Raw genomic sequence first — 55,867 nt, forward strand, 5'->3', positions numbered from 1 at the left:
GCAACGCATTTGCGGGTGGTCGGCGAATGAAAAAGCCCCCTGACCTGTACTCCAGATCAGAGGGCCTTGGTGGAGCTGCCGGGAATCGAACCCGGGTCCTCCGCCGCATCTCCAGGGCTTCTCCGTGTGCAGTTCGCTATGCCTCTGCTCGGATCTCCCGGTCACGCGAACAAGCCGAGATGACGATCCCAGTCGCTGTTAGATGTCCCATCCGGCGCCGCGACCGCGCCGGACGGTAGAGCCCTCTAGCTGATGCCAGGGACCGGGTCGAGGGCGAACCCGGGCTGACAGACACGCTTCGTTGCTTAGGCAGCGAGAGCGTAGTCGCGCTGATGAGAATCGGCGCTTATAGGGTTACAGCGACGCTTATACGGTGGTCTCCTGCCTGCACCGACACGCTTCCCCTGAATCAACGTACGCAGTCGAAACCGTTCAGCCCCGTCTGTGTTCACCGATTCAGATGAACTTCCCGGCTCTCACCGGGCTACCTATCCTAACACCGCACAAACCTTGGTTCATTCCATTAACGCGCGAGCGGACGGATCAGCCGCGCATGCCCTTGATACGGCGGCCGAGTTCGCGGGTGACCTCGCGTTCGGCGTCGCGTCGGGCAAGGTCCTGGCGCTTGTCGTAGTCCTGCTTACCCTTGGCGAGGGCCAGTTCGACCTTGACCTTGCCGTCGGAGAAGTACATGGACAGCGGGACCAGGGTGAGGCTGGACTCCTTGGTCTTGCCGAGCAGCTTGTCGATCTCGCGACGGTGCAGCAGCAACTTGCGGGTGCGACGCGGGGCGTGATTGGTCCAGGTGCCGTGACCGTACTCGGGCACGTGCAGGCCGCGCAGCCACACCTCACCGTCGTCGATGGAGGCGTAGGCGTCGACCAGCGAGGCCTTGCCCTCGCGCAGGCTCTTCACCTCGGTGCCGACCAGCGCCACGCCGGCCTCGAACGTCTCGAGGATCGCGTAGTTGTGCCTCGCCTTCTTGTTGCTGGCGATGACCTTGCGCCCCTTTTCCTTCATGTCTCCTCTATCGTCCCGTCGCCGGTCGGAATTCCCAACCAGCTTACGGATGGTCCGGCCGGGTTCCGGTGGCCGGGACGCGCCCAGCCCGGACCGGGCGGCCCGGTGTTAATCATGAAACCGGCGCTGGCGTGAGCCAGTTCACAGCGACTCTCCTCGAAAGGACCTCCGTGCATACGGCTTTCATCCGAATCAAGGTCGATCCCGCCGCCGCCGACCAGGTCGCGCAGGCCATGCTGACGCTCACCGCACCCACCCTGGCCGAGCCCGGGTGCCACACCTACGAGTTCTACCGCGACAACGACGACCCGTCACTGTTCCTGTGCTTCGAGCACTGGGATTCCCGCCAGGCCCTCGACGATCACGGCTCGACCCCGCACGTGCAGGCCTTCCTCAGCGAGTTCGGCCCGCACATCCAGGTGTGGGAACAGAACCACACCACAGCCCTGGCCTGATCCGCCGCTCTACCCGGACCGGCCGTCGAGTGCGCGTTCGGCACGCAACTCGGAGGCCGCGTCCTGGTGGGACGGGGCGGCGCCGCCCGCTGCCGGGTTGGGCTGTCCCGTACCGGTATTGATCAGGTTGCGGAGGCTGCCGCCGAGGTACCCGCCCCAGGCGTTCGAGCACACGTCGTAGCACTCGTACTGCGGCACCAGGCCGACGTGGGTGAAGTGAACCTCTGCCCCGCCGTCCTTCTCGGTGATCTCGAAGATGATCTCGGTGCCCTTCCATTCGGCCTGGTCTTCGATGAAATTGAAGTAGTTGTCCACGACGAGCCAGGCCACCTTGCGGCCCGGCACCAATTCCGTGACGCGGACCGTGCAGCGATGCACGTCCTGATAGCGGTGGACGAACTCGCCGCCGACCCGATCGGTGACGCCCTCGGCATCCTCGGACCACCAGCCTCGGACATTGACGATGCCCTCGAAGGCTTCCTGAGGAGACCGATCCACCGAGAACGTGGTGGTGAAATTGCGCGCCGATTCTGCTTGCATCATGAAAGTGAGCTTAAGCGCATTCGATTTCATGATGCAAGCAAAATCACCGTCAGGCTTCCTCACGCACGTCGAGAACGACCTTCGCGCCCGGCGACGCCGCGACCTGCAGGGTGCGCAGGCGCAGCAGCACCGGGTTGTCGGTGAGCAGCTTGGCCGTGTTGGCCAGCGACCGCAGTGCGGCCGCCTCGGCGCGGGCCCGCTCCAGCTCGGCGCGACCGCGCTCACGGGCCAGGACCGTCTCGAGGGCGGCCTTGCGGAGCTCGCCCGGGAGCATGATGTCCTTGGCGCGCACGGCGTCGACCCGGATGCCGAGCCGCTCGACCGCGGCCGCGACCGTCGCCGTCCCGGAACCGAGCAGCGCGCGATCCGCGACCAGCTCGTCGAGGGTGTGCGCGGCCACCAGGTCGCGCGCGACCTCGTGGACCGCTCCGTACAGCGCCATCTCGGCGTTCTGCGCCCCCACGGTGAAGGCCACCGGATCGGTGACCGCCCAGTCGGCGGCGAGGCTCGCGCGCAGCGACAGGCCGTCCGAGGTCAGCAGCTCCTGGCCGCCGACCTGGAGTGTCCGCGGGCGCATATCGACGGTGACGAGCTTGCAGCGCTTCTCGTCGTAGCGGTGGCGGCCCGGCTCCAGCGTCCGCTCCAGGACACCGTCTCGGTACAGCAGGGTGCGCTGCCAATCCATGACAGTCGCATACGTCTTCGTGAACATCGTCTTCGTGAACATCCCAATCTCCTTCCCTCGCTTGGCATCGGGCACGACCGGACACGCCCTGACCGATCACGGCACGCGGCGGGAGCCTCCCCCGTCCGGAGACGGAGAGCTCGCAGAGCCGCGATACCGCCCACGACCGGTCAGGGCGCATCACGTCAAGGAGTCGAACCTCGGCAGATGGAATCTGCGTCACCAGGAAATAGCCACCCCCTATACGGAGAACGCGGTCCGGAGATTCCGGTGCGCCCCTTGGTCGTGGCCGAGATCAACGGTAGCCAGCGCATCGCGCTGCGCGCCAACGATTTTCCGGGCGCGGAACGGCAGCCGTGAAATGCGAAAAGGCCCTTCAGTTTTCACTGAAGGGCCTTTCACAGTAGTCCCGACGGGATTTGAACCCGCGCTACCGCCTTGAGAGGGCGGCGTCCTAGGCCGCTAGACGACGGGACCAGGTCGCTCGCTGCGATCCGTGGACCGCGGCAGCTCCGAAAGCTTATCCTGCCGCCGCCCAGCAACCAAATCGCCTGTTGACAGGCTTGCGGAGGGCCACAGGACCCGCCCACACGGACGCCGCGATCAGCTCCCGGGGACCTCGTCACGCCAGCCGCGCTCGAAGATCACTTCGAGCTTGTCCCCGATCGCGGCCTCGAGATCGATCCCGAGTTCGGCGGCGGTCAGCCACGCGCAGATGACCACGTCCGCCAGCTCGGCCCGCATCTCCTCGAATGTGCCTGTGCGGCGGGCCTGTCCGGACCAGCGGCGGTACGCCCCGACGAACTCGCCCGTCTCCTCGGCCAATGCGAGCACCTGCCGGTTCTGCGACCCCTCGGCCGGGAACCCGGCATCCCGCAGGCGGGCCAGGATTTCGGCCGCGACCTGCGGCATGTCGACTGTCATGGCGGCGACCGTTCTCTCGATGGTTCGCGGCTCTACTGGTAGTCCGGCGGCAGATCGTCGAATTCCGGCGGCGCCTCATCGGGCCAGGGGATGTCGTCGGCCGCAGCGAAGCCGCTCGCCCGCGCGGCGAAGCCAGGCGCTAGTCTGGCGGAGCCGGCGGCCGGGTCAGCGGAGCGAGGCGCCGACGCGGCGGAGCCAGGTTTCGACGCGGTGGCGCTCGACCCGCGGCCCGCGGTGGACGTCGTGGCGGCACGCGTGCCGCGCCGCGCTCCGGGGGCAGCCGTCGCGAGCCCCTCGGTCGCCCCGAACCTGGACCCCGAAGCCGGGGCCGAAACCGCCGAGCCAGCCGAGGCCGACCCGGAAGCCGGTGCGGGACTCGCCGATTCGCGCCGTGGGCGAGCGGTGGCCACTGAACCACCCGCATCCGAGGAGCCGCGGGCGACCGCGGAATCACCGGCGGGCACAGAGTCACCGGCGACCGCCGCACCGCCTGCGATCACGGAGCCACCGGCTGCCGCAGAGCCACCCCCGGCGTCGGAGCCGCCCGCCGCGGCGATCACCTCGAGCACGCCTTCGCCGTACTTCGCGCGCTTGTTCTCGCCGATCCCGGAGATGCCCGCGAGATCGGACAGCGAGGCGGGCTTGCGGGTGGCGATGTCGCGCAGCGTCGCGTCGTGGAAGACGACGTAGGCGGGCACGCCCTGTTCCTTGGCGGTGGCGGCACGCCAGGCGCGCAGCTTCTCGAACAGGTCGGTATCGGACTTGCTGAGGTCGCCCGCCGCGAGGCGGGAACCCTTGGCGGGCTTGGAGGTTCGTGCGGCCTTGCTGCGTTCGGGCTCGCGGCGGAGCATGACCTCGCGCTTCTCGAACAGCACCTGGTTGCTGGATTCGGTGAGCGTCAGGACCCCGTAGTCGCCGTGCACGGCGAGCAGCCCCTGCGCCAGCAGCTGGCGGATCACCCCGCGCCATTCGATATCGCGCAGTTCGGTGCCGATGCCGAAGACCTTCAGCTCGTGATGGGCGTGCTGCTCCACCTTGGGATTGCGCTTGCCGATCAGGATGTCCACGATGTGCCCCGCGCCGAAGCTCTGCCCGCGTTCCCGCTTGAGCCGCAGCACGGTGGAGAGCACCTTCTGCGCGGGCACGGTGCCGTCCCACGCCTCGGGCGCAGTGAGGCAGGTGTCGCAGTTGCCGCAGCGCTCCCCCCGCTGCCCGAAGTAGGCGAGCAGCTGGACCCGGCGGCACTGGACGGTCTCGCACAACGCGAGCATGGCCTCCAGGTGCAGCTGCAGCTGACGGCGGTGCATGGCGTCGCCGTCGGAGGAGTCGATCATCTTGCGTTGCTGCACAACGTCGCTGAGGCCGTACACCATCCACGCGGTGGACGGCTGCCCGTCACGTCCGGCGCGGCCGGTCTCCTGGTAGTAGCCCTCCACCGATTTGGGCAGGTCCAGGTGGGCGACGAACCGCACGTCCGGCTTGTCGATACCCATGCCGAAGGCGATGGTGGCGACCACGACCAGGCCGTCCTCGCGCAGGAACCGCGATTGGTTGGTCGCGCGGGTCCGGTTGTCCAGGCCGGCGTGATACGGCACCGCTTCCACACCGTTGGCGGTCAGGAACGCCGCGGTCTTCTCCACCGAATTGCGGGATAGGCAGTAGACGATGCCCGCGTCGCCGGCGTGTTCGTTCTGGATGAACGACAGCAACTGATGCTCGGCCCGGTTCTTGCCCTCGATCCGGTACTGGATATTGGGCCGGTCGAAGCTGGCCACGAAGTGCTTGGCCCCGCGCCCCTCGAGCAGGTCCAGCCGTTCGGCGATCTCCTTGCGGGTGGCCTCGGTGGCGGTGGCGGTGAGTGCGATGCGCGGCACGTCCGGCCAGCGCTCGTGCAGCATGGACAGGCCCAGATAGTCGGGCCGGAAGTCGTGGCCCCACTGCGACACACAGTGCGCCTCGTCGATGGCGAAGACCGAGATCTTGCCCCGGTCCAGCAGCTGGGCGGTGGATTCCAGCCGCAGCCGCTCGGGTGCGAGGTAGAGCACGTCCAGCTCCCCCGCCACGAATTGCGCCTCGACCGTGCGCCGTTCGTCGGGGAACTGTGTGGAGTTGAGGAACCCGGCCCGCACGCCCACCGCGGTGAGCGCGTCGACCTGGTCCTGCATGAGGGCGATGAGCGGCGAGATGACCACGCCGACACCCGGCCGGACCAGCGCCGGGATCTGATAACACAGCGACTTGCCGCCACCGGTGGGCATGAGCACCAGGGCGTCGCCGCCGGAGATCACTTGTTCGACGATCTCCCGCTGTGGCCCGCGAAAATTGTCGTACCCGAACGTCTTCCGCAAAACCTGGTGTGCCGGATCACTTCCGGCATCACCCAGGTTCCCGTCAATGGTCTCGACCTCCGGCGCACTCACGACGGCAATCCTACGGACACCATCCGACGACCGGTGCCCGCTCGAGAACTTCGCACCCCGTCACTCGCGCACGTAGTACCGCAAGGCGACATACGCGGTGAGAGCGGCGAATCCGATACCGATCGGTGTGACGACCATGGCCACGGCCGCGATGTCGTCGCCGGTGATCCGCGGCAGCACCTGATCGTTGAACAGCGACCCCAGGGCCCGGTTGATCACCAGCGGCTGCGCCACGAACAGACCACCCACGGCCAGCACCGATCCCACCAACGCCGCCAGCACGGCTTCCAGCAGGAACGGCAGCTGCGTGTACCAGCGGGTGGCGCCGACCAGTCGCATGATGCCGACCTCGGTCCGCCGGGCCAGCGCCGCGACCTGCACCATATTGGCGATCAGCATCAAGGCGGCGAGGGCTTGCAGCGCCGCCAATCCGAAGGCGGCATTGCGCAATCCGACGAAGAAGCTGACCAGCCGGTCCACGATGTCCATGTCATTGAGCACGGTCATGACGCCGGGCCGCTTGGAGAAGTCGTCGTAGATGGACCGGTACTTGGTGACGTCGTCGAGCTTCACCCGGAACGAGGCGGGCAGGCCGTCCTTGCTCACCTCGTCGGCGAGTCCCGGCTGATCCTTGAAGGTGGTCTCCTTGACCTCTTTCACCGCGTCCGAGCTATTGATGAACTGCACGTTCGCCACATAGTCGTGCTTCTTCAGATCCGCCATGAGCGAGGCGCACGGCTGTCCCGTGCAGTCCGGGTCCGTCTTCGACACCTGATCGTCGAGGTACAGCCGGATCTCCACGCGCTGGACGTAGTAGTCCTGGATCTTGTCCGCCATCCGGACCGCGAGCAGACCGCCGCCGAGCATGGTCAGCGACACCGCGGTGGTGAGGATCATGGCGATGGTCATGGTGACATTGCGGCGCAGGCCGGTGAAGACCTCGCTGAACAGGAATCCCGCGCGCATTATCGGCCCACCCCGTAGACGCCCATCTCGTCGTCGCGCACGATGCGTCCGCGATCGAGTTCGACCACGCGCCGGCGCATGGCGTCGACGATGGTGTTGTCATGGGTGGCCATGACCACCGTGGTTCCGGTGCGGTTGATGCGTTCGAGCAGCATCATGATGTCCTGACTGGTCTCCGGGTCGAGGTTGCCGGTCGGTTCGTCCGCCAGCAGCACCAGCGGCCGGTTCACGAAGGCGCGGGCGAGCGCGACGCGCTGCTGCTCACCGCCGGACAGTTCGCCGGGCAGCCGGTCGGCCTTGCCCGCGAGCCCCACCATGTCGAGCGCCTCGGGCACCGACCGATTGATGAATGCTCGCGATTTGCCGATCACCTCCAGCGCGAACGCGACATTCTGTTCCACCGTCTTCTGCTGCAGCAGCCGGAAGTCCTGGAAGACGCACCCGATGCGCTGGCGCAGCTTGGGAACCTTGCGCCCGGGCAGCCGGTCGACCCGGAAGTCGGCGACCCACACCTCACCGGTGGTCGGCTTCTCGTCCTTCAACAGCATCCGCATGAACGTGGACTTTCCGGAGCCCGAGGGCCCGATAACGAAGACGAACTCGCCTTTTCCGATATCGACGGAGACATTGTCCAGCGCCGGCCGCGTCGAGGTCTGATACGACTTGGTGACGTTGCGCAGGGTTATCACGGGGAGCCAGTGTAGCCAGCACGACCGCGCGGCCGACCACACCGCGCGGGTGGGGAGTCAGCGCCGCGTGTGCTCGGATGTGTTTGGCAGATAGTTGCTGAGCACGGTATTCACGATCGGCGGGGTGCTTTTGGGCTCGTGTCCGGCGGGCTTGACGACCACGTAGAGCACGAATGTCGCGACCCACACGGCCATCAGGATCGCGGTGGACTTACGGATTCGCTTGATCGGCACCGACACTCATACCCTCCCGGCGCAGTGCCGCGGCCACCCGCACACGGAGCTCGCGCCCGACTTCGAACTGTTTGCCCGGGAGCGTCCGGGCCACCATCTTGATGTTCATCTGATTGACGGTGAGATCTTCGACACCCATCACGCTGGGCTGGTCCAGCAGCAGGGCCTTCAGCTTGCGATCGGAGAACGCCTTGGCCCCGACATCGCGCAGGACTTCGTTGACCTTGTTGATGTCGGACGTGGCGGGCACCGGCACATCGATGGCGGCGCGCGCCCAATCCTTGGACAGGTTGGTCACCTTCACGATCTGACCGTTGGGAACGATGACCACTTCGCCGTCCGCGCTGCGCAAGGTGGTGATGCGCAGCGTGACGTCCTCCACCGTACCCTCGGCCTCCGCGGAGTTCCCGCTGACCGCGATCCGCACGACATCGCCGAAGCCGTACTGCCTTTCGGTGATCAGGAAGAATCCCGCGAGCAGATCCTGCACGATGCGCTGCGCGCCGAAACCCAGCGCCGCGCCCAGCACCGCCGCCGGGGCGACCAGTCCGCCCAGCTCGAAGCCCAAGCGCCGCAACACTTCCAGCGAGACCAGGAAGTAGACGATGGACAACACCACCCAGGTGATCACCTGGGCCAGCGCGTGCCGGTGCTTGGACGCCTCCGACCGCACCAGCGAGTCACTGCTGCGGAATCCGGCGTCGATGCGCCGGGTGATCCGGTCCCGCACATAGTTCGCGCCGCGGCTGAAGAGCATGGTGCCCACGACGAGCAGCACGATCTCCAAGCCGCTGGACCGCAGCCAATTTCCGAACTCTGTATTCATAGCGCCTCCGCTCCCCTCCGCCGTGCGGAGCGGGCAAGCCGAGTTGATCTAGTTGGCCGCCGACTGCTCCCGCATGCGCCAACGAATTCCGGCTTCGATGAAAGCATCGATGTCGCCGTCGAGCACGGCGGAGGGGTTGTTGACCTCGTAGTTGGTGCGCAGATCCTTGACCATCTGGTACGGGTGCAGCACGTAGGACCGCATCTGGTTGCCCCAGGACGCGCCCTCGTTGGTCTTGAGCGCGTCCATCTGGGCGCGTTCTTCCTGCCGCTTGCGCTCGAGCAGCTTGGCCTGCAGCACGCGCATGGCCGAGATCTTGTTCTGCAGCTGCGACTTCTCGTTCTGGCAGGTGACCACGATGCCGGTCGGGATGTGGGTCAGGCGGACCGCGGAGTCGGTGGTGTTGACCGACTGACCGCCCGGACCCGAGGAGCGGTACACGTCGACGCGGACCTCGCCCTCGGGGATCTCGATGTGGTCGGTGGTCTCGACGACGGGCAGCACCTCGACCTCGGCGAAGGAGGTCTGGCGGCGGCCCTGGTTGTCGAACGGGCTGATACGGACCAGTCGGTGCGTACCCATTTCGACCGACAGCGTGCCGTAGGCGTAGGGCACCTTCACCGCGAAGGTCGCCGACTTGATGCCCGCCTCTTCCGCATAGGAGGTGTCGTAGATCTCGACCGGGTACTTGTGTCCCTCGGCCCAGCGCACGTACATGCGCATCAGCATCTGCGCCCAGTCCGCGGCGTCCACGCCACCCGCGCCGGAACGAATGTTGACCAGCGCCTCACGCTTGTCGTATTCGCCCGAGAGCAGCGTCCGGACTTCCATCGCCTCGACGTCGGCGTGCAGGGCGGCCCGCTCGGCGTCGGCGTCGGCCAGCGCCGCGACCTGGTCCGCGCCCTCCTCGGCCTCGGCGAGCTCATAGAGCACCGGCAGATCCTCGAGCCGCTGCCGCAGGTCGCGCACCCGCCGCAGTTCGGCCTGGGCGTGCGACAACTCACTGGTCACGCTCTGCGCGTGCTCCTGGTTGTTCCACAGCTCCGGGTCGGCCGCCTGGTGTTCCAGCTCGTCGATGCGGCGAGCCAGCTCGTCGATATCGAGCACCGACTCGATGGTCTTCAGAGTGGTGTCGAGTTCGGCCAGATCAGCGGAGACGTCAGGATGCACGGTGTTCAAATCTACCGTCCCGCCGCACCGGGCCCTAACTTCGGCATTCCCCCGCTTCCCCGAGCGGTCGGCGAGCCAGCCACCGGCAACTATTGCCGCGACTCACCCGGCGACGGCACGTAGCCCGCCGGGGCGGCGACCGACCAGACGATCGAGGGCGGCGGCGGTGGCGTCGTCGGCGGGCAGGTAGACGATGAGGGTCTGGTCGTCATCCGCCGAGAAGTGCAGGGTCTCGTAGGCCAGGCGCAGCGACCCGGCCTCGGGGTGTTCGAGGCGGCCGACGCCATTGGTGTCGGGCAAGCCGGGGATGGTGTCGAGCCGGTCGGTGAATTCCGGGCCCAGGGTCGCGGCGAGCTCGTCGAACAGCGCGTTCACGTGCGGGTCGGCGCGGCCCGGACCCTGTTTGAGGGTGGCGACCACCTTGTCCGCCTTGTGTTCCCAGTCGGGGTAGAACTCCCGGGCGCGCGGGTCGGACAGCACGTAGCGGGCGTAGTTGCCGGGCAGTCCGGCGTCGAGCATGCCGATCGGTCCGAACAGGGCGCGGTAGCCGTCGGTCACGGCGAGGATCTCGGTGAGGCGGTTCATCACGGCGGCGGGCGCGGGCTCGAGCTGATCCAGCATGGCCCGCACGGCGGGGCGGATGCGGCGGTTGGGCCCGGATGCGCCGCGGCAGTTGAAGTTCGGATCCCCCGCCTTCGCGAAACCGAGCAGGTGCACGCGCTGCGCGGGAGTCAGTCGGAGCGCGTCGGCCAGCGCGATCAGCACCGGCGAGGACGGATGCCGGTCGCGCCCCTGCTCGAGCCGGGTCAGGTATTCCACGGAAACACCCGCGAGCGTGGCCAATTCGGCCCGGCGCAGCCCGGGCGTGCGCCGCCGGGGACCGGTCGGCAGGCCCACCTCCGCGGGTGTGACGGCCTCGCGGCGCAGGCGCAGGAACAGTCCCAGCTCGTTCTCACTCACGTTTTCGACGGTAACAACCGGGGCGGTCGCGGAGGGTGTCCCTGCCACTACCACCCTCAGCGTGGTCTCCCTACCGGTCTCGCGAACTCGCAGAGTTGATCCCGAGCGGCCGACCGGCCGCACCGGATCCCCGAAGGAGTCCATCATGACCAGCACGTCCCTGCGCCTCGCGGTGATCATCGGCAGCGTCCGGGAGGGACGCTTCGGACCGGTGGTGGCCGACTGGTTCGCCGCGCGGGCCCGCGTCCACGGCGCATTCGAGGTGGATGTGATCGATCTGGCCGACTACGACCTGCCGCACGAACTGCCCGCGATCCCGCTGGCGATGGAGCCGAATCCGGCCCGCCCCGGCAAGGGCGACGAGTTGGCGGCGCGGCTGGCGGCGGCGGACGCGTTCGTGGTCGTCACGCCCGATATCAACCGCAGCTTCCCGTCGTCTCTCAAGACGGCTATCGACTGGCATGTCACCGAATGGGATCGCAAGACGGTGGGATTCGTCGGCTACAGCGGTGGATCCGGCGGGCTGCTGGCGATCGAGGGTCTGCGCGCGGTGTTCAACGAGCTGAACGCCCACACGGTGCGGAATTATCTCTCGTTCTCCCGCTACTACCTGCTGTTCGACCAGTCGGGCGCGCTGATCGAGCCCGCCGAGTACGAGGAGGCCGCCGACCGTCTGCTGACTCAGCTGCACTGGTGGGCAACGGCCCTCGGCGCCGCCCGGCGGGCCGCTGTTCCGGCCTGACCTGCCGTTGGGATACCCAGAGCGAGCAAATCTCCGCTCACCGGTGTGCCATCCATCGTTCGGGACGTGGGACACCCGGTGTTAACGGGGGAGGACTAACGTGCTCGGGGTGACCGGATACTCCGCTGACCTGGAACTTGCGCTGAGGCTGGCCGACGCGGCCGATGTGATAACCCGTGAGCGGTTCGGGGCGCTCGACTTGAAGATCGATTCGAAACCGGATCTGACGCCGGTGTCGGACGCGGATCTGGCGGTCGAGCGGATGGTGCGGGAGGTGCTCGCGGCCGAGCGCCCCGACGATCTGGTGCTCGGCGAGGAATTCGGCGGGGATGCCGAGTTCACGGGGCGGCAGTGGGTGATCGATCCGATCGACGGGACCAAGAACTTCGTGCGCGGCGTGCCGGTGTGGGCCTCGCTCATCTCGCTGCTGGAAGACGGTGTGCCGGTGGTGGGCGTGGTGAGCGCGCCCGGCCTGTCGCGGCGCTGGTGGGCGGCGTCGGGCCACGGCGCCTGGAGCTCCTTCGAAAAGGGTGAGCCCAAGGCGATTTCGGTGTCCGCGGTGGCGGAGCTGGGAGCGTCCAGCCTGGCGATCTCGAGCCTATCCGGCTGGCGGGCGATCGGCCGCCGCGCCAAACTCATCGCGCTCACCGACGAAGTGTGGCGGGTGCGCGGATACGGCGACTTCTACGGCTACGCGCTGCTGGCGGAGGGTGCGGTGGACATCGTCACCGAGCCGGAACTGTCGCTGTGGGACATGGCCGCGCTCGACATTCTGATTCGTGAGGCGGGCGGCACCTTCACCTCGCTCGACGGCAATCCTGGGCCGCACGGCGGCAGTGCGGTGGCGACCAATTCGCATCTGCAGGACCAGGTTCTGGCGGCACTGCAGGCCTGATTCGAATTCTTCGGGGAGTGCCCGGCGCGGGCTGCGGTCCCGCCACCGGGCGCGTGGCTGCACCTGAACTTCCGGTGCGGCTACGCTTTATCGTGCTGCGTTGCTACGGGTTTCAGCCCAGCGGGATGCAGACCGAGCCGGCGTCGATGTAGGGGCCGCCGAGGGCGGAGGAGCCCACACCGACCGAGCCCAGGCCGATCTCGGTGTTCAGCACGCCGCTGCCACAGCCGGGGCCATTGCTCGAGCCGAGGCTGGAGCCGGTGATGCCGATGTCGATGTTCTGCAGCGGCACTTCGGCATTCACGGCGGGGGCGGTGAGGAAGAGACCGGCGGCGACGAAGCCGACCGTTCCGAGCGCGATCTTCATTATGTACGAGCCTCCATCAGGATCGGGTTATGCGCCGACACCTTAGCCCAGCTCGCCTCCGTTTGAAGTGAGTTTGTTTCACTAGATCCGGGTTACGTCATGGGCACGTTCGAGCCACCGCTCTGACCTCGTGATTCGACAACACTCGACGACAGTTCTTACTCTGAAGTAAGATAGTCTTACTCAGGAGTAAGATTGCTGGGCAGGATCACCCACCTCCTCGATAGAAACTTGGTGATTATGAGCACTCGAGACACCGCAACGAAGCGGGATACGTCCGCCGTTGGCCTCAACCCGGTCAAACGTGACTGGATGGGCGCGGCGATGCGGGTCATGACGACCATCACGGGGTCCGACCTGGCCGAGAAGTACAACCTGCGCAAGCCGATCGAGCGTCTCACCTATGAGGGCACCAAGACCGGATTCCGCACCCTCGGTGCCGCGACCCGCGCGTTCGAGAAGGTCGCCGGCGGTGGCGCTCCGAAGCGTCTGCCCGCCAACGAGTCTCGCAAGAAGGACTACTTCGACCTCACCCCGACCGACGAGCAGCAGATGATCGTCGAGACGGTGCGTGACTTCGCCGGCGAGATCCTGCGCCCGGCCGCGTACGAGGCCGACAACTCGGCCAAGGCGCCGCGCGACCTGCTGGAGCGGGCCGCCGAGCTGGGCGTCACGCTGATCAACGTGCCCGAGGAGCTCGAGGGCGCGGCCTCCGAGCGGGGCGCGGTCACCAACTCGCTGGTCGCCGAGGCGCTGGCGTACGGCGACATGGGCCTGGCGCTGCCGATCCTGGCGCCGAGCGGTGTCGCCGTCGCGCTGTCGCAGTGGGGCACCGACGCGCAGCAGAAGAGCTACCTGGGCGCGTACGCGGGCGAGAACGTGCCGCAGTCCTCGGTGGTCATCGCCGAGCCGCAGGCGCTGTTCGATCCGTTCGCGCTGAAGACCAAGGCCACCCGCTCCCCCAGCGGTTTCCGCCTCAACGGCGTGAAGACCCTGGTCCCGGCCGCCGGTGACGCCGAGCTGTTCATCGTCGCCGCCGAACTGGACGGCCGCCCGACCTTCTTCATCGTCGAGTCCGACACCGAGGGCCTGGTGATCGAGGCGGACCCGAGCATGGGTATGCGGGCCGCGGGCCTGGGTCGCCTGATCCTGAACAATGTCGCGGTTCCCGCGACCGCCCTGCTGGGTGACTCCGAGGGCGCGGTGCGCGCCGAGGAGTACGCCGACGCGGTGCGGCTGGCTCGCCTGGGCTGGGCCTCGCTGGCCATCGGCACCGGTCAGGCCGTACTGGACTACGTGATTCCGTACGTGAAGGAGCGGGAGGCGTTCGGTGAGCCGATCGCGCACCGGCAGGCGGTCGCGTTCATGGTCGCGAACATGGCGATCGAGCTGGACGGTCTTCGTCTCGTGACGCTGCGGGGTGCGTCTCGCGCCGAGCAGGGCCTGTCCTTCGCCCGCGAGGCCGCGCTGGCCAAGAAGCTGGCCACCGACAAGGGCATGCAGATCGGCCTCGACGGCGTGCAGCTGCTCGGCGGCCACGGCTTCACCAAGGAACACCCGGTCGAGCGCTGGTACCGCGATCTGCGCGGTGTGGGCGTCGCCGAGGGCGTCGTTCTCCTCTGACCCGACTTCTCAACGGAGAGACCACTCATGATCAATCTCGAACTCCCCAAGAAGCTGCGGGCCAGCGCCAACCAGGCCCACCAGGTCGCGCAGGAGATCTTCCGTCCCGCGTCGCGCAAGTACGACCTGGCCGAGCACGAATACCCGGTCGAGCTGGACACCATGGCCGCCATGGTCGAGGGCCTGTCCGACTCGGGTTCCGCCGACGTCTCCGGCGCCACCGGCGGCCGTAAGGCGGGCGAGTCCACCGAGGGCGACAAGCACGCCACCGAGCTGCTCGGAAACACCAACGGCGGCAATATGTCCGCGCTGATGAACGCCCTCGAGACCTCCTGGGGCGACGTCGGCCTGATGCTGTCGATCCCCTACCAGGGTCTCGGCAACGCCGCCATTGCCGCGGTCGCCACCGACGAGCAGCTGTCGCGGTTCGGCAAGGTGTGGGCCGCCATGGCCATCACCGAGCCGTCCTTCGGCTCCGACTCCGCGGCGGTCACCGCCACCGCCACCCTCGACGGTGACGAGTGGGTCCTCAACGGCACCAAGATCTTCGTGACCGCGGGCTCGCGCGCCACCCACATCGTGGTGTGGGCGTCGGTGGACCGGTCCCTGGGCCGCGCCGCCATCAAGTCCTTCGTGGTTCCCCGCGATGCCAAGGGCCTCACCGTGTCCCGCCTCGAGCACAAGCTCGGCATCAAGGCGTCCGACACCGCCGAGATCCGCTTCGAGGACTGCCGCATCCCGAAGGACAACATCCTCGGTTCCCCGGAAGTCAACGTGGAGAAGGGTTTCGCGGGCGTCATGCAGACGTTCGACAACACCCGTCCCCTCGTGGCCGCCATGGCGGTCGGCGTCGGCCGCGCCGCCCTCGAGGAACTCCGCACGGTGCTGACCGACGCGGGCGTCGAGATCTCCTACGACACCCCCGCCAACAACCAGCACGCCGCCGCCGCGGAATTCCTGCGCCTGGAAGCGGATTGGGAGGCGGCCTACCTCCTCTCCCTCCGCGCCGCGTGGATGGCCGACAACAAGAAGCCCAACTCCCTCGAGGCCTCCATGTCCAAGGCCAAGGCCGGCCGCATGGGCACCGACGTCACCCTCAAGGCAGTCGAGCTCGCCGGCGCCACCGGCTACTCCCAGCGAACCCTCCTGGAGAAGTGGGGCCGCGACTCGAAGATCCTCGACATCTTCGAAGGCACCCAGCAGATCCAGCAGCTGATCGTCGCCCGCCGCGTCCTCGGACTGGGCAGCGACAAGCTGAAGTAAGTTCTGGCACAACGAAACCCCGGTGTGCGGCCCGCAGGGTCGGCACCGGGGTTTTGCTGTCTCTGTGGGCGGTCAACCTTTGTGGGTGGGGCGGCTGACGGGGAGTGGGTGGCCGGTTTCCAGGAGGGATTTGAGGTCGCTGAGCATGAAGGGGTAGCCGCCTCCGAAGCCCTCGGGTTCCAGGTCGCCGGAGATGATGATCGAGATGAGTGGGGCTCCGGCCACGTCGTGGATGACGGTGAGGGCGCAGGTGCCGTCGCCGCGGTCGCGGATTTCGTAGCTGAGGTGGGTTTCCGGCTCGGCCGCCAGGTTTTCGTCGCCCAGGAAGCGGATGCGGGCGGACCAGCGCAGCGGTGGGGCGTAGTCGGTGACCGTGCCGCGGATGATGATGTCCGGGTCGGTGTCGATCGGGCGGGGGCCGGTGGGCGCGAAGACCGCGAACGCGCCGCCGACGCGGGGTTCGATCACGCTGCGGCCGCCGAAGCCATAGCGCACGGTCCAGTCGGGATCGGTGATGGCTTCCCAGATCCGTTCGGGCGGTGCGGCGATGATCACGCGGTGGATCTGCGTCGTCTCGGGGCGCGCACGCGGGAGGATGTCCTCGAAGCTCACGATTCCAGGTCCTTCTTCAGCTCGGCGAGCGCGGAGATCTGCTGTTCGGTGAACTTGTCGATCCACCGGTCGTGAATCAGCCGGATCGGCACGGAATTGAGGTAGTGCAACTTCTTCCGCCCGCTCCGCACCACGGTCACCAGGCCCGCGTCCTCGAGCAGCCGAAGATGCTTGCTGATCCCGAACCGGGTCATCTCCACCCCGGATTCCAGCTCGGTCAGCGTCTGCCCGTCCCTGACGAACAGCGCGTCCAGCAGATGCCGCCGAGTGGGATCAGCCAGCGCCTTGAACACCGCGTCCTCGTCCACACCCCGACTCTATACGAGACCAATCGGTCACCTAACCATTGACATGTGACCATTTGGTCACCTATCGTCGGCTCATGAACCGCTACGTAGTCCTCTATCTCGCCCCACAATCGGTCGCCGAACGATTCGCCCAGGCCACCCCCGCCGAAGCCGCGAAAGGCATTCGAATGTGGGCGGATTGGGGCACCCGCCTCGGCCCCGCCCTCCTCGACCCGGGCAAGCCCCTCGGCAACGCCCGCCGCATCACCCCCACCGAAACCACCGAAACCTCCAGCGAAGTAATCGGAATGTCCATCCTCCAGGCCACCTCCATGGACGAGGCCCTGAAACTGGTCGACAACCACCACCACCTCCACTGGGCCGACCAGTGCGAAATCGTCGTCCTCGAAGAGCAACCCATCCCGGAACTCCAGCAATGAAACTGTCGAGTTGGGTCCGGTAAGCGTCCAGATCGGCACGGACACGGCGGATTTCGACCACGGAGTCGGCGTACTTCAACCTGTCGACGGTGGCGAGGATGTTGCCGCACGGGTGCGACGGGCGAGTGACGGCGGCATACCGGAGGCTCTGCGCGCCGGACTGCTCGATGCGGGGACAATTGGTCCATGGTCGAACTTGTGCTGGTTCGGGGGGATATCACCGAGCAGAAGGTTGATGCTGTGGTGAATGCGGCGAATTCTTCACTGCTCGGGGGTGGGGGTGTTGATGGGGCCATTCATCGGAAGGGGGGTCCGGCGATTCTGGCTGCTTGCCGTGACCTGCGGGCGTCGCATTATGGGAAGGGGCTGGCGACCGGGAAGGCCGTTGCGACGACCGGTGGGAATCTGCCCGCGCGGTGGGTGATTCACACAGTGGGGCCGGTGTGGTCGGCGCAGGATGACCGATCGGAGCTGCTGGCCTCCTGCTATCGCGAATCACTGCGGGTGGCGGATGAATTGGGTGCGCGGACGGTAGCGTTCCCGGCCATCTCCACCGGTATTTTCGGCTGGCCGATCGACGACGGTGCCCGGATCGCGATAGAGACGGTGCGAGCAGCCGACACGGCGGTGCGGGAAGTGCGGTTCGTACTGTTCAGCCAGGACGCTTACGACTCCTTCGCCAGCGCGCAGGGGCGATCCACTGACTGGTAGATCGGCGATCGGGCAGGTGGTGGTGAGGATGCTGACCGGCTTCATTGTTGTGGGGTTGGTGGTGGCGTCGGTTTTGATCGTTGCGGCGGTCGTTTTCGCGGCGCGTAAGGATGGGGTGCGCGGGCTGGTACGCGATACGAGTATCGCGGGTTGCGGTGTTCGTCGGGTGTGCTGTGGGTGTCCGTGTGGCGTTGCTGGCCATACTCTTCGGATTTCGTACCGTGCTCGAGTTCCTCATCAATCTGCATCCGACACCGGACTGATGAACCAGATGTATCTCCGCACCCGCGAAGTCACAGATTGAAAGACCTTACGGACTAGGTGCGCGCGTATCCGTCAGCGAATCGGTTAGGTTTCAAAAACCGGCTGAACATAGCCGATGATGCTTTGCACCACGTGATACGTTGCCCCCGTTTGTTTTAGGGAGCCGCGCCGAAGCAGCGGCGGCTCCTCAGTTTTCGGGGAGGGTCCCATGGGTTTCGGTGCTGCTATCAAGAGCGTCCTATCGAAGTACGCCACCTTCAGCGGCCGCGCCCGCCGCAGCGAATTCTGGTGGTTCACACTGTTCTTCTTGTTGATCATCGTCGGCATACCCGTCCTCAACGCCGCTCTTACGGCCCCCGACCGCACCGGCACCTCCCCGCTGGCCGTCGTCCACGGCCTCGTCGTGCTGGCGCTCTTGATCCCCTCCCTCGCGGTCCGAGTACGCCGCCTGCACGACGCCGAATTCTCCGGCTGGTTTATCCTCATCGCCTTCATCCCCTTCGTAGGCGCGCTCACCTTGTTCGTCCTCTCCGTCATCGACGGCACCCACGGTCCCAACAAATACGGGTCCGACCCGAAAGACCGTGAACCCCAGAACCTCGGCCCCTTGGCATACTCCTGACGCAGCCGCACGATACTGGCGAGATGGGGAACCGCTGGGTCGGCTTGACGATCGATTGCTTTGATGTGCAAGAGGTTGCCTCCTTCTGGAGTGCTCTGCTAGATCGTCCACAGGGTCCGTCCGAACCTGGTTGGGTCTACCTCGGGCATCCTGAGGATCCGCAGCCGCGTCTTGTTTTCCAGCCCGTGAGCGAACCCAAGAACGGCAAGGTGCGCCTTCATCTCGACGTCGCGGTCGACGATATCGACCAAGGGATAGCCGAGGTGATCGCGCTCGGGGGCAGGCACACGGGCGAGCGGCACGATCATGACGGAGGAGTGGTCGTTGTGATGGCCGACCCTGAGGGCCACGAATTCTGCTTGGTTCAGTACTTCTGATGTTCGCAACGCTCAGTCGAGGCAGAATTCGTTGCCTTCGATGTCCTGCATGACCAAGCACGATTCGTTGACGTCGTCGGCGAGCAGCAGCCGCTGCCGAACTGCGCCGAGGGCGACCAGTCTTGCGCATTCGGCCTCGAGGGCGGCCACGCGCTCCGCGCCCACGAGACCGGTGCCGACGCGCACGTCCAGGTGCAGCCGATTCTTGACGACCTTGCCTTCGGGAACACGTTGGAAGTACAGGCGCGGGCCTACGCCTGCGGGGTCGACGCAGGCTGATCCTTGCTGCTCGTATCCCAGTACCTCGCACCAGAAACGGGCGAGGCGCGCGGGGTCCGCGCAGTCGAAGGTGACTTGGATCGTTCTCACCGACGGCATTGACTCTCCTCATGCGGTTCCCGGCGCATACACCAGGTGCGCAGGCCGTTGTCGGCCAGCGTGATATCGGCGGTGACTTCGAAGCCCAGGTGTTGGTAGAAGCGGACGTTGGCTTCGCTCGAGGTTTCCAGGAAGGCCGGATAGCCTGCGCGGGCGGCCTCTTCGATCCCTGGCCCAAGGACGGCATTGCCCAGTCCCCGGCCCTGATGCTCGGGGGCGACGGCGAGGGTGTGGAGCATCCATCCCGGCTCCCGGGGCCGGTAGGGCTCGATGGCCGCTTCGGAGGCGGCGGCTGCCTCGGACCGGTCGCCGATGAGTTCGTCCAGTTCCACGGCCATCTCGGCGAATGCGGCCGTCGGGTCCTGGTCGGGAGTGGACCAGGCCGCGACAGCACGACCGCCGTCGGCGATCCAGACTTTCCCGTAGACCATCGCGATGCGGGTCAGGCACAGCTCCTGGTAGCGGCGGATTCGTTCCACGTGGTTATCGGCGTCGATCACGTACCGGGTGTAGGGGTAGTCGGCGAACGCGCGGGCCAGGGTGTCCACCGCGGTGGGAACATCGGCGTCGGTGATCAGCCGCGTGGTGCCCGTCGATGAGGTCATGCCCAGCCAACGAGCGCCTCGGCGATCTCGTTCCGGCTGGGAGTATTGCGATAGCGGTCGTTCGAATCCGATCGGGCGGGCCAGGTCCAGGAGGTGGGGATGGTGGTGAGGCTGCCCGAGGAACATCGGGCGGATGTGGAGATCCTCTGGGAGTTCAATCGGATGGGGCACGCGGTGCGGCCGGTTGATGTGGGGGTCGGGCTCGGTGGGCACGACATCGGGGTCGCCTCCTACGCGGCTGAGCTCTATCACGCCGGAGTGTTTCCAATGATTGTGTTCACGGGGGCACATGGACCTTCGACCAGGGAGCTGTTTCCGCGCGGGGAGGCGGTTCACTTCCGGGAGCACGCCATTGGGCTCGGGGTGCCCGGCGAGGCGATCCTGGTCGAGACCCGGGCCACGAATACCGGGGAGAACATCGAGTTCACGCGCGATCTGCTCGCGGAGCGGGGGCTGCTCGAATCGATCGGGTCGGTGATGTTGATCGCGCGGCCGTATCACCAGCGGCGGAGTTTTGCGATCTGCCGGAAGCGTTGGCCGGCAGTCGATGTCCGGTGCGGGTCGCTGCCGCTCGCGCTGGACGACTACGTGGCGAGCATCGGCGACGTGGAGCGGGTGATGAACATGCTCATCGGTGATACTCAGCGGGTGTGGGCCTATCCGGCGCGAGGGTGGGCGATCGACCAGGATGTGCCGGACGAGGTCAGGGCGGCGTACGGACGGCTCGTTGCAGCCGGGTTCGATCGGCGACTGCTGGCCGAGGGGTGATCAGGTTCCCGAGGCGGTTATCTGGAGCTTGGAGTTGACGTATTCGACTCGGAGCCACCGTTTCTCGGTCTGGGTTTTGCCGGTGGCGTAGGTGTAGGTGAGGGTGGCGGTGCTGGTTCGGTAGTCGGTGTTGGTAATGGAGCCGACCTGGACCGTTGTGACGGTGGACCAGAATTTGGTGTAGCCGGCGTAGCCGCCGCTCTGGGATTGGTACGACGAGGAGAGCTGGTTCCAGGCGGAGTCCGTGCCCGATGGGAGTTGGGCGTAGTAGCTGCGGATGAAGGAGGCCATTTGGTCGGCAGTTGGGCCTTTTGAATCCGTTTTGCCCGTGTCGGTTCCATGTCCGTTTCCCGTGCCGGTTCCGTTCCCGGTTCCGTTCACGACGACGGTGGCGGGCTGGTCGGCGTTGCCGGAACCGAAGTGGATATCGCCGAAGGCGCCGACGGCTATCAAGGCCGCACCGATGGTGGCCGCCGCGCCGATGACGGCTACTGCGATCGCTACGCCTGCCCGGTCGGACATGCGCGCCTCCCCTGGTCGATCACGCACAGTGGCCGCTCGGGCGAAGCGGCAGGATCAGGATACTGCCGGTAATCCGGGAATCACAGGGAATTCTCGAGGTCCGGTAGCGGTCAGGCGACCAGGTGATACAGGTGAAACCGGCGGTGCGGACGCGGCGCGGCGGTTGCCGAAATGTGATCTGCGCGGATAGGTTTCGGCGGTGCGTGGATTCAGTAGGCGAATGCTATTGGGGGCAGGGGCTCTGACGGCGGGTGCGTTGATACCGGCGGCGGTCGGCCGGGCCGGGGTACCGGTCGTGGGGCCCGCGTTCGACGCGCAATACCGGGCGATCACCAGAGTCGCCGGCGGCCGCTGGCATTGCCTGGTGACCGATCTGGGCTCGGGGACGCCGGTGCCGGTCGTGGAGGAGGACGCCGACTTCGTGATCGAGGGCGCCAGCGTGCAGAAGCTGGCGGTGATGGCGGCGCTCATGAGCGAGGTGGACGCGGGGCGGGTGAAGCTGTCGGACACCACGACGCTGGACGCCGATATCATCGCCGAGGGCAGCGGGCTGTATTTGAATCAGGCCGCGTTCGGGGATCAGCTGACCGTCGCGAATCTGCTGACCACCATGCTGCAGGTCTCGGACAACACCGCGGTGCGACTGCTGTCGCGGTTCGTGTCGGGGGATCAGGTCAACGAGACCCTGGATCGACTGGGGTTCAAGCAGACTCGCGTGGAGCCATTGCCCGGGGAGAGCCGGTTCTATCTGGGCGTCACCACGGCGCGCGAGAACAATGACCTGTTGTATCGGCTGGCTTCGGGGACCTTGCTGTCGCAGGAGTCGACGCAGGCGGTGTTGCGGATCATGGCGTGGACGTCGGTCGGCTACACCGACGGCGTCCGGCGCAACATGTCGTCGGAGGAGCGGGCCCGTTTCGCCACGAAACACGGTGCGTCCGATGATAGACGGCACGACACGGGCGTCATGTTCGACGAGGCCGGAGCCCCGTCGGTGGTGTTCTCGTTCTTCGCCGATCAGGCTCCCGACGCCGACAATTACGGGGCCACGAATCCGGTGGTGGAAGCGCACGCCGCGCTGGGACGGGCGTTGCTCGACACGTATACGCATCTGTCGCCGTTGCAGTCGTTCATCGATCCGAAGAAGATCGCGGCGGGCGGGCACTGAGCGGGAAGTTCAGCCCGCCAACATGTTTCGCATGGCGGTGAACACCTCGGACGCGCCGCCCAGGGACCAGCCGCCGTCGACGGGGATGATCGCGCCGTTGACGTAGGCGGCGTAGGGCGAGGCCAGCCACAGGCAGCAGTCGGCGATCTCCTGGGCGGTGCCGTACCGGCCCATGGGCACCGATCCGGTCACCAGATCGGCCATCGCGGGCGTGGGCGCCAGCCGCGCCATGCCCTCGGTGTCCTCGATCGGCCCCGGCACCACCGCGTTGACCCGGATGCCGTGATGCCCCCATTCCAGCGCCGCGCATCGGGTGAGCATGTCCACGCCCGCCTTGGCCGCGCACGCGTGGGCCTGCATCGCCATCGGAATGGTCGACTGCGGCGCGGAGATGGTGATGACCGACGCCCCGGGCGCGCGCAGATGTTCGCGGCCGGCGCGCAGGACGTTGAAGGTGCCCTTCAGGTCGATGTCCACGACCGCCGCGAACGCGCCCGCCGACAGGGTGTCCGCGGCAGCGGGAAAGTTCCCGGCCGCCCCGGACACCAGCACGTCCAGCTCCCCCAGTTCCCCGCAGATGGCGGCGATCCCCTGCGCCACCCCTTCGTAGTCGCGGACATCCGCGGCGAAGCCGAGCACGGTGCCCCCGTTCTCCCCGATCGAGTCGACGGCGGCGCGCACCTTGTCCGGCGAGCGTGACAGCACCCCCACCGAGGCCCCCGCCCGCGCGAACGCCTGAGCCACACCGAGATTGATACCGCTGGTGCCACCGGCCACGAATACCGTCCGGCCGGAGTAGTCGAAGAGGTCGCTCATCTCCTGATTCTGCGGCGATTCCCCCGCCCCGGGGTCGGGTTCACGCGGTTCGATGCAGGCTCGCGACCGGTTCGGGCCGAGCCGCGGGCAGTCCGCGCCATTTCTCCTGACACCCCGGAAACGCGAACAGCCCGCCGGTCCCCTCGGCGGGCTGTTTCATGCGTTCTGCCTACAGCGCCGTCAGCGCGGCACTCCCGGTACCCAGGGCGGTGACGATGTTGGCAAGCACGGCGAGAAGTTCCATTTGAGTTCCTCATCGGTTCGAGAGCGGGAAACACGCAGCCTGGGCGATGAGAGTGACGTCCGCGCGACGGCAGGGTTAACAATCCGGACAATTTCGCGAATCATACCGATGCCCGATGTGACCGAAAATGTGTAACCGGCGTCACATACCCCTGTTACGGTGGCGCTACCGTCGTCGGGTGGGCGGCGGGCGTCTCGTCAACGGAGGTGGTCCGCATGGCCTCGGTTCTGCATTCGACTCGGCAGCGCATGGCGCACACCGGCGAGGCGCTCAAGGGACTGCGACGGTTGCGAGAATTGGGGTTGAGCGACCCGTCGGATCCGGTGGAGACGGTGCGATTGCTCAGGGACGCAAGGGTTTTCGGACCACCTGCGACGGCGGTGCGCCGGGCGGCCCGCATGTTCCCGGATCTGCCCGCCCTGGCCGACGAGCGGGGTGAACTCACCTACCGCGAGCTGGATCAGCAGTCCAACGCGCTGGCCCGCGGCCTGCAGCGCAACGGCGTCCGCCCCGGCACCGTGGTGGGCGTGCTGGCCCGCGACCACCGCGGACTGATTCTCACCATGGCCGCCCTGGGCAAACTCGGGGCGCGGCTGGCGCTGATGAACACCGGTTTCGCCAAACCCCAGTTCGCGCAGGTGTGTGAGCGCGAGAATGTGCGAGTCGTCCTGCACGACAGCGAATTCCTCGGCCTGCTCGACGCCCTGCCCGAGGAGCTGCCCCGAGTCCTGACTTGGGTCGACGAGGGCGCCGAAATACCGTCCGGCGCGAAGACTCTGGACGAGCTGATCGAATCCAACGCGAAGACGCCGCTGCCCGCGCCGAAGAAGCCGGGCGGCTTCATCATCCTCACCTCCGGCACCACCGGCCTGCCCAAGGGCGCGCCGCGCGATCGCACCGGGCCGCTGTCGACCGTACAGATGGTGGACCGCATCGACTTCCCGCATCGGGGCACGATGGTGATCGTCTCCCCCATCTTCCATTCGACCGGCTTCGCGACCTGGCTGACCGGGTGCGCGTTCGGCAACAAGGTGGTGACCACCCGCCGCTTCGACGCCGAGCGCACACTGCGCCTGATCGCCGAGCACAAGGCGGACATGCTGGTGGCGGTGCCGACCATGCTGCATCGAATGGTGGAGCTGAACAAGGAGATTCGCCAGAAGTACGACACATCCTCACTGAAGGGGATCGTGCTGGCCGGGTCCGCGTTGTCGCCGGAGCTGTCGATGCGCACGGCCGAGGTGTTCGGCCCGGTGCTCTACAACCTCTACGGCTCCACCGAGTGCGCGATCGCGTCGGTGGCGCGGCCGGAGGATCTGACCGTGGCCCCGGGCACGGCCGGGAAGGCCCCGCTCACCTGCGAGGTGGCGCTGTTCGACGACGACGGCCGCCGCATGCTGGCCAAGAATGTCACCGGCCGCGTCTTCATCCGCTCCGGTTCGCCGTTCAAGGGCTACACCGACGGCCGCAAGAAGGAAGTCATCGACGGCTACATGTCCAGCGGCGACGTCGGGCATTTCGACGACCGCGGACTGCTGTTCATCGACGGCCGCGACGACGACATGATCGTCTCCGGCGGGGAGAACGTCTTCCCGCAGGAGGTCGAGAACCTGCTGCTGGAGCGGCCCGACATCTTCGACGCGGCTGTGGTCGGCGTGGACGATGTCGAGTTCGGCAAGCGGCTGCGCGCGTTCGTGGTTCCCGAGCCCGGCGCGCAACTCGACACCGAGGAGATCAAGGCGCATGTGAAGGCGAACCTGGCCCGCTACAAGGTGCCGCGCGACGTCTTCTTCCTCGAAGATCTCCCCCGCAACGCGACCGGCAAGCTGCTGCGCCGCGTCCTGGTCGAATACGAGCCGCCCGCGGCCTGAATCACGGGCGGCGCTTACCCACGCCTTCCCGGTCCCGCTCACCGCGACACGGTGGCAATCCTGGGATACACACCACGAGCTGCGAGGTTTATTCGTAACCGCGAGTAACGGAGACCTCGGCCACATCCTCGCTGCCTGCGCTTGCTAGGGTTAGCACCGCACTGGATCTCGATGTTGTGGTCCGTCGGCGGACTCGTCCGGCAGGGGGACCGCGGAAGGTTGTACCCATGTCACTTCCATCGGCGGGCACGGTTCTACGCAAGGCCGGCGATACCGCACTGAGCGTCAACGCCATGGTCCGAGGGGGACTGTTCAATCCGCTGCGCCCTGATCACGCGGTGCGCTCGGCGATCAACGTGTTGAAGTTCGGCCCCTTCGCGGGCGCGGTCGTGCACGCCGCCAACACCCATCCGAAGTCCGCGGCCATCGTCGACGAGCGCGGCGAGCTCACCTTCGAGCAACTCGACAAGCAGTCGACCGCGCTGGCCCGTGGCCTGATCGCGCAGGGCCTGGGCCCCGGCGACGTGATCGGCGTGCTGGCCCGCGACCACCGCGGCATGGTGCTGAGCCTGGTCGCCGCCGGCAAGCTGGGCGTGCGCGCGGTGCTGATGAACACCGGCTTCGCCAAGCCGCAGTTCACCGATGTGGCGGTCCGCGAGAAGGTCAAGGCGGTGCTGCACGACAGCGAGTTCTTCGACCTCATGTCGGCCATCCCGGCCGAGATTCCGCGCATCCTGACCTGGGTCGACGAGAAGGACAATGCCGACCCGTCGATCCCGACCATCGAGTCGGTCGCGGCCGGTCAATCCACCGCGCCGCTGGCGCCGCCGGAGAAGCCGGGCGGCATGGTCATCCTGACCTCGGGCACCACCGGCACCCCGAAGGGCGCGCCGCGCGACAAGGTGTCGCCGTTCATCACGGCCCAGTTCCTGGATCGAATCCCGTTGCCGCGCAACAGCACCGTCGTGATGGCCGCCCCGATCTTCCACGCCACCGGCCTGTCGCAGTTCACGCTGTCGATCGCGCTGGGCAACCGGGTGGTGTTCCAGCAGCGCCGCTTCGACCCGGAGACCACCCTCGCCAACCTGGTGAAGTACCGGGCGCAGGGCCTGACCGTGGTACCGACCATGCTGCAGCGCATCCTCGACCTGCCGGAGGAGACCCTCGCCAAGTACGACCCGAAGGCGACCCTGCGCGTCATCTTCGCGGCCGGCTCGGCGATCCCGCCGGACGTCGTCACCCGCACCCTCGACTACTTCGGCGAGACCCTCTACAACGTGTACGGCTCCACCGAGTGCGCGGTCATGACCGTGGCCACCCCGAGCGAGCTGCGCAAGGCCCCGACCACCGCGGGCAAGGCCCCGGTCGGTATTCGCGTCGCGCTGTACGACGAGAACCGCAAGCGCATCACCGCCCCGAACGTGACCGGCACGGTCTTCATCGAGAACGGGCACTCGTTCAAGCAGTACACCGACGGCCGCACCAAGGAGTTCGTGGACGGGCTGATGTCCTCCGGCGACGTCGGCCACTTCGACACCGACGGGCTGCTGTTCATCGACGGCCGCGACGACGACATGATCGTCTCCGGCGGCGAGAACGTCTTCCCGCAGGAGGTCGAGAACCTGCTGTCCAACCGGCACGACATCCTCGAGGCCGCGGTGGTCGGCGTCGACGACCGCGACTTCGGCAAGCGGCTGCGCGCCATCGTGGTCCCCGGCCCCGACTCCAAGCGCGACGTACAGGAGATCAAGGACTACGTGAAGGAGAACCTGGCCCGGTACAAGGTGCCGCGCGAGGTCATCTTCCTCGACGAGCTGCCGCGCAATGCCACCGGCAAACTGCTGCGCAAGCCGCTCATCGAGATGGAGATCACCGAGAACTAGGATCTTCGCCGCAGGTTCGCGACCAGCGGTTTCCGCGCTCCGACCGAGTGCGGAAGACTCTCGTAGCCAGTTCTTTTCGTGCCCCGCCGCCCGGCAGCGGGGCACGAGCGTCTGAGCAAAACCGCGATCGCTATTATCAGCGCGTGAGTTTCGAATCCGGCCGCCGTACGGCGCAATTCCGCAGTGATGCTGCGGTGTTGCGCGGTGGGGCGGCCGGTTCGGTTTCCGGGGCGCTCGCGATGGCCGCGCACGGCTGGATCTCGGGGGCCGCGCCCCTGGAATCGGGGCCGTTGACGCTGCTGGTCGCCGCCTCGGCCACGGTCGGCGCGGCGGTGGCGAGCGTGCACGCGCTGCGCTCCACCGTCGCGGGCCTGGTGGTCGCGTTGATCGGCGGACAGCTGCTCGGGCACTTCGCCATGATGTGGGGTTCGCCGGGGAGCATGCACCACATGCATCACACCGCCTCGATGTGGAGTCCGGCCATGCTGGGCGCGCACATCACGGCCGCGTGTGTGGCGGCCGTGGTCATCCTGGGCGCGGAGGCGGCCTACCGGATCGGCACCACGGTGCTGGCCCGCGTGCTGCCGCTGCCCGTTTCGCTGCCGGTGCTGTCGGGGCCGCCGCTGCTGCCCATCGCGCACCGGGATCTGGTCGTGCTGCGCATCTTCGCGGCCGACGTCTTCCGCACGCGTGGTCCACCCGCGCTCGTTCGAGGCTGATTCCTTACTTTCATCCGGGCACACGGACTTTCGCGTCCGTGTGACATCGCTGTGTTCCCGCGACCGTCGCGGTGATGACATCCGCGTCCCGGTATCCCATGACCGGTGTGCGCCGCGGTGGCAGTCGCGTGTGCGCTACGAGGGGGTCATGGGCTGCCCGGACCGGCGCCGCATCGACGTGTCCAGGTTCTCCGCGGCCCGGGTGTTCACTCGAACCCGAAAGACCACTGGTGACAATCACTGACAGCGGTGTCGAGACGACACCGCCGCCCTCCCCTGCCCCGACGCCGGAACCGGCGTCCGGGAAGTCCCCGAAACGCGGCGCGGGGAATGCCTTCCAGGCGCTCATGCTGCGGCTGCATTTCTATGCCGGCGTCTTCGTGGCGCCGTTCATCCTGATCGCGGCCGTGACCGGCGCGCTGTACGCGATCTCGCCGACGCTGGAGAACATCACCTCCAGCGGTCTGCTGCACACCGATTCGACGGGCCCGGCCAAGCCGTTGAAGGAGCAGATCGCAGCCGCGCAGGCGGTCGAGCCTGCGCTGGCGCTGGTGGCCGTCGCTCCCGGCCAGAACGCCGGCGACACCACACGCGTCATCTTCAGCGATCCGTCGCTGGGTGAGTCCGAGCGCCGGGCCGTGTTCGTCGATCCGGTCACCGCGCAGACGGTGGGCGATGACGTCGTCTACGGCAGTTCGGGCGCGCTGCCCCTGCGCACCTGGATCGACAAGCTGCACAAGGATCTGCACCTGGGCAAGGTCGGGCGCTTCTACAGCGAGATCGCCGCGTCCTGGATGTGGCTGGTCGCTCTGGCCGGGCTGGTGCTCTGGTACCGGCGGGTGCGGGCGCGGCGCGAGAAGCGCTCGGCCGGTTGGCTGCTGCGTCCGGATCGGTCGCGGCCCCGCGCGCGCACAGTGAATTGGCATGCGGTGGTGGGCGTCTGGATCCTGCCGTTGCTCCTGCTGCTGTCGGCCACCGGTATGACCTGGTCGAAGTACGCGGGTGAGAACGTGACCGAGCTGCGCAAGGCCATGAGCTGGCAGACCCCCGCGGTGAACGCCAAGCTGCCGGGATCGACCGGTCCGGCCAAGCCGGCGGGCGGCGAGCACGACGGGCACGGCAACGCGCCCGCGGCGACGCCCCCGGCGGGCAAGGCGGCACTGGCCGACACCGTGTACGGCGTCGCCCGCGCCAACGGCCTGGAGGGACCGCTGGAGATCAGCATTCCGGCCAAGGACGGCATGGCTTTCGTCGCGCAGGAATTGCGGCGTCCGGGGCAGTACACCCGCGATGCCATCGCGGTGGACGGCGCGACCGGCAATGTCACCGCCAAGCTGCCCTACGCCGACTGGCCGCTGATGGCCAAGCTCACCAACTGGGGCATCCAGTTCCATATGGGCCTGCTGTTCGGCCTGGTCAATCAGCTGCTGCTGCTGGCGGCGATGATCGGGCTGGGCACGGTGATCGTGCGCGGCTACCTCATGTGGTGGCGTCGTCGCCCGACCAAGGAGTCGAAGCTGGCCGTGGGCAAGGCTCCGCGGCGCGCGATCGCGCAGACTCCGTTGATCGTGCTGCTGCCGCTGGCGGCCGCTGCCGCCGTGGTCGGCTGGTTCGTGCCGATGATCGGCCTCCCGCTGCTGGCCTTCCTGGTGATCGACGTGCTCGTGGGAGTGGGAGCCCGCGTGCGCGCCAAGACCGCCTAGGCACCGAAATCCACCGAGCGACACGGCCTCCGGGCCGTGCCGCCGAACCCTTGCACCCTTTCGCAGCTCGCGCGACCGCGACCTGCGCCTCTCATGCGGCCTCTGACCCGCACCGACGAAAGATCGAAAACTGATGAAGCTCAACAAGTTCGCCGTGTCCGCCGCCCTCGTGACCACCGCCCTGGGCGTCACCGCCGGAACCGTGAACGCCGCCCCCGCCCCCGCGGACGCCGGCGCCATCAACTACACGGCCACCAGCAGCGACAAGGACGTGGTCATCCGCACCGACGCCGGTTCCATGGGCGTCGAGAACGGCGTGTTCACCATCAAGGCCGCGGACGGCACCACGGTCGCCGGAACCGAACTGTCCCTCCGTGTGGACGATTTCGTCTTCCCCATCGCCACCGAGATCCACGACCGCGTCGCCACCCTGACGCCGCAGATCGACCTCGCGCACGCCACCTACAAGCCGGTCGCCCTCCCCTTCGAGAACAGCGCCCCGTGGAAGACCGACTACGAGCGTGAGCAGGCCGCCTGGAGCCGCATGACCAGCACCCTGTCCATGGGCGCCACCATCGGCACCCTGACCGGTGGTCTCGGCGGCGCGGCCTTGGGCTGCCTGATCGGCGGTGTCGCCGGCACCGCCCTCACCGGCGCCCTGCTGACCATGTTCGGCGCGGGCCCCCTCGCCGGCTGCATCGCAGGCGCCGCCGCGGTCGGCTTCCTCGGCACCATTGCCGGCCAGGTCTTCGTCACCGCCCCGTTCGCCATCGCCGCCGCCGTCCAGTACTTCACGACGATCAACCAGCCGTCGATCAAGCCCGCCAAGTAACCCGAAAACCGCTGCCCGCCATCCGATCACCGCATCAGGGATCGGCTGGCGGGCACACCGCCCGGGTGCTACACGGCCGGAGGGCGGGGTGCCTGGACCGCGGTCAGGCCAGACGGTGGGCACCGGCAGAGGCGGTGGCGGTGAAGATGTGCGGGGTGGGGAATCCCTTGGCGGTCAGCGACTCTCGAATGAGACGGGACGCCGGGGTGGCGCGGTCTTCGTCGATCAGGGCGAGGATGCTGCCGCCGAAGCCCGCGCCGGTGAGGCGGGCGCCGTGGGCGCCGGCGGTGAGGGCTGCGGCCACCGCTGTTTCGAGGGGTGGGGCGGAGACTTCGAAGTCGTCTCGCAGGGAGGTGTGGCCGGCGGTGAGGAGGGGGGCGATGGTGCGGGGGTCGGCTCCGGCGCGCAATTGTTCGGCTATTCGCAGGACACGGGCGTTTTCGGTGATCACGTGGCGGGCGCGGCGGCGGAGGACGGGGTCGGGGAGGCGGTCGACTTCGGCGGCGGTGGGGACGTCGCGGAGGGCGGGGACGTCGAGTTGGGCTGCGGCGGCGGCGCATTCGGCGCGGCGGGTGGCGTAGGCGCTGTCCATGAGGCGGTGGGGCGCGCCGGTGTCGACGATGAGGAGGGTGAGGCCGAAGCGGGCGAGGTCGAAGGGTATGTGGTCGGCCTTGCCGGTGCGGGTGTCCAGGAAGAGGAGGTGGCCGGGGGTGCAGAGCAGGGAGGCGGACTGGTCGAGAACGCCGGTGGGGACGCCCGCGTAGACGTTCTCGGCGGTGCGGGTGATGTCGACGAGGTCGGCGGTGGAGACGCTGGGGGCGAACAGGTCCCGCACGGCGATGGCGACCGAACAGGTCAGGGCGGCAGAGGAGGACAGGCCCGCACCGATCGGGACGGTGCTGTCGAGGTCGATGTCCAGGCCGCGGATCTCGTGGCCACGGCGCTCGAACTCCCGGATCACGCCCAAGGGGTAGCGGGACCACGCGGGGAAGCCGGACCAGCCCGCGGTGGACAGGTCCGCGGTTGTCGTGTCGACCGTGTCGCCGGGCGCCTGCTCAGATCTCAGGCGCAGCACGCCATCCGGTCTGGCGCCGGCGGTGCAGGTCGTGCCCAGCGGCAGCGCGAGGGGCAGGACATACCCGTCGTTGTAGTCGGTGTGCTCGCCGATCAGGTTGACCCGTCCGGGAGCCCACCAGCGTCCCGCAGTCGATTCCACGTGTCGGGCTCCTCTTCACCGGGGCGTGCGGGGCGTACGGTTCGATCTGCGGGGAGCATAGCGAGTCTCCCGAAAGCGGCCCTGCGGGTTCGCCGAACTCCCATCCGGACCGCCCGCTTTCATGTCATGATCGGTTCGGTTGCCCAATAAGTGGCAGCGCCTTTCTCGACCGGGCACTCCGCCACCGCAGCGCGGGGACCTATGCTCGTACCGCAACACACGGTTGATGATCGGCGGTGTCTTTTCGAGTACTGCTCGGACAGGGGGGCTGGTGGGAACAGAAGTACATCCGGCCGAACGGCCGCGGCGCTTCAACATCTGCTGGCGCACCGTCCTGTTCATCTGCGGCGTACTGATTCTCGGCCTACCCATGGTGATCAACGCCAAGGCGGTGGCGCTGGGCACGCTGTTCGTGTCGGTGGCCATCAGTCTCACCATGATCGGCATGGGGGTGCGCAAGTTCCGCCCCCGCCATCCACTGCCGTGGTATCTGCTCTCCGCGGCCGCCGTGCAATTCGCCATCGGCACCGCGCTGCGCCACATCTCCGATTCCCAGCGGCACCCCTTCGACGACCTGTTCACCCTCAGCGGCTACTGCTGTGTCGGGGTGGCCGCGGTGCTGTGGTTGCGCCCGCGCCAGAACAGCACCGACCACGACCTGCTGCTCGATTCCGGGCTGATCGGGCTGGGCGCGCTGCTGCTGTCGTGGACCTTCCTCATCTCGCCGGTGCTGCACATGTCCCGGGACCTGGACTTCACCACCGTCACCTGCGTCGCGGACCCGATCGTGGACGCGCTGCTGCTCACGGTGATCGTGCATTCGGTGATCACCTCGGCGCGCTCGGAAACCTCACTGCGCCTGGTGCATCTGGCCATGCTGGTGATCCTCGCCGGTGACCTGGCCTACAACCTGGAGACCGCGGGCTCGGCGGTGATCGGCCGCCAGATCCAATTGCTGCCGCTGCAGCTGGGATTCACGTTGATCGGCGCGGCCGCGCTGCACCCCAGCATGGTGGTGCTCGGCGGGCCGCGCGATATCCACCCGCACCGGTCCCGGCAGCGGGCCAGCATCATCGCCATCGTCATGATCGTGGCCTCGCTGGTGCCGGTGGTCGGCTCCAGCCTGGACACCCTGGACCGCACCGTGGTCTCGTCGCTGTTCGCGCTGCTACTAGCCGGCGTGCTGCTACGCAGCGAGCGCGCCATCGAACGCAGCGCCCGCAGCGAGCGGCGCGCGCAGTATCAGGCAGACCACGACATGCTCACCGGACTCCTGAACCGCGCCGCCCTGCTGCGGGCGCTGCATCGTAATCGGGACCGGTGGGCCGGACAGCCCCTGGCACTGCTGTTCATCGACCTGGACGGATTCAAGGGGGTCAACGACAACTACGGGCACGCGGTGGGTGACGAGCTCATCGCCAATGCGGCGGCCCGCATCCGCCGGGTGATCCGCCGCGACGACGCGGCCGCCCGCTACGGCGGAGACGAATTCGTGGTGCTGGCCCCGCTGGCCCGGCCGCACGCCCTGCAGCTGGCCGAACGCCTGCTGGCCACATTGGGCGAACCGTTCGAGTTGAGCGCGGCCGAGGTGCGCATCGCGGCCAGCATCGGCATCGCGTGCTCCAAACCGCGCGAGACCGAGACCACCGTCTACGAGCTACTGCGCGAGGCGGATTCGGCCATGTACCACGCCAAGGAATACTCCCTCGGCTATATCTTCCACGACGACTTGCGTCGCAACCGCCCCGAGGCGGGCCCCCGCACCTGGCAGCGCGAATCCGCGGTGTGAGCGCGCGGTAGCCGCCGCGTACACGGCGCTGACTCGCGCTGGGGAGAAGTTCACTCGACCCCCCGCTCGGCGGTCACGCCCGACCGACGCGGGAGTTGTGGCCCAACCCACACGAAAAGGGTTGGGCCGTCAGCCCTCAGGCCAGGTCTTCCAATAACCGACGCGCCGACTCGAGCTCGGCCTGCAGCTGCTCGACCTTGGCGCGCTGGGAGGCGCGCACCGACTCCAGGATGGAATCCACGACCTCCGACACCTCGGGGTGCAGGATCTTGGCGGCCTGGGAGACAGCCGAACTGGGCACGGCCAGGCCGCGGATGGTGCGCTTCTTGCCATTGACGACATCAAGGGTCCACTCGCCCTCGGCGGTGCCGCTGAGGGTGACCGTCACCTCGGGAGCCTTGGGCTTGCGGGCGGCCGACGCGGTGGCGGCGGCATTGCGGGCTGGGCGCGAGGCCTTCTTGGCCTCGGCGGCGGCCTCGGCGGCCGGTTGCGGGGTGGCTTCCGGAGCGGGCGGGGTGCTCGGCGCGGCGGCCGGCATCGTCGCGGGGGACGACATCGTCACGGTCGGTTCCTTCCTGGTTGCCGTTCTGGGGGTTGCACTCGCCGGTTTGGCGGCGGAGGCCGGCGCGGTGGCCGGTTTGGCCGGGTTCTGCCGGGCCGGCTTGGTCAGGGTCACCTCGGTGGGACCGAAGGACAGCACGTCCTTCGAGCCCGTCGGCTTCACCTGCAGGAAATCACCCTCGGACGGATCGCCGAGGGACATCACCTTGCCGGAACGACCTTCCGGAACACCGACCGCCGCCGCGGTGAACCACACCATAGGCGGTCTGCCAGCGTCGATTTCCGCGGCGATCTCCCGAATCTCGGTATCCGACAAGGGCTGTGGCTTGGTACGGGTCGACATGGGCACTCCGGGACGGACGGGGCGGACAGCTGCGTGCCAAGAGCATGCACCATGGCACCGACAAATCCACATCCGGAGAACGCGCCTGGTCACCCACGCACGGTCAGTGATCCTTCAGCTATTCCTACTGGTGCGGCCCACGGAGCATGGCCGGCGCTGGTGATCCTAGGCGTCCGCCCCTGTCCCCGCGCAACTTTCGTGACGGACCCATCCGACCCGCGCCCGAATAGCGAGTATCGATCAGAGCTGCTCGACACCGCGCAGCACACACCGCACGGTCTGTGGCCGGGCCACCGGATCCAGCAGCGTTTCGGTGGTGAAGTCCTGGGTCGCGCCGGGCGCCACCAATACCTCGGTGCGCGTGCGTTCCAGATCCGCGGACTCGGGCGTCTGGAAGCTGATCACCACCAGATACCGGTGCTCCACCACATCCCGGTTGCTGACCACGGCGGTCGCCTGCCAGCCCGCGGAGGTGCCCGCGCAGGCGGTGACGAAGGCGCTGCGCTGCATCTCGGCGGTGTCGCCGACGGACCGCTCGGCATTGGACTGGTGCGTGTGCGCGGCTTCGCCGTGTCCGCCGTGCGCGCACCCGGTCAGCAGCGCCGCGCATCCTGACACGACACCGACTAGACCTCGGCCGGGGGTGATCATGAATCTCCCATTCCACCGCGCACTTCCGCCCCCGCACTCCTGTTGCGGCTGATTAGCCGCGGGCCGAGACTACCCCAGCTCGACCGCGTGTCGTCACATGACGACATAGGCGTGTCGCGCTGGAAAACCGGCCGTATCCTCGCCTTTCGCGAGTGTCGGAGCCCCTGCATACGATCTAGTACGTGAAGGTACTGGGAGCATGCCCCCTCGACTGCCCCGACGCCTGCTCCTGGGTGGTGGACGTCCAGGACGGCCGGGCCGCCGGCCTGCGCGGAAACAAGGAGCATCCGGTCACCCGGGGCGCGCTGTGCGTCAAGGTGAACCGCTACCTCGAGCAGGTCCACTCACCCGAACGCCTCACCCGCCCGCTGCGCCGCGTCGGCCGCAAGGGCGAGGGCCGGTTCGAGCCGATCAGCTGGGACGAGGCGCTCGACGAGATCGCCACCCGCCTCACCGCGATCATCGCCGAGCACGGCGGGGAAGCGGTGTGGCCGTTCCACGGCACCGGCAGCCTCGGCTTCATCCAAGGTCTGGAGGGCCTTTCCGGGCGGCGTTTCTTCAACGCGCTGGGCGCGTCCGGGCACGACCCGACCATCTGCTCGGTCGCGGGCACGGTCGGGTTGCGGTACACGCTGGGCACGTCCGGCGGCATGGATCCCGAGGACCTGGCGAAATCGAAGCTGATCCTGTTGTGGGGCACCAACCCGCTCACCTCCGGCCATCACGTCTGGAAGTTCATCCAGGACAGTGGCGCGCACACCGTCGCGATCGACCCGGTGCGCACCAAGACCGCCGAACGCTGTGACGAGCATCTGGCCCCGCTGCCGGGCACCGATGCCGCGCTCGCGCTGGGCCTCATGCACGTGATCGTCGGGCTGGGCGCGCAGGACGAGGAGTTCTTGTCCGCCCACACCGAGGGCTGGCCCGAATTCCGGTCCCGCATCGCCGAGTACCCGCCCGAGCGAGCGGCCGCTATCACCGGGGTGCCGGTCGAGCGCATCGTGGCGCTCGGCGAACGGATCGCCGCCACCCGCCCCACCGCGATCCGCGCCTCGCAGGGCATGCAGCGGCACGCGGGCGGCGGCATGGCGCTGCGCACCCTGGCCTGTCTGCCTGGCGTCACCGGCGACTGGGCGATCCCCGGTGGCGGGCTGCACTATTCGACCAGCGGCCACTTCCGCCTGGACATCGACGCCCTGACCCGTTTCGATCTGCTGCCGCATCCGGTGCGGACGCTGTCGATGACCCGGATGGGCGAGGCGCTGCTGGATCCGGACGGTCCACCGGTGCACGCGCTGTTCGTGATCGGCGCGAATCCGGTGGGCTCCAACCCCGATCAGCGCCGGGTGGTCGAGGGCCTGTCCCGTGAGGATCTGTTCACCGTGGTGCTGGAACACTTCCCGACCGACACGGTCGACTACGCCGATATCGTCCTCCCGGCCACCATGCAGCCCGAGCACCTCGATGTGCTGGCCGCCTACGGCAATCTGTATCTGGTCTGGAACGAGCCCGCCGTGGCCCCGCCCGGCGAATGCCTGCCCACCACCGAGACCTTCCGGCGGCTGGCCCGGCGCATGGGGCTGACCGAGCCGGCGATCTACGAGTCCGATGAGGAGCTGGCGAACCAGCTGTTGAAACAGTACGACGTGGACCGGCTGCGCGCGGACGGGTTCCTGAAGATCGAGCCGGGTCCGGTGCCCCACGGGAAGCTCCGGTTCGTCTCGGACCAGGTGGCGGCGGGCCACGATCCGGTGGCCGGATACACCCCGCCCGCGGATTCCGGTGACGGCCTGGTGCTCATCTCGGCGGCGTCACACTATTTCCTCAATACCGGGTTCGGTTCGAATCCCGAATTGCGCCGCCGCGCAGGCGAACTCCGCGTCACCATCCATCCGGACGACGCGGCCGCGCGCGGTATCGCCGACGGCGATCCGGTGACGGTCGGCAATGATCGCGGCAGTTTCGAGGCCGTCACCGAGGTCTCCGACATGGTCCGCCCGGGTGTGGCCGCGACCCCGAAGGGCCGCTGGGCCAAGCATTCCGGCGGCGCCACCGTCAACGCCACCGTCGCCGAACGGGATTCGGATTTCGGCGGCGGCGCGGTGTTCCACGACAACCGGGTGTGGATCCGCCCCCGGAACTCGAGGGTTCAGGACGCGGCGAGCCGCTCCAGCACGCGCCTGGCCTGATAGTCCGCGCCCAGCTGGTTGGGGTGGAAGGGGACGGCGAGGCCGACCGGGTTGCCGGAGAACGGCAGCAGCCCCTCCACCCAGCGGGTGCCGACGGGCCGGCAGGCGTCGTGGCCCGCGCTGCCCGCGTAGGTGTCGACGAAGTCGACTCCCGTGCTCGACGCGACTCGTTCGAGCATGGTGTGCAGTTCGATCAGCTTCTGCCCCAGCCAGACCGCGTCGCCGTCGGAGATCGGGATGACCGGCCAGCAGCCGCCGTCGAGGCCGATGCCTTCGAAGTAGTCGAGCAGCAGGATGCGGGCGTGTGGCGCGCGTTCGCGAATGCCCGCGATGGTGGCGGCCACGCGTGGCTCGGTCCGGGCGATGTTCTGCGACATCCGGTCGATGCCGTCGGTGACCATCGAGTTCAGGCAGGGGCTGATGGCGGGGTCGAGGGTGATGCAGTCGGTGACGATGGCCGCCAGATTCGCGTCGTTGCCGCCGATTTCGAGGGTGACCAGATCGGTGGATTCGGTCAGCGAGTCGAACTGCGGCGCGTTGGACCCGAGCACGGTGTGCTGCGGCTGGGTCATATTGGCGGTGACCGCGCCGCCGCAGGTGGCGTCGCGGAAGACCGGCACGGCCAGCGCCGCGGCCACCTGTTTGGCGTAGTTGTGGGCGCTCTGCACGCAGGGCGCGGGGGTGAACGCGGTGCTGAGCTGGCTGAGGGTGGCGTCGGCGGCCCAGGAGTCGCCCAGGGCCACATACTCGTTGACCGTGGTGGCGGGTGGTTCGGCGGACACGGCGCCCGCGGGCAGGACGGCGGCGAGGGCGGCTGCGGTGAGCAGTGCGCGCGAGGTCTTCATGTCTGGTCTCCCCTGGATCAGTCCCAATACCGAAGAAGGGACTGTTTTCAGTGCGGAACCTAGCAGTTGGACCTTCGTCCTGCTCGCTGAAATCTCAAACCCGGTCCGCCACCTCCCGGAGGTCCGCGCCCACCATCTCCCTGCGGTCGAGGCTCGCCGCCTCCATCCGCTCGTACCCGAGCAGGACATCGTGCGCCACTTCGCCGTCGGCCACGGTGACCCGGCTGAAGGCGGCCGGATAGCCGCGGGCCATCACGGTGTAGCGACCTTCCGCGAGATCCGGCACCACGTAGCGGCCGGTGTCGTCGGTGCGGGTGACCGCGATCAGGTCCCCGGCCTCGTCGAGCACGGTGATCTGGGCGTCGGGGATGCCGTCGCCGCGTTCGTTGCAGGCCGACCCGGCCAGGACCGCGCGCGGCGCGAGTTCGATGTCGTGGCGCAGCATTCCGCTGTCGGGCACGGTGAGGGTGACCGCGGACGGCCGCATGTGCTCGGCCACCGCGACCAGCGTGTAGGTCCCGGCCAGCACGCCGCGGCAGGTGAAGTCGCCGTCGGCGGTGGTGACGGCCGAGCCGACCACGTCACCGAAGTGGTCGGTCAGGGTGATGGTCGCGTCGCCGAGCGGCGCGCCCCGGCCCGCCGACCGCACCACGCCCGACACCTCGCCGGAGCCGAGCAGGGCGACATCGAGCCGATGTGGGCGGCTACCGACCGAAATGCTCACCGCGGCGGGCTGATAGCCGTAGGCGGACACGATCAGCACGTACCCACCCGTCCGCGGCGCACCGATCAGGTACTCCCCGTCCGCATCGCCGACGGCCCGCGATACCTGGCGTCCGCGCTGGTCGATCAGGGTGAGCACGGTGTCGGGCACCGACTGCCCGTCCTCCCGGCGCACCCGGCCCGACACCGACAGCCCGGGCGCCTCCTCGAACACGAGCTCCGGTTCCGATTCCGGTTCCGGTTCCGGTTCGAGCTCAGGCTCGACGATCTCCTCCTCGACGACCGCGACCGGTTCCGGAGTGTCTTGCAGCGGAATCTCTTTCATGAACAGCAGCACGACCGCCGCCACCACCGCGACCGCGGCGGCCACCGCGAACACCCCGCCCATGGCGTGGGTGAAGCCGGTCAGAATGGGTGTGCGCACCTGTTCCGGCAGGTCCGCGATCCCGCTGGTATTGGCCTCGATCCGCCCCAATTGCGCAGCGTCGAAACCCGGCGGCAGTTGACCGCCGAAGGCGGCCAGGATCTTTCGCGGCAGCAGGTTGAACAGGATGGTGAGGAACACCGCGACCCCGAGGGTGCCGCCCATCTGCCGGAAGAAGGTGGCCGACGCCGTGGACACACCCATGTCGGCGCGCGGTCCGGCGTTCTGGGCGGCGATGATCAGCGTCTGCATGCAACCGCCCAGGCCGAAACCGATGACGCCGCAGTACAGCAGCGGCTGCCACAGCGGGCTGTCGAAGCGGACCAGCGCGAACAGCACCGATCCGGCGGCGATGATCAGCGAGCCCAGGATGGGCAGCGCCTTGTAGCGTCCGGTGAACTTGGTGACCAGCCCGGACAGTTGCGCGCCCAGCATGATGCCCAGCACCAGCGGCAGCATGAAAAGTCCGGAGCGCGTCGGTGAGTACCCGCGCACCACCTGGAAGTACAACGGCACCAGCACGATCGCGCCGAACATGGCGACGCCGACGATGAACCCGCCCAGGATGGCGATGCTGAAGGTGCGACTGCGGAACAGCCGCAAGGGAATCAGCGCGGAGTCCTTCATGAGCAGTTCGACGATGAGGAACGCGATCAGCCCGGCGGCGGCGATGCCGTAGCAGAGCAGCGCGTGCTGCGACTTCCACCCCCATTCGCGTCCCTGCTGGGCGACGATGAGCAGCGGAACCGTGGCCGCCGCAAGGGCTATCGCCCCGAGCCAGTCGGTGCGGTGGCGGTGCCGTTCGAAGGGCACGTCGAGCACCTTGCCGACCACCACCAGCGCGAGTGCGCCGATCGGGACGTTCACCAGGAACACCCAGCGCCAGCCGGACAGTCCGAGGATGTGGTCGGCGTTGGAGAAGAAGCCGCCCAGGACGGGGCCCAGCACGGTCGCGATGCCGAAGACCATCATGAAATAGCCCTGGTACCTGACCCTTTCGCGGGGCGGCACGATATCTCCGATGATGGTGAAGGCCAGCGACATGAGTCCGCCCGCGCCGACGCCCTGCAGCGCGCGGAATCCCGCGAGCTGGTACATGGAGGTGGCGAAGGTGCAGGCCACCGAGCCGAGCACGAAGACGCCGATGGCGATGAGGTAGCAGGGTTTCCGGCCGTAGATGTCGGCCAGCTTGCCGTAGAGCGGCGTCGAGATGGTGGCGGTGATCAGGTAGGCGGTGGTGGCCCAGGCCTGTTTGTCGAAGCCGTGCAGGCTGTTGGCGATGCGGACGATCGCCACGCTGACGATGTTCTGGTCCAGCGCCGCGAGGAACACCCCGAGCAGCAGGCCGGACAGGATGGTCATGATCTGGCGGTGCGAGAGCGTTCTCTCGGCGGGCGCCGAGGGTTCGCTCGGCGCTGTTTTCTCGGTGGACGGTGCGACCCGGACCGGCGCTGCCACCCGCGACGGGGTGGATACCGATGCCTGGGTAGAGCTGTTTGGCATGTTTGGGGCCCTTGTCGGATTTCGGCTTGCCGTGCGTGCGGTGCTACTCGAAAAGACCTCGCCATGAAGCAATTCGGGCAGCTTACTCCCGCCGATCGGGGCCCCTCACAGGAGGTGGTGGTTACGCCTCCGTTTGCGCGTAGAGCGGAATGCCGGTGTGGAAGAAGCGAATGAGGCGGCCGATGCGCACGCAGTGGTCGGCCGCGCGCTCGAAGTGGTGGGCCAGCAGGGCGATGTCGATGGCCATGGCCGACCCGTGCGCCCAGCCGTCATCGGCCGCGAGCTCCACCAGACGGCCGCGCAGGCGCTCCAGGTTCTCGTCGCGCGGGACCAGCACGCGGTCGCGCGGCGGGTTCTGCGCCGCAATGACTCTCACCGCGCCGGCGGCGAGATGCGTGACCGCGCCGGACATTTCCCCCAGCAGGTCCAGGACGTGCTCGGGGGCCACCGGGTTCGGGTAGCGGCGCACCACCACGTCGGCGACGCGGCTCAGCGATCGGCTCACGGCCAGGAGGTCGTCGGCGATCTGCATGGCGGTGATGACCTGGCGCAGGTCACGGGCCACCGGGGCTTCCAGGGCCAGCAGGATGACCGACCGGTCCTCGCATTTGGCGTGCTCGATCTCTACCTGCTCCTCGAGCGCGAACACCTCGTACGCGGCCGTCAGGTCGGCGCCGAGGAGCGCTGTCGTGGCCCGCTCGGAGGCCTCCTGTGTCAGCTGCGCCATATGCGCGAGCTCCTCGGTCAGCGCCATCAGTTCGCTGGAGAATTTCGTGCGCACTCGCATATCTTGGCCGCCCTCCCGCATGCCTGCACACTATCGCGGGAAAACCTTTCTCTCCGAATGGGTCTCGATTCCGTTCACCAGAAGTAAACAGACCGTCCAGATTTGTCTGATTTGTCCACCGGTTGTTCGATTCGACCTGCTTCGGTGGGTCGTAACCGGAAACACCCGCCGGTAACCGAGACTGGCCCCGTGGCCGCCGACAACCCAGACCCGCCGCAGCGGACCGCCATGCCCGCCTGGCTTCCCCGCGCCATGGTGCTCGCCCTGGCCCTGCTCGGGCTGTTCGAACTCGCCAATTGGGCGGCGCACCAGCTCATCGGGATCGCGATCATGATGACGGTGGCGTTCTTCGTGTCGCTCGCCATGGAGCCCGCGGTGGACGGGCTCGCCGGGCACGGCGTGAATCGGGGGCTGGCCACCGGGGTGGTGTTCGTCATCGTGTTCGCCTGCGCCGCGGGGTTCGTCGCGACGCTGGGCGTGCTCCTGGTCGAGACCGTCTCCCATGTGGTGAGCGAACTGCCGCGACTGGTCGACGAATTGGTGAATTGGGTCAATCGCGTATTCCACCAGAATTTCACCTTGGATCAGTTGCGCGATCGACTCTTCAAGGACTCGGACATCATCAGTTCCTATGCCGAGCGGGCGGCGAACAATGTGTGGGGCTTGTCGAGCACGGTGCTGGGCGGGCTGGCGCAGTTCGTGACCATCGCGCTGTTCAGCGTGTACATGACCGCCGACGGCCCCAAGCTGCGGCGCTCGGTGTGCTCGCTGCTGCCGCCCGCGAAACAGGGTGCGGTGCTGCATGCCTGGGACCTGGCCATCGACAAGACCGGTGGGTATCTGTATTCGCGGGCGCTGCTGGCGGTCATCTCGGCCATCGCGCACGGGGCGTTCCTGGCGCTGCTCGGCCTACCGAACGCGCTGGCGCTGGGCATCTGGTTCGGCGTGGTGGCCTCGTTCGTGCCGACCATCGGAACCTATATCGCGGGCGTGCTGCCGATCCTGGTGGCGCTCACCATCAGACCGCTCGACGCGGTGTGGATTCTGCTGTTCGTGGTGGTCTACCAGTGGGTTCAGGACTATGTGCTGCAGCCGCGCATCACCGCGCGGACGGTGGACGTGAATCCGGCGGTGGCGCTGCTGTCGGTGATCATGGGCGGGGCGCTGCTGGGGGCGGTGGGGGCGCTGCTCGCCATTCCGGCGACCGCCACCTTGCAGGCGTTTCTCGGGGAGTACGTGAAGCGGTACGAGGTCAGCGAGGATCCGCGGATCGAGCGGAAAGGCGGGGCACACAAGCAGCGCAAGCTGGATGAGGCCGCGGCGAAAGACGCCGAGGAGTCCGAGTCCGAGGACTAGGCGCGGACCGGGACGGCGTCCTCGGGCCGCTTGGCCCGTGCGGTACCCAGGATCGAGCCCAGGATCACCAGCGGGAAGCCGATCGCCATGCCGGCGGTGAGCGGCTCCTTCAGCAGCGAGACGCCGATCAGCAGGGCCACGGCCGGATTGATGTAGGTGATGACCGTCGCGCGGGACGGGCCGACCTCGCCGATGAGGGCGAAGAAGACGACGAACGCGAGCGCCGTGCACAGCAGGCCCAGCCCGACCACCGACCAGGTCGCGCCCGCCGGGAAATGGGACGGCATGCGCCACAGCGTGAACGGCAGGTAGAGGGTGGCCGCGAAGACCAGCGACGCGGTGACCACGCCGATCGGCGGCAGCTCTTTCAGCTTGCGGTCGATGATGATCGGGCCCAGGGCGTAGCCGATCACGCTCACCCCGATGGCGGCCAGCGCGCCCAGGTTCGACATGTCGATATCCAGACCGACCAGTGCGGTCACCCCCGCGAAGCCGATCACCAGGCCGAGGATCCGGCGCGGATCGAGACCCTCGTGCCCGAGGCGGGTGGTGATCACGATCGCGATCAGCGGGACCGCCGCGATGAGCAGCCCCACCGTCGAACTGGTCAGTCGAGTCTCCGCGTGCCCGATGAGCAGCCACGGCCCGGTGATCTCCACCAGCGTGTACACCAGCACCCAACGCCACTCCCGGAACACGGGCCACAGGACCTTGGTGAACAGCGCGACCGGCAACAGCACCAGCGCACCCAGCAGCGTCCGCCCGAATGCCACGAACACCGGATCGAACTCCCCCACCGCCACCCGGATCATCGCGTACGGCACGCCCCAGATAACGCCCATACCCAGGAACAACAGCCACCCGCGCTTACTCACCGCGCACTCCTTCCGATCCCCGGGAGCGTAGGGCACGCCGCCGACACGCTGAACCAGTCGTCCGAACGCGGCCGCCCGCCGAAGTATTTCGGTGAGGAACGCGACACCGGCAGCTTCGGAGACAAACGGGGCGCCGGGAGGTAGACAGATGTGGATGCGAGTCGGCACTGTCGTCGCGGTCACGGCGGCCGCGATCGGACTGAGCGTCACCCCCGCCGCGGCGGCCCCACGGCCCGGCCCGATCGGCGAACCGCCGTCGAGCATCGCCGGGCCGCTCCGGAACAACGGAACCGGCCAGCCCGCCGAACACTCGCAGCGCAGGCAAGCAGGACAGACCTCGACGACCCTCGAACCCGCGCTGGACTGCGTGCCATCACCGGAACAACCGAATCCGGTTGTGGTGCTGGGCGGTTTCGGGGCGGCCGGCGACATCCGCGGCACACTGGAAAGGCAGATGGCCGGAATCACCAGCGGGATAAGAGATCTCGGTGGCTGCGCCTTCATCTTCGGTTACGGCATCATCGGCCAGATGCAAGCGGCGGCACCGGTCGCTGAATCAGCGGGCCAGTTGGGAGCATTCATCACGAAGCTGCTCGCGACGACCGGAACCACCCACGTCGACATCGTCGCCCACTCGTCAGGCGCGCTGGTCGCGAACTACTACCTGAAATTCCTCCACGGCGGCCCGCACGTCGACCGCGCGACGTATCTCGCACCGGTCACCCAAGGCGCCACCGCCGCCGCCCTGATCGGCGGCCTCCCGGGCTCCCCCGAGGGCCTCGCCGGAATCCTCGACGACGCGGCAGATCCCCTGCACCCCGCCATATTCGCCGGGGTAGCAGGCGCCCTCGACTGCCTCGCCGGATCCCCGGTCACCCAAGCCCTGCTCACCGACGGAGTCACCGTCCCCGGCGTCATCTACGCGGTCCTCGCCACCCACGGCGACCAAGTCCTCACCCCACCCGGCCAAGCCTCCTTCATCAACGACCCCCGCGTAGAAAACGACTACTTCGAAGACCTGTACCCCCAAGCAGGCCTGTCCAGCCACGCCACCCTCCCCATGCAACCCGAAGCCGCGCAATGGGTGATCAAACAGCTCCTTTCCGAATAGCCGAATCCGTTCCCCCACTGAACATTCACCCAAACTGCTCCGCTTCGTAGCCACCACCAGCCGACCACGTTCACTGATCAGCCAGAGACCGTAGCGACCCCCACGTACGACAAGCCCGCGTGCCATCAACTGCACCAGCGCATTCCGCGTACTCCACCCGGTCAGCGCGGCCGCCCGCTGAATCTCCACAACCGACAACCGCCCATCAGTGCCGCTCAACACCCTCAGTACGGCGAACTCCGCGGTAGTCATGCCGCTCGATGCCTGCCCTGATGCCACCATCCCGCGTGCCCCCGAGCTAGGAGCTCGAGGTGTCCTCCACCTCCGAGCAGCGCGAGCCGAAGAAGCCGGGCACCACCACCCGGATGACTATCGCGATAGAAGCCCCAAATCGACCACACGATGACGCAGAGACAGAGACCGAGAATCGACAACAACGCCCATGTGTCCCAAAGCATTACGGCACCTCCCAAAAGTTGATTCGGTCGATGCCACAAGCACACCGCTGCCACCGGAAATTGGCATTGCCATTGCGGCAGAACCGCGAAAACCCTCCGAAAGCCCAGGGTCATTGCCAAAATGGCCTGACATCGTTGCCAATGCTCGTGAGCATGAGGGTGGACGTCGTGGCAGATACCAGCCAACAACCAACATCGGTGGCACGTAAGCAGATCGGCATGCGGCTACGCGAAGCGCGGCAGCAAGCGAACCTGGATTTGGCGGACGTCGCGAACGCCATGGGGCCCGGTTGGAGCATCAGCAAGGTCGGTCGTATCGAGCGCGGCGAGTCAGGCCGGGTCAGCCTTCCGGAGGCCGACGCGCTCGCCGAGATCCTCGAGATGGATGCGGACACCCACGCGAACATGATCGCCTTGATCAAGCAAGCCGCGTCGAAGTCCTGGTGGTACGAGTACCGCGACGTGATCCAGGGCGGATTCCGCATCTACGCCGACATGGAAGCGTGCGCCCTCCGATTGACCATGTACCACAACAACATCGTGCCCGGACTCCTCCAAACCGCGGACTACGCACGCGCACTAGACCGCGTTTACTTCGCCAGCGAACCCGAGGTCACCCTCGATCGCCGCCTCCAGCTCAAAATGGAGCGCCAGACGTTCATCACTCGGAAGACCAAGCCGATCATCGTCGATGCGGTCCTGCACGAATCGGCCATCTACACCCAGGTGGGCAGCCACGCGGTGATGGAAGGGCAGCTCGAGTACCTCGTGGAGATGAGCAAACGCGCCAACATCACACTCCGAGTACTCCCCTTCGCCGCAGGACATCCGCTGGGGACAGCGACGGGTTCGTTCACGATCATCGACATGAAACCCATGGCCGGAACAGAAACCCATCCCGTCGTCTACTTCGACTCCCTGGTCGGCGCAGCCTGCCTCGAGAATCCCGACGAAGTCGAAACTCACCGATCCGCACTTGTTTCCATCCGTCACGCTGCCCTGGACGAAGTCAGCACCCGCACCCGACTTCGCCAGGTAGCCAAGAACACCAGTAGAAGGGCCTAGCCACCCATGCACAACCTATCCGGCACAAACCCTCGCCTCCACGACGCCGACTTCCGCAAAAGCTCCCGCAGCGGCAACGGTCCCGACTGTGTGGAAGTCGCCTTCCTCGCGGACGGGGACGTCGCGGTACGCCACTCACAGGCCCCGAACGGGCATGTCCTCGTCTACACGCCCAGCGAGTGGGACGCGTTCACCCTGGGCGTCAAATCCGGCGAGTTCGACCGCACGACGGGTGATTGACAACAAAAGGTGCTCAAACACCGAAGTTTAGATGTTTCTGAAATCCGGCTCCCGACCCTACTGTTGCTCCTCGACCGGCCCGCCGGAGTGGCCCGGGTCACCATTCGTCAGTGGCGCCGATCAATCGGATTGGTCTCGCGACGATGAGGATTCGGAATGAGGAAGCTAGCCACGGTGCTGCTCTTGCTCGGAACACTGGTGGTTCCGTTCATGCACAGCACCGTTCCCGCAAACGCTGATCCCGGCGGCATGAAGGGCCCGTTGAGTACGAGCGGACGGTACATCGTCGACGCCAACGGCAATCGGGTGAAGTTGAAGTCCGGCAACTGGCACGGCTCGAGCGGCACCTGGACCGGCAGTGGCGACGACGAGGTCACGGCCAACAATTTCTCCGAGGAGAACGGGCACCGCGCCCCGCTGGGCCTCGACCGGGTGCCGATGGCCAAGCTGATCGGCGACTTCAAGGCGCTGGGGCTCAACAGCATTCGCCTGCCGTTCTCGAACGAGATGATCACCGATAGCCGGGCAGTGCAGGGCCTGACCGCGAATCCGGAACTCAACGGCCTACGGCCGATCGAGGTGTACGACCGGGCCGTCGCCGCGCTCACCTCGGCCGGACTCGGCGTCATCCTCAACAACCACACGACCACCACCCGCTGGTGCTGCGCCGTGGACGGCAACGAGCGCTGGAACTCGGGCCAGTCCTGGGAGAAGTGGATCGACGACTGGGTGTTCATGACCGCCCGGTACCGCAATGACCCCGGGGTCATCGGCGCGGACCTGCGCAATGAGGTGCGCCGCGACACCTGGGACAACCCCAACTGGGGCCAGGGCGACAGCCACGACTGGGCCGACGCCGCACAGGAAGCCGGCGACGCCATTCTCACCAAGGGCAATCCGGATCTGCTCATCATGGTCGAGGGCGTCAACTGGATGGGCATCCCCACCGACCTGACCTGGCATGAACGACCGATGCTGGAGCCGGTGAAGCGGCTGTCCACCACCTTGGTGAAGTCCCACAAGGTTGTCTACGCGGTCCACTTCTACGGCTACATCGGCCCCAAGCACACCGGCGGCACCGGCATCAGCGGCGGTGAGACCCACGACCCGCGCTTCCGCGACATGTCTCGCACCGACCTGTTCAAGTCCATGGACGAACGCGCCGGATACGTCGCCACCACCGCCGACACTCACTTCACCGCCCCGGTCTGGGTCAGCGAATTCGGCATCGGCAAAAGCGATGCCAACGACCTGGACAAGGCGTGGTTCAAGAACATGGTCGACTACCTGATCGAGCGCGACCTCGACTTCGCCTATTGGCCGATCATCGGCTACCAGCAGAACGACAAGGGCAACTCCTGGGGTCTGCTGCGCTATGACACCACGGGCGGGCTGCGCAAGATCACCGACGCCGACGACTGGCGCGGTGCGCATTTCAGTCGCCTGATCGAGGCGAACGGCTTCACCGGCAAGGTCAACCCGAGCCGTACCTGGTCCATGCTCCAGGGCATCCACGAGGACGACAACCGCTCGATCCGCGCCGCCGCCGACTGGGACAGCGGCGCCCACAAGATGGTGTGCCCCGACGGCCAGCGGCTGTTCGGTGTTACCGACCGCGGCCAGGGCGGCCTCTGCGGTGACGCCACCCTGGGTGATCTGTGGCAGTCGGGCACCGGTGCGGTCAAGGTCAGCACCGAGAAGGTCAGCACCGACTGGGCGAGTGGTTTCACCAAATACCAGTGCGCCGAAGGCCAGTTCATGATCGGCTACAGCCTCCGCGGCGACTCCATGTCCGGAATCCTGTGCGCCCCCGGCCGAGTCCCGCTCGCGGGTTCGGGCCGCACCCTGTGGTTCGACCGCGGCGACAACCGCCCCTCCTCCGGCGAAGGCGGCGACTGGGCCAACAGCTACTACAAGGGCCAGTGCAACGCCAACGAGTACGTCGCCGGAATCGCATTCTCCGGCAACAACAACCGCGGCAACCGCCCCCAGGCCCTGTACTGCCGCACCCTCCCCTGAGCCCCAGCTGCCCGGCAGCCGAAGCTCACGGGCCTGATCCTTCCCCGGGAACACAGGCCCACCACCGGCCGACCGGTGCCCGGCCGTCTCACCCAGAGACGGCCGGGCACCGTCCTCGTATTAGCGGACTCGCAGCGGCGCGCCCGGCCAACCGTGATCTAGACTGCGCGCCATGATCGGTGGACTCGGATTCGTCTGCTCGTGCTGTGGAGTGCACCATTCCGAGGTACCGATGAATTACACAACCGCGGCCCCGGTCGTGTGGGAGCTGGACTTCGCCGATGTCGTCGTGATGCCCGCATGTCGCACTCGTCAGCGATAACGACGTCCCGCGAACTCCAGGCCCCCACTCGAAATCAGTTCAGCGCATGGGCAGGTTGAATTTGCTGCAATAGTCAGCCGGCGGCGTGGCTTCGTTCAGCAAACGCACGCATATGATGGCGATCAGACCGATACCCACGCAGGTAATCAGCGTCGGAACGATTCCACTGATTTGGCGGCGAGTCGCCGAGGTGCGCAGCAGGTGATTGGCCATGACCGCGAGCAGCCCCGTCACCAGACCCACGAACGACATGCTCAGCAGCCCAGCGACACCAAGAAACAAGAGTGCGAAACCGGCTCCCCCGTCGATGAGGTGCACGCAATCGAGGGTTATTCCCACCATCCGGTGGTAAGTCCAGGCCGCTACCATCACGCCTATGACCGGATAGAGCAGAATCAGCCACGGCGACCACCGACACGGCATTGCATAAACCTGGCCATCGGGAATATTCGTCGCAAGCACTCGATCATGCTGGCACGCACCGACGAACGGCTCAACGGTCACACCGAATCCGCACGAAATCTCCACGGGCTCTCCACAACTGCCTATACGAGTTCCCCGGCTGCCTTACTAAATGCCATCCACGTCGCATAGGACCACGATGTGGGATTCTGCCTCCAGCACCAACTCTCGCCCCGGAAACGAGTGCAATACGCAGCCATCCTGAACGTTGGAACCCGAACCGATGACGATCTAACCGAAATCGCCTCGCAGGCTGGCCGTCGGACCGATGTAGCAGCCACTCTCAACCACCAACCTGCTGCCATCACCCTCGAGCAGTGGCCTTCCACGCTTCGGTGACGCACCCTTGCTCCCAGTGCCACCAGCCCTGCTCCGCACCGTGTTCCAACAGCTTGCGGATCTTCGGCAGGTCCGCATCGGGCGGTACATCCAAGGCCACCATCCGGTAGTGCTCAATGCCTTCGCCTGTCGTGCCGAGGCGGTGGAAGGCCTTCAATACGCTCTCCCGAGCGGCAGCCGAACCGTCGTCTTTCAGCACGATCAAGCGGATGGTGCAGTTCTGCGAGGGCTGGACCGTCTCGCCGGCCCAGAGGACACCCTCGTCATCCGGCTGCACCGTGATGATGTCCCCGCTGGCGACTCCGCGGACGAACCAGGGCGTGTTGTCCAACCGCGCGGTACCGTCACCGAGGTCTATCGCCCACAGACTTTCAACGCTTGCCGGCGGCCACCCCCGCTCGTCGATGTCCATACGGAAGTGGACTTTCACGTGGTCGTCACGGATCTCGGTCACCTGCCTATCGTCCAACATCCACCAAAGCCCGCGGTCTCAGGCGGTCATCGCGGGGCACAGAAGATTCACGGACAGAGTGCTTCATGGCCGCCTGTGGTGGGCGCTGAAGCCGATGGGCGCGCCCTCGGATAGGGCAAGGTCACGCAGATCCATGGTGAGGTGGGCACGTGACGAGACAGAGTCCCCCACCACGTTCCTACGGTCCGGAGTGGTCGAAGACAGATCCTTCGGTCAAGGCCGTGGCCGATTGCCATGACGTGTATGAACTGCTCGACCACAATGTTCGGCAGCGGCCGGGGATGTGGGCCCGCGGGGAGTCATTGCAGGAACTCATGATGCTGCTGTGCGGATACGGCATCGCACTCGAAGTGCATTCCGTGCCAGAGGAGTTCGCCCTCAGCCCGACTGGGCCCTTCGCATGTTGGCTGCGCAAGGAGTTCGGGTGGGGTATGGCTATGGGCTGGGCCACGGCCATCGAGGACCACCTTGACGAGGATGAGACCGCGATAGATGCCTTCTTCCGTCTCCTCGATGCGTACCGGGCCACTATCGGAGCACACCAGTCGCGGTGAACCAGTAGACGGAACCATCTGCTACTGCCGCATGACGTGCGTCTCGCGCGAACTGCGCGTCAGTCCGGCAGCCAGTGCAGCTCGTGCGCCAGGGCTTTGGCGATGGTGCGGATGCGGCGGTGTAGTGGTGACTGCTCGCGCGGGAGGACCAGGTGGATCGTCAAGGTGGGTGCGCCCTGTAGCGGTCGCCACGTGAGGCCGGCCGGTGATGTCGTGACCGCGGCTTCACCGGCCGGGGCGAGGGTGAGCCCGTCGCGGAGGTCGCGCTGGGACATGTCGAAAGAGACTGCGGGCGTGTGGAATCGGGGGGTTGGCTGGATGTCGCGGAACAGGGCGGACAGCTGATCGTGGATCACGGGGTTGGCGGTACGGTCGGGGAGTCGCAGCGGATACGCTGCCGCATCGGCGATCTCGATCTCCGGGTGTTCGGCCAGCGGATGATGCTGTGCCAATAGGATCCCGACGCGCTGACGCCGCAGCAGGAACCGGCGCACGCCACGACCCGGCTGTTCACCGCGGGTGATCCCCGCATCAATGCGGCCGTCGGCGACCGCGGGAGAGATCTCCGGTGTCGCCATCGGGACCGCGCTGACCTCGAGTCCCGGGCTGCTGTGAATGAGCCTGTCCACCAGGGCCGGTGCCGTCTCGGCCCCCGCGCTGAGGCTGTATCCGATGCGTAGCGTGCCCAGTTCACCGGCCCCGGCATGCCGGGCGGTTTCCCATGCCCGGTCCAGCGCCGCCAGCGCGGGCGGCGCGGACTCCGCCAAAGCCGCACCGGCCGTGGTCAATACGACGCTACGCGTGTTGCGAACCAGCAGGCTCGTACCGAGTTCTGCCTCCAATCGGCGCATCCGGGCACTGAGCGCGGGTTGCGCGATACCGATCCGTTCGGCCGCGCGGGTGAAGTTCAACTCCTGCGCCAGCACCAGAAAGTACCGCAGGCTCACCGTATCCGGCGCCACATGCCCTCCCCGTCGAGTGATAACGATCCGTTCTGAGCCTATCCCGTCCCAGTCTTTCCCTCGACCACACATCACGCCCTAACCTGCGTTTATGACGATTCGAACCAGCCGCCCAGGAGGCAGTTATGCATAAGTTGGTGGTCCTATACCCCAAGCCCGCCGACCCGGACCACTTCCGCGACTACTACGTGAACAACCACCTTCCGCTGGTCATGAAATGGCCCGGCCTGCTCGCGTGGCGCTACAGCTTCGACGTGGCGGCGACCAAGGGCGAAGCGCCGTATTTCGCGGTCTTCGAAGCCGACTTCGCTGACGCCGCCGCCATGGCCGCGTCGCGGGAATCGGAATATGGCCAGCGGGCGGCCGCCGATGTCGTCAACTACGCCACCGGCGGTTTGGTCGTCATCGACTATCCGGTGCAGGACGGCACCAGCTAAAGCAGGGATCGGGCGCCGCGAATACCTGCGGTGCCGAATTCCGGAGCGGCCCGATTCCGGTCGGCGGGGCCGCCCCGACTTCCGGGCTCCCAAGGGCCCGAAGAGTTGCCGCCGGCACCATCGGGCGCGACCGACGTCGTGGGCCTGGACGAACCTTCCGTTTACAGGCCCTCTCGGCACCGGTTGACGGCGACCCGCGTCCAGTTCGTCAGGCTCGCGCTGTCGCGCCGCTCACTCTTGACCGTCAGTGCCCGGCGTGGTGAGGTGTTCCGGCCTGTTGTCCTGGATCCACGACGACGAATTGGCCCATCATGCCCAGATCCTCGTGCCAGAGGAGATGGCAGTGGAACATGTACGGGGCATTGGGATCCGCGGGGCCGTCGAAGCGGACCAGCAGTTTCACGGTGGAGCCCGGGGCTACGAAGACGGTGTCCTTCGGGCCGCGGAGAGACTCGGGCGGTTGGCTACCATTCACGTCCGTGACCGCGAATTGGGTGTCGTGGATGTGGAAGTTGTGCGGGGTGCCGTCGCCGTTGTGGACGACCCAGGTCTCGGTGGTGCCGCGGGTCACCGTGGCGTCGACGCGGCTCATATCCATCGCCTTGCCGTTGATCTTGCCGAACTCCAGCTCGAAGGACCGCTCCCCCACCGAATCCGCGGCCTTCGGCGTCTGCGGGGTGACGAGGTGGTCGGGTAGGGGCGGTGCCGGCCGAAGGGTTGCGGCGGCTCGTAGTTCGAGGATGTCGAATCGGTCGTCGCCGCCGCTGAATCGGTTGGTGAACATGTCGAGTCCGGCGTCGAGGCGGTCGCTGCGCAGGGTCACGCGCTCGCCCGGCTTCATGCGGACCACGATTTCGGCGCGCTCGCCCGGGGACAGTTGTACGTGCTTCAGCCGGGCGGGGCGCTCCAGCAGGCCGCCGTCGGTGCCGATGAGCGCGAAGTCGCGGCCATCGGAGAGGCCGAAGTTGTAGATGCGCGCGGGGGACGCGTTGACCAGGCGCAGTCGCACCAGTTCGTCGCTCACCTCGCGGTAGGGCGCGAGGGTGCCGTTGACCAGGACCTCATTGCCCAGGAATCCGGCGTCGCGGAACGCGCTGTGCCCGAAATCGAACCGCCCGTTGCGGAATCGCACGTCCTGCACGAGCAGCGGGAAATCGTCGACACCGTAGCTGTGGGGCAATGCGAGCGCGTCCGAGGCGTCGTCGTCGAGCAGGAACATCCCGGCCAGCCCCCGGCTGACGTGGGTCTCGGTGGCCCCGTGCGGGTGCGGGTGGTACCAGAGGGTGGCGGCGGGCTGATCGACCGTCCATTCCGGCTTCCACTCCGCACCCGGTTCGACCATCTGATGCGGTCCTCCATCCATCGCGGCGGGCACATGCATGCCGTGCCAGTGGACGGTCGACGCTTCCGGCAGTTCATTGCGGACCCGCACTCGAACCTGCTCCCCGCGGCGCGCACGCAGGGTCGGTCCGAGATGGTCGCCATTGAATCCCCAGGTATCGGTCACCTGTCCGGTGCGGAATTCCTTACTGCCGGAACGCATGTCGAGTTCGAACTCCCGCGCCCCGTCCGCCGCCACGGTCGACGGGGCCAGCGGCGGGATGGCCAGCGGACGCACGAAATCCACCTTCCCCACGGTGGATACTTCAGCCGAGGTGTAGAGCCAGGCCGTCGCACCGCTCAGCCCAACGACCACAACCAGCACCGCCACGCCCAGCCGGACCAACACCCGCCGCATTCGGGACCCGTCTCTCATGCCTCGAACGCTAGGGAAAACCCGCCGTTCCGCGGATCCGGCGGATCCCCCAAATCGCTCCCTGATTCACCCGAGAGAATCCCCGGTGGATCCCCTAGGCCGGGTGGGCGCGCAGCGCGGCGGCGAACCAGGTGAACACCGGCCCCAGATCGGGCATCTCCGGCCAGCCGTTGATGGCCGAAACCAGCCGCCAATAGCGTTCCACGCGTGAATCATTGGCCACCTCGAGCCGCTCGAGGATCCAGCGGCGCAGTCGCGCGTCGTCGGGCTTGCCGAAGGTGTCGGCGTAGCGCGCGGTGAGCCCGTCGACGACCGTGGCGGCGGCCTCGGAGTCGGCGCTCAGTCCGTCGGCGAGGGCCTTACCGATATCGGTGCGGACGGCTTCGGTCAGGTCGTGGTGCAGCCCGGTGGAATCGCCCTCGGCGCGTTCCCGGGCCTGGTACTCGGCCATGGCCCGGACCGATTCGCGGAAGTCGTTGTCCTGCACCAGTTCCACAAGTTCCATCCACGCCGTGATCTGCGCGACGGTCGGGTCGTCCGGCAGTTCGGGCATGCTGGTGCGGACCAGCTCCACCATGGCGGGATTGGCGTCCACGCCGCCGTACGCGGCGTCGACGAAGTCGTCGATCAGCCGGCGGCGTTCGGCCTCGGACAGGCGCATCAGGTTGTGCATGAGTTCCATTTCCTCTCGGTGGGAGCCCCGCTCGGCCACGGCGCGCAGGACCGCGCGCCGCATCCGCAGGATCCGGATCTGCACGTCGAGCGCATCGGCGTGGGCCGCGGCCACCGCGGTCAGCGAGGTCTCGCGCGCCAGCACCCGCGCCACGGTGGGCAGGTCGATGCCCAATTCGCGCAGGGTGCGGACCAGTTCCAGGCGGGTAGCGGCTTCGGCGTCGTAGAGCCGGTAGCCGGTCGGGGTGTGATCGGTCGGCGGCACGATCCCCTTGTCGGAGTAGAACCGGATCGTCTTGACCGTCAAGCCGGTCCGTTCGGCCAGAGCGCCGATCGTGAAGAGCGTGTCGTCGTCCATGCCCCAACCTTCCTGTCTCCCCCGGATGGAGACTCAAGTCCTCCAGCTATCGTCGGACCGATAATCGGAGATTCCGAGATTTCGGGACATGCGAAACGGAAGCGGCGATGACCGAGACGAGTTCGACAATGCAATCCGCGGCCGGAACTCGCCTCAACCGGAAGGGGCGGGAGACCAGGCAGCGGCTACTCGAGGTGGCCATCGGCTGTCTCGCGACGGGGTCCGGGGAACCGCTGTCGGCGAATCGGGTCGCCCGGGAGGCCGGGGTCAGCTGGGGGACGTTGAAACATCAGTTCGGCGATATCGACGGACTGTGGGCGGCCGTGCTCGTCGAATTGACCGATCGCACCGGGGCGAACAGCCCCGAGAGCTGGCCGCAGGTGACCGGGACGATCCGGGAGCGGGTGTGGGAGATGGTCGATGCCATGTGGACCATCCTCGGCACTCCCGAGGGGCGGGCGGTCGAGACGCTGCGGGCCGGACTGCCCAATGGCCAGAAGGAACGGCTCGAGGATTTCCCGCTGACCACGGCGGCGATGGCCGGGTACGAGGACGCCTGGCTCAGGGCCTTCGAGTACTTCCTCGCGGACCTGCCTCTCGACGCGGACAAGGTGCATCGCGTCCAGGCGCTGATCCCGATGGCCATGCGCGGCATCAATAACGAGCGCCGGCTGTCCTCACCCGCCGAACTGACCGAAGCGCGCCACTGCCTGGTCGACTCCATAGCGTTTTACCTGCTATGACTCACACTCTTTGAGAACCCTCGTTGACAAT

The 55,867-nt window shown here is 67.3% G+C and carries 56 protein-coding genes, 1 tRNA gene, 1 other RNA gene and 1 pseudogene; 26 read left to right on the forward strand and 33 right to left on the reverse strand.

Annotated features, from left to right (window positions below):
- Nucleotides 1–67: 67 nt before the first annotated feature.
- Together ssrA and smpB are read right to left on the reverse strand one after the other, a co-directional pair.
- Nucleotides 68–440, reverse strand: a transfer-messenger RNA (tmRNA) gene (gene ssrA, locus ABZ412_RS29920).
- A 103-nt stretch (nucleotides 441–543) separates the two neighbouring features.
- Nucleotides 544–1,020, reverse strand: a complete 477-nt coding sequence (gene smpB / locus ABZ412_RS29925) for an SsrA-binding protein SmpB (RefSeq protein WP_040860814.1) — start codon at nucleotides 1,018–1,020, stop codon at nucleotides 544–546.
- Between the two features lie 170 nt (nucleotides 1,021–1,190).
- On the opposite strand from smpB, the gene ABZ412_RS29930 reads away from it, so the two are divergent.
- Nucleotides 1,191–1,475 (forward strand): putative quinol monooxygenase, encoded by a 285-nt coding sequence (locus ABZ412_RS29930; protein ID WP_357086616.1) that lies wholly within the window; start codon nucleotides 1,191–1,193, stop codon nucleotides 1,473–1,475.
- A gap of 9 nt (nucleotides 1,476–1,484) precedes the next feature.
- Here ABZ412_RS29930 and ABZ412_RS29935 read toward each other — a convergent pair whose 3' ends face one another.
- From ABZ412_RS29935 to ABZ412_RS29985, 11 genes are all read right to left on the reverse strand, one after another.
- Nucleotides 1,485–2,018: an SRPBCC domain-containing protein gene (locus ABZ412_RS29935; protein ID WP_357286727.1), complete on the reverse strand. Its 534-nt coding sequence runs from the start codon at nucleotides 2,016–2,018 to the stop codon at nucleotides 1,485–1,487.
- Nucleotides 2,019–2,067: 49 nt separating this feature from the next.
- Nucleotides 2,068–2,745, reverse strand: a complete 678-nt coding sequence (locus tag ABZ412_RS29940) for a slipin family protein (RefSeq protein WP_357286729.1) — start codon at nucleotides 2,743–2,745, stop codon at nucleotides 2,068–2,070.
- Nucleotides 2,746–3,107: 362 nt separating this feature from the next.
- Nucleotides 3,108–3,180, reverse strand: a tRNA-Glu gene (locus ABZ412_RS29945).
- 126 nt (nucleotides 3,181–3,306) lie between these two features.
- Nucleotides 3,307–3,627 carry a hypothetical protein gene (locus ABZ412_RS29950; protein WP_357286732.1) on the reverse strand — a complete coding sequence of 107 codons (321 nt, stop codon included), beginning with the start codon at nucleotides 3,625–3,627 and terminating at the stop codon, nucleotides 3,307–3,309.
- Between the two features lie 32 nt (nucleotides 3,628–3,659).
- The gene (gene recQ / locus ABZ412_RS29955; protein WP_357286734.1) at nucleotides 3,660–6,047 is read right to left on the reverse strand and encodes a DNA helicase RecQ; all 2,388 of its coding nucleotides are present in this window, start codon (nucleotides 6,045–6,047) and stop codon (nucleotides 3,660–3,662) included.
- A 60-nt stretch (nucleotides 6,048–6,107) separates the two neighbouring features.
- Entirely contained in the window at nucleotides 6,108–7,013 is a 906-nt protein-coding gene (gene ftsX, locus ABZ412_RS29960) for a permease-like cell division protein FtsX (RefSeq protein ID WP_357286737.1), read from the reverse strand.
- On the reverse strand, nucleotides 7,013–7,702 hold the full coding sequence (ftsE, locus tag ABZ412_RS29965) for a cell division ATP-binding protein FtsE (RefSeq protein ID WP_357086625.1): 690 nt from the start codon (nucleotides 7,700–7,702) through the stop codon (nucleotides 7,013–7,015). Before ftsE ends, ftsX begins: the two co-directional genes overlap by 1 nt.
- A 57-nt stretch (nucleotides 7,703–7,759) precedes the next feature.
- A complete protein-coding gene (locus ABZ412_RS29970; RefSeq protein WP_357286740.1) occupies nucleotides 7,760–7,936 on the reverse strand; it encodes a hypothetical protein in 177 nt (58 codons plus the stop codon).
- Nucleotides 7,914–8,762, reverse strand: a complete 849-nt coding sequence (locus ABZ412_RS29975) for a mechanosensitive ion channel family protein (protein WP_357286743.1) — start codon at nucleotides 8,760–8,762, stop codon at nucleotides 7,914–7,916. The genes ABZ412_RS29970 and ABZ412_RS29975 overlap by 23 nt, the downstream gene beginning before the upstream one ends.
- A 48-nt stretch (nucleotides 8,763–8,810) precedes the next feature.
- Entirely contained in the window at nucleotides 8,811–9,932 is a 1,122-nt protein-coding gene (gene prfB / locus ABZ412_RS29980) for a peptide chain release factor 2 (protein WP_357286745.1), read from the reverse strand.
- 102 nt (nucleotides 9,933–10,034) lie between these two features.
- Nucleotides 10,035–10,892: a helix-turn-helix transcriptional regulator gene (locus ABZ412_RS29985; RefSeq protein WP_357286748.1), complete on the reverse strand. Its 858-nt coding sequence runs from the start codon at nucleotides 10,890–10,892 to the stop codon at nucleotides 10,035–10,037.
- Between the two features lie 142 nt (nucleotides 10,893–11,034).
- Between ABZ412_RS29985 and ABZ412_RS29990 the strand changes: the two genes are divergently transcribed.
- Both ABZ412_RS29990 and hisN read left to right on the forward strand, forming a co-directional pair.
- Complete coding sequence (locus ABZ412_RS29990) at nucleotides 11,035–11,634, forward strand: NAD(P)H-dependent oxidoreductase (RefSeq protein WP_357287001.1); 600 nt, start codon at nucleotides 11,035–11,037, stop codon at nucleotides 11,632–11,634.
- Between the two features lie 109 nt (nucleotides 11,635–11,743).
- Nucleotides 11,744–12,529 (forward strand): histidinol-phosphatase, encoded by a 786-nt coding sequence (gene hisN, locus ABZ412_RS29995; protein WP_357286751.1) that lies wholly within the window; start codon nucleotides 11,744–11,746, stop codon nucleotides 12,527–12,529.
- A gap of 112 nt (nucleotides 12,530–12,641) precedes the next feature.
- Here hisN and ABZ412_RS30000 read toward each other — a convergent pair whose 3' ends face one another.
- Nucleotides 12,642–12,896 (reverse strand): hypothetical protein, encoded by a 255-nt coding sequence (locus tag ABZ412_RS30000; RefSeq protein ID WP_357286754.1) that lies wholly within the window; start codon nucleotides 12,894–12,896, stop codon nucleotides 12,642–12,644.
- Between the two features lie 240 nt (nucleotides 12,897–13,136).
- Between ABZ412_RS30000 and ABZ412_RS30005 the strand changes: the two genes are divergently transcribed.
- Together ABZ412_RS30005 and ABZ412_RS30010 are read left to right on the forward strand one after the other, a co-directional pair.
- Nucleotides 13,137–14,519, forward strand: coding sequence for an acyl-CoA dehydrogenase family protein (locus tag ABZ412_RS30005; protein WP_357086639.1), 1,383 nt, complete (start codon nucleotides 13,137–13,139; stop codon nucleotides 14,517–14,519).
- 27 nt (nucleotides 14,520–14,546) lie between these two features.
- The gene (locus ABZ412_RS30010; protein ID WP_357286757.1) at nucleotides 14,547–15,782 is read left to right on the forward strand and encodes an acyl-CoA dehydrogenase family protein; all 1,236 of its coding nucleotides are present in this window, start codon (nucleotides 14,547–14,549) and stop codon (nucleotides 15,780–15,782) included.
- A gap of 72 nt (nucleotides 15,783–15,854) precedes the next feature.
- On the opposite strand, the gene ABZ412_RS30015 is transcribed toward ABZ412_RS30010, so the two are convergent.
- Together ABZ412_RS30015 and ABZ412_RS30020 are read right to left on the reverse strand one after the other, a co-directional pair.
- A complete protein-coding gene (locus tag ABZ412_RS30015; RefSeq protein WP_357286760.1) occupies nucleotides 15,855–16,394 on the reverse strand; it encodes an SRPBCC domain-containing protein in 540 nt (179 codons plus the stop codon).
- The gene (locus ABZ412_RS30020) at nucleotides 16,391–16,702 is read right to left on the reverse strand and encodes a helix-turn-helix domain-containing protein (RefSeq protein WP_357286761.1); all 312 of its coding nucleotides are present in this window, start codon (nucleotides 16,700–16,702) and stop codon (nucleotides 16,391–16,393) included. The genes ABZ412_RS30015 and ABZ412_RS30020 overlap by 4 nt, the downstream gene beginning before the upstream one ends.
- A 74-nt stretch (nucleotides 16,703–16,776) precedes the next feature.
- Between ABZ412_RS30020 and ABZ412_RS30025 the strand changes: the two genes are divergently transcribed.
- The 4 genes from ABZ412_RS30025 to ABZ412_RS30040 all read left to right on the forward strand — a co-directional run bounded on the left by ABZ412_RS30025 (nucleotide 16,777) and on the right by ABZ412_RS30040 (nucleotide 19,095).
- Nucleotides 16,777–17,121, forward strand: a complete 345-nt coding sequence (locus ABZ412_RS30025) for a hypothetical protein (protein ID WP_357286763.1) — start codon at nucleotides 16,777–16,779, stop codon at nucleotides 17,119–17,121.
- A 186-nt stretch (nucleotides 17,122–17,307) separates the two neighbouring features.
- The gene (locus tag ABZ412_RS30030; RefSeq protein WP_357286765.1) at nucleotides 17,308–17,832 is read left to right on the forward strand and encodes an O-acetyl-ADP-ribose deacetylase; all 525 of its coding nucleotides are present in this window, start codon (nucleotides 17,308–17,310) and stop codon (nucleotides 17,830–17,832) included.
- Nucleotides 17,833–18,304: 472 nt separating this feature from the next.
- Entirely contained in the window at nucleotides 18,305–18,718 is a 414-nt protein-coding gene (locus tag ABZ412_RS30035) for a DUF805 domain-containing protein (RefSeq protein ID WP_357286769.1), read from the forward strand.
- Nucleotides 18,719–18,741: 23 nt separating this feature from the next.
- Nucleotides 18,742–19,095, forward strand: a complete 354-nt coding sequence (locus ABZ412_RS30040) for a VOC family protein (protein WP_357286771.1) — start codon at nucleotides 18,742–18,744, stop codon at nucleotides 19,093–19,095.
- Between the two features lie 12 nt (nucleotides 19,096–19,107).
- Here ABZ412_RS30040 and ABZ412_RS30045 read toward each other — a convergent pair whose 3' ends face one another.
- Both ABZ412_RS30045 and ABZ412_RS30050 read right to left on the reverse strand, forming a co-directional pair.
- Entirely contained in the window at nucleotides 19,108–19,473 is a 366-nt protein-coding gene (locus ABZ412_RS30045) for a VOC family protein (protein ID WP_357286774.1), read from the reverse strand.
- A complete protein-coding gene (locus tag ABZ412_RS30050; RefSeq protein WP_357286778.1) occupies nucleotides 19,461–20,078 on the reverse strand; it encodes a GNAT family N-acetyltransferase in 618 nt (205 codons plus the stop codon). Before ABZ412_RS30050 ends, ABZ412_RS30045 begins: the two co-directional genes overlap by 13 nt.
- 99 nt (nucleotides 20,079–20,177) lie before the next feature.
- Between ABZ412_RS30050 and ABZ412_RS30055 the strand changes: the two genes are divergently transcribed.
- Nucleotides 20,178–20,846 carry a YdcF family protein gene (locus ABZ412_RS30055; RefSeq protein WP_357286781.1) on the forward strand — a complete coding sequence of 223 codons (669 nt, stop codon included), beginning with the start codon at nucleotides 20,178–20,180 and terminating at the stop codon, nucleotides 20,844–20,846.
- On the opposite strand, the gene ABZ412_RS30060 is transcribed toward ABZ412_RS30055, so the two are convergent.
- Nucleotides 20,847–21,368, reverse strand: coding sequence for a hypothetical protein (locus tag ABZ412_RS30060; protein WP_357286784.1), 522 nt, complete (start codon nucleotides 21,366–21,368; stop codon nucleotides 20,847–20,849).
- Nucleotides 21,369–21,588: 220 nt separating this feature from the next.
- On the opposite strand from ABZ412_RS30060, the gene ABZ412_RS30065 reads away from it, so the two are divergent.
- Entirely contained in the window at nucleotides 21,589–22,536 is a 948-nt protein-coding gene (locus tag ABZ412_RS30065) for a serine hydrolase (protein ID WP_357286787.1), read from the forward strand.
- Nucleotides 22,537–22,545: 9 nt separating this feature from the next.
- On the opposite strand, the gene ABZ412_RS30070 is transcribed toward ABZ412_RS30065, so the two are convergent.
- Complete coding sequence (locus ABZ412_RS30070) at nucleotides 22,546–23,352, reverse strand: SDR family oxidoreductase (protein WP_357286790.1); 807 nt, start codon at nucleotides 23,350–23,352, stop codon at nucleotides 22,546–22,548.
- 459 nt (nucleotides 23,353–23,811) lie between these two features.
- Between ABZ412_RS30070 and ABZ412_RS30075 the strand changes: the two genes are divergently transcribed.
- From ABZ412_RS30075 to ABZ412_RS30095, 5 genes are all read left to right on the forward strand, one after another.
- On the forward strand, nucleotides 23,812–25,467 hold the full coding sequence (locus tag ABZ412_RS30075) for an acyl-CoA synthetase (RefSeq protein ID WP_357286793.1): 1,656 nt from the start codon (nucleotides 23,812–23,814) through the stop codon (nucleotides 25,465–25,467).
- Nucleotides 25,468–25,694: 227 nt separating this feature from the next.
- Nucleotides 25,695–27,350 carry an acyl-CoA synthetase gene (locus ABZ412_RS30080; RefSeq protein ID WP_357286796.1) on the forward strand — a complete coding sequence of 552 codons (1,656 nt, stop codon included), beginning with the start codon at nucleotides 25,695–25,697 and terminating at the stop codon, nucleotides 27,348–27,350.
- Between the two features lie 143 nt (nucleotides 27,351–27,493).
- Nucleotides 27,494–28,069, forward strand: a complete 576-nt coding sequence (locus tag ABZ412_RS30085) for a hypothetical protein (RefSeq protein ID WP_357286799.1) — start codon at nucleotides 27,494–27,496, stop codon at nucleotides 28,067–28,069.
- A 230-nt stretch (nucleotides 28,070–28,299) separates the two neighbouring features.
- Nucleotides 28,300–29,772 carry a PepSY domain-containing protein gene (locus ABZ412_RS30090; protein WP_357286802.1) on the forward strand — a complete coding sequence of 491 codons (1,473 nt, stop codon included), beginning with the start codon at nucleotides 28,300–28,302 and terminating at the stop codon, nucleotides 29,770–29,772.
- 133 nt (nucleotides 29,773–29,905) lie between these two features.
- Nucleotides 29,906–30,604, forward strand: coding sequence for a hypothetical protein (locus ABZ412_RS30095; protein WP_357286805.1), 699 nt, complete (start codon nucleotides 29,906–29,908; stop codon nucleotides 30,602–30,604).
- Nucleotides 30,605–30,707: 103 nt separating this feature from the next.
- Here the strand turns inward: ABZ412_RS30095 and galK are convergent, their stop codons facing one another.
- A complete protein-coding gene (gene galK / locus ABZ412_RS30100) occupies nucleotides 30,708–31,820 on the reverse strand; it encodes a galactokinase (RefSeq protein ID WP_357286807.1) in 1,113 nt (370 codons plus the stop codon).
- Nucleotides 31,821–32,091: 271 nt separating this feature from the next.
- Between galK and ABZ412_RS30105 the strand changes: the two genes are divergently transcribed.
- Entirely contained in the window at nucleotides 32,092–33,609 is a 1,518-nt protein-coding gene (locus ABZ412_RS30105) for a GGDEF domain-containing protein (RefSeq protein ID WP_357286810.1), read from the forward strand.
- Nucleotides 33,610–33,745: 136 nt separating this feature from the next.
- Here ABZ412_RS30105 and ABZ412_RS30110 read toward each other — a convergent pair whose 3' ends face one another.
- A complete protein-coding gene (locus tag ABZ412_RS30110) occupies nucleotides 33,746–34,513 on the reverse strand; it encodes a DUF6319 family protein (protein WP_357286813.1) in 768 nt (255 codons plus the stop codon).
- Between the two features lie 240 nt (nucleotides 34,514–34,753).
- A complete protein-coding gene (locus tag ABZ412_RS30115) occupies nucleotides 34,754–35,131 on the reverse strand; it encodes a hypothetical protein (protein ID WP_357286816.1) in 378 nt (125 codons plus the stop codon).
- Between the two features lie 215 nt (nucleotides 35,132–35,346).
- Between ABZ412_RS30115 and ABZ412_RS30120 the strand changes: the two genes are divergently transcribed.
- Entirely contained in the window at nucleotides 35,347–37,353 is a 2,007-nt protein-coding gene (locus tag ABZ412_RS30120; protein ID WP_357286819.1) for a molybdopterin oxidoreductase family protein, read from the forward strand.
- Here ABZ412_RS30120 and ABZ412_RS30125 read toward each other — a convergent pair.
- The 3 genes from ABZ412_RS30125 to ABZ412_RS30135 all read right to left on the reverse strand — a co-directional run bounded on the left by ABZ412_RS30125 (nucleotide 37,314) and on the right by ABZ412_RS30135 (nucleotide 41,629).
- Complete coding sequence (locus tag ABZ412_RS30125) at nucleotides 37,314–38,198, reverse strand: SGNH/GDSL hydrolase family protein (protein WP_357286822.1); 885 nt, start codon at nucleotides 38,196–38,198, stop codon at nucleotides 37,314–37,316. The two genes, ABZ412_RS30120 and ABZ412_RS30125, sit on opposite strands and share 40 nt — an antisense overlap.
- Before the next feature lie 94 nt (nucleotides 38,199–38,292).
- A complete protein-coding gene (locus ABZ412_RS30130) occupies nucleotides 38,293–40,707 on the reverse strand; it encodes an MFS transporter (protein ID WP_357286826.1) in 2,415 nt (804 codons plus the stop codon).
- Nucleotides 40,708–40,969: 262 nt separating this feature from the next.
- Nucleotides 40,970–41,629 (reverse strand): PhoU domain-containing protein, encoded by a 660-nt coding sequence (locus ABZ412_RS30135; RefSeq protein WP_357286829.1) that lies wholly within the window; start codon nucleotides 41,627–41,629, stop codon nucleotides 40,970–40,972.
- A gap of 195 nt (nucleotides 41,630–41,824) precedes the next feature.
- Here ABZ412_RS30135 and ABZ412_RS30140 point away from each other — a divergent pair, with 195 nt between their 5' ends.
- A complete protein-coding gene (locus tag ABZ412_RS30140) occupies nucleotides 41,825–42,991 on the forward strand; it encodes an AI-2E family transporter (RefSeq protein ID WP_357286832.1) in 1,167 nt (388 codons plus the stop codon).
- On the opposite strand, the gene ABZ412_RS30145 is transcribed toward ABZ412_RS30140, so the two are convergent.
- Nucleotides 42,988–43,866: a DMT family transporter gene (locus ABZ412_RS30145; RefSeq protein ID WP_357286835.1), complete on the reverse strand. Its 879-nt coding sequence runs from the start codon at nucleotides 43,864–43,866 to the stop codon at nucleotides 42,988–42,990. The genes ABZ412_RS30140 and ABZ412_RS30145 overlap by 4 nt on opposite strands.
- A 154-nt stretch (nucleotides 43,867–44,020) precedes the next feature.
- Between ABZ412_RS30145 and ABZ412_RS30150 the strand changes: the two genes are divergently transcribed.
- Nucleotides 44,021–44,977, forward strand: coding sequence for a hypothetical protein (locus tag ABZ412_RS30150; RefSeq protein WP_357286838.1), 957 nt, complete (start codon nucleotides 44,021–44,023; stop codon nucleotides 44,975–44,977).
- A 114-nt stretch (nucleotides 44,978–45,091) separates the two neighbouring features.
- On the opposite strand, the pseudogene ABZ412_RS30155 reads toward ABZ412_RS30150, so the two are convergent.
- Nucleotides 45,092–45,259, reverse strand: a pseudogene (locus ABZ412_RS30155) (hypothetical protein); the annotation flags it as partial.
- Nucleotides 45,260–45,603: 344 nt separating this feature from the next.
- On the opposite strand from ABZ412_RS30155, the gene ABZ412_RS30160 reads away from it, so the two are divergent.
- The 3 genes from ABZ412_RS30160 to ABZ412_RS30170 all read left to right on the forward strand — a co-directional run bounded on the left by ABZ412_RS30160 (nucleotide 45,604) and on the right by ABZ412_RS30170 (nucleotide 48,759).
- Complete coding sequence (locus ABZ412_RS30160; RefSeq protein ID WP_357286841.1) at nucleotides 45,604–46,500, forward strand: helix-turn-helix transcriptional regulator; 897 nt, start codon at nucleotides 45,604–45,606, stop codon at nucleotides 46,498–46,500.
- A 6-nt stretch (nucleotides 46,501–46,506) separates the two neighbouring features.
- Nucleotides 46,507–46,740, forward strand: coding sequence for a DUF397 domain-containing protein (locus ABZ412_RS30165; protein ID WP_357286844.1), 234 nt, complete (start codon nucleotides 46,507–46,509; stop codon nucleotides 46,738–46,740).
- Nucleotides 46,741–46,896: 156 nt separating this feature from the next.
- On the forward strand, nucleotides 46,897–48,759 hold the full coding sequence (locus tag ABZ412_RS30170) for a cellulase family glycosylhydrolase (RefSeq protein WP_357286847.1): 1,863 nt from the start codon (nucleotides 46,897–46,899) through the stop codon (nucleotides 48,757–48,759).
- Nucleotides 48,760–49,120: 361 nt separating this feature from the next.
- Here ABZ412_RS30170 and ABZ412_RS30175 read toward each other — a convergent pair whose 3' ends face one another.
- Both ABZ412_RS30175 and ABZ412_RS30180 read right to left on the reverse strand, forming a co-directional pair.
- Nucleotides 49,121–49,585 (reverse strand): hypothetical protein, encoded by a 465-nt coding sequence (locus ABZ412_RS30175; RefSeq protein WP_357286850.1) that lies wholly within the window; start codon nucleotides 49,583–49,585, stop codon nucleotides 49,121–49,123.
- 262 nt (nucleotides 49,586–49,847) lie between these two features.
- Complete coding sequence (locus tag ABZ412_RS30180; protein WP_357286853.1) at nucleotides 49,848–50,336, reverse strand: DUF4265 domain-containing protein; 489 nt, start codon at nucleotides 50,334–50,336, stop codon at nucleotides 49,848–49,850.
- Between the two features lie 167 nt (nucleotides 50,337–50,503).
- On the opposite strand from ABZ412_RS30180, the gene ABZ412_RS30185 reads away from it, so the two are divergent.
- A complete protein-coding gene (locus tag ABZ412_RS30185) occupies nucleotides 50,504–50,908 on the forward strand; it encodes a hypothetical protein (protein ID WP_357286855.1) in 405 nt (134 codons plus the stop codon).
- Between the two features lie 59 nt (nucleotides 50,909–50,967).
- Here the strand turns inward: ABZ412_RS30185 and ABZ412_RS30190 are convergent, their stop codons facing one another.
- Nucleotides 50,968–51,942 (reverse strand): LysR family transcriptional regulator, encoded by a 975-nt coding sequence (locus tag ABZ412_RS30190; RefSeq protein WP_357286858.1) that lies wholly within the window; start codon nucleotides 51,940–51,942, stop codon nucleotides 50,968–50,970.
- A gap of 53 nt (nucleotides 51,943–51,995) precedes the next feature.
- Between ABZ412_RS30190 and ABZ412_RS30195 the strand changes: the two genes are divergently transcribed.
- Entirely contained in the window at nucleotides 51,996–52,307 is a 312-nt protein-coding gene (locus ABZ412_RS30195) for an EthD family reductase (protein ID WP_357286860.1), read from the forward strand.
- Nucleotides 52,308–52,551: 244 nt separating this feature from the next.
- Here ABZ412_RS30195 and ABZ412_RS30200 read toward each other — a convergent pair whose 3' ends face one another.
- On the reverse strand, nucleotides 52,552–54,063 hold the full coding sequence (locus ABZ412_RS30200; protein WP_357286863.1) for a multicopper oxidase domain-containing protein: 1,512 nt from the start codon (nucleotides 54,061–54,063) through the stop codon (nucleotides 52,552–52,554).
- Nucleotides 54,064–54,157: 94 nt separating this feature from the next.
- Complete coding sequence (locus ABZ412_RS30205) at nucleotides 54,158–55,093, reverse strand: MerR family transcriptional regulator (RefSeq protein ID WP_357286865.1); 936 nt, start codon at nucleotides 55,091–55,093, stop codon at nucleotides 54,158–54,160.
- A 107-nt stretch (nucleotides 55,094–55,200) separates the two neighbouring features.
- On the opposite strand from ABZ412_RS30205, the gene ABZ412_RS30210 reads away from it, so the two are divergent.
- On the forward strand, nucleotides 55,201–55,836 hold the full coding sequence (locus ABZ412_RS30210; protein ID WP_357286867.1) for a TetR/AcrR family transcriptional regulator: 636 nt from the start codon (nucleotides 55,201–55,203) through the stop codon (nucleotides 55,834–55,836).
- Nucleotides 55,837–55,867 lie beyond the last annotated feature (31 nt).

The organism is Nocardia sp. NPDC005746 (assembly GCF_040630785.1).
Classification (GTDB): Bacteria; Actinomycetota; Actinomycetes; order Mycobacteriales; family Mycobacteriaceae; genus Nocardia.

Excerpts from the sequence above, each read along its gene's own strand:
- ABZ412_RS30025 (WP_357286763.1), top strand. The coding sequence starts at position 16,777 with ATGAACCGCTACGTAGTCCTCTATCTCGCCCCACAATCGGTCGCCGAA.
- ABZ412_RS30065 (WP_357286787.1), top strand. The coding sequence starts at position 21,589 with ATGCTATTGGGGGCAGGGGCTCTGACGGCGGGTGCGTTGATACCGGCG.
- ftsX (WP_357286737.1), bottom strand. The coding sequence starts at position 7,013 with ATGCGCGCGGGATTCCTGTTCAGCGAGGTCTTCACCGGCCTGCGCCGC.
- ABZ412_RS30010 (WP_357286757.1), top strand. The coding sequence starts at position 14,547 with ATGATCAATCTCGAACTCCCCAAGAAGCTGCGGGCCAGCGCCAACCAG.
- ABZ412_RS29950 (WP_357286732.1), bottom strand. The coding sequence starts at position 3,627 with ATGACAGTCGACATGCCGCAGGTCGCGGCCGAAATCCTGGCCCGCCTG.
- ABZ412_RS30000 (WP_357286754.1), bottom strand. The coding sequence starts at position 12,896 with ATGAAGATCGCGCTCGGAACGGTCGGCTTCGTCGCCGCCGGTCTCTTC.
- ABZ412_RS30080 (WP_357286796.1), top strand. The coding sequence starts at position 25,695 with ATGTCACTTCCATCGGCGGGCACGGTTCTACGCAAGGCCGGCGATACC.
- ABZ412_RS30130 (WP_357286826.1), bottom strand. The coding sequence starts at position 40,707 with ATGACCATCCTGTCCGGCCTGCTGCTCGGGGTGTTCCTCGCGGCGCTG.
- ABZ412_RS30195 (WP_357286860.1), top strand. The coding sequence starts at position 51,996 with ATGCATAAGTTGGTGGTCCTATACCCCAAGCCCGCCGACCCGGACCAC.
- ABZ412_RS30045 (WP_357286774.1), bottom strand. The coding sequence starts at position 19,473 with ATGCCGTCGGTGAGAACGATCCAAGTCACCTTCGACTGCGCGGACCCC.
- ABZ412_RS30170 (WP_357286847.1), top strand. The coding sequence starts at position 46,897 with ATGAGGAAGCTAGCCACGGTGCTGCTCTTGCTCGGAACACTGGTGGTT.
- ABZ412_RS30200 (WP_357286863.1), bottom strand. The coding sequence starts at position 54,063 with ATGAGAGACGGGTCCCGAATGCGGCGGGTGTTGGTCCGGCTGGGCGTG.
- ABZ412_RS30125 (WP_357286822.1), bottom strand. The coding sequence starts at position 38,198 with ATGAAGACCTCGCGCGCACTGCTCACCGCAGCCGCCCTCGCCGCCGTC.
- ABZ412_RS30070 (WP_357286790.1), bottom strand. The coding sequence starts at position 23,352 with ATGAGCGACCTCTTCGACTACTCCGGCCGGACGGTATTCGTGGCCGGT.
- ABZ412_RS30210 (WP_357286867.1), top strand. The coding sequence starts at position 55,201 with ATGACCGAGACGAGTTCGACAATGCAATCCGCGGCCGGAACTCGCCTC.
- smpB (WP_040860814.1), bottom strand. The coding sequence starts at position 1,020 with ATGAAGGAAAAGGGGCGCAAGGTCATCGCCAGCAACAAGAAGGCGAGG.
- ABZ412_RS30150 (WP_357286838.1), top strand. The coding sequence starts at position 44,021 with ATGCGAGTCGGCACTGTCGTCGCGGTCACGGCGGCCGCGATCGGACTG.
- ABZ412_RS30005 (WP_357086639.1), top strand. The coding sequence starts at position 13,137 with ATGAGCACTCGAGACACCGCAACGAAGCGGGATACGTCCGCCGTTGGC.
- ABZ412_RS30165 (WP_357286844.1), top strand. The coding sequence starts at position 46,507 with ATGCACAACCTATCCGGCACAAACCCTCGCCTCCACGACGCCGACTTC.
- ABZ412_RS30050 (WP_357286778.1), bottom strand. The coding sequence starts at position 20,078 with ATGACCTCATCGACGGGCACCACGCGGCTGATCACCGACGCCGATGTT.
- ABZ412_RS30035 (WP_357286769.1), top strand. The coding sequence starts at position 18,305 with ATGGGTTTCGGTGCTGCTATCAAGAGCGTCCTATCGAAGTACGCCACC.
- ABZ412_RS30095 (WP_357286805.1), top strand. The coding sequence starts at position 29,906 with ATGAAGCTCAACAAGTTCGCCGTGTCCGCCGCCCTCGTGACCACCGCC.
- ABZ412_RS30040 (WP_357286771.1), top strand. The coding sequence starts at position 18,742 with ATGGGGAACCGCTGGGTCGGCTTGACGATCGATTGCTTTGATGTGCAA.
- ABZ412_RS30110 (WP_357286813.1), bottom strand. The coding sequence starts at position 34,513 with ATGTCGACCCGTACCAAGCCACAGCCCTTGTCGGATACCGAGATTCGG.
- ABZ412_RS30055 (WP_357286781.1), top strand. The coding sequence starts at position 20,178 with ATGGTGGTGAGGCTGCCCGAGGAACATCGGGCGGATGTGGAGATCCTC.
- ABZ412_RS29940 (WP_357286729.1), bottom strand. The coding sequence starts at position 2,745 with ATGTTCACGAAGACGATGTTCACGAAGACGTATGCGACTGTCATGGAT.
- ABZ412_RS29975 (WP_357286743.1), bottom strand. The coding sequence starts at position 8,762 with ATGAATACAGAGTTCGGAAATTGGCTGCGGTCCAGCGGCTTGGAGATC.
- ABZ412_RS30060 (WP_357286784.1), bottom strand. The coding sequence starts at position 21,368 with ATGTCCGACCGGGCAGGCGTAGCGATCGCAGTAGCCGTCATCGGCGCG.
- ABZ412_RS30030 (WP_357286765.1), top strand. The coding sequence starts at position 17,308 with ATGGTCGAACTTGTGCTGGTTCGGGGGGATATCACCGAGCAGAAGGTT.
- ABZ412_RS30075 (WP_357286793.1), top strand. The coding sequence starts at position 23,812 with ATGGCCTCGGTTCTGCATTCGACTCGGCAGCGCATGGCGCACACCGGC.
- ABZ412_RS29935 (WP_357286727.1), bottom strand. The coding sequence starts at position 2,018 with ATGATGCAAGCAGAATCGGCGCGCAATTTCACCACCACGTTCTCGGTG.
- ABZ412_RS30205 (WP_357286865.1), bottom strand. The coding sequence starts at position 55,093 with ATGGACGACGACACGCTCTTCACGATCGGCGCTCTGGCCGAACGGACC.
- ABZ412_RS30190 (WP_357286858.1), bottom strand. The coding sequence starts at position 51,942 with ATGTGTGGTCGAGGGAAAGACTGGGACGGGATAGGCTCAGAACGGATC.